Annotated in this window: 53 protein-coding genes (2 of these 53 cut by a window edge); 28 read left to right on the forward strand and 25 right to left on the reverse strand. The window is 64.5% G+C overall.

What is annotated here, in order from left to right; all coding sequences use genetic code 11:
- The 4 genes from BLV04_RS04965 to BLV04_RS04980 form a co-directional block, all read left to right on the forward strand.
- Nucleotides 1–508, forward strand: partial view of a hypothetical protein gene (locus BLV04_RS04965; protein WP_093028723.1) — the 3' portion only. The gene continues 122 nt to the left of window position 1, outside the view; 508 of the gene's 630 nt are visible here — the last part of the coding sequence; its start codon lies beyond the left edge, outside the window; it ends in the stop codon at nt 506–508.
- Complete coding sequence (locus BLV04_RS04970; protein ID WP_093028725.1) at nt 505–2,268, forward strand: V-type ATP synthase subunit A; 1,764 nt, start codon at nt 505–507, stop codon at nt 2,266–2,268. Before BLV04_RS04965 ends, BLV04_RS04970 begins: the two co-directional genes overlap by 4 nt.
- Before the next feature lie 255 nt (nt 2,269–2,523).
- Nucleotides 2,524–3,939: a V-type ATP synthase subunit B gene (locus tag BLV04_RS04975; RefSeq protein ID WP_093028727.1), complete on the forward strand. Its 1,416-nt coding sequence runs from the start codon at nt 2,524–2,526 to the stop codon at nt 3,937–3,939.
- Entirely contained in the window at nt 3,936–4,544 is a 609-nt protein-coding gene (locus BLV04_RS04980) for a V-type ATP synthase subunit D (protein ID WP_093028729.1), read from the forward strand. Before BLV04_RS04975 ends, BLV04_RS04980 begins: the two co-directional genes overlap by 4 nt.
- Nucleotides 4,545–4,950: 406 nt before the next feature.
- On the opposite strand, the gene BLV04_RS24300 is transcribed toward BLV04_RS04980, so the two are convergent.
- The 3 genes from BLV04_RS24300 to BLV04_RS05000 all read right to left on the reverse strand — a co-directional run bounded on the left by BLV04_RS24300 (nt 4,951) and on the right by BLV04_RS05000 (nt 7,231).
- Complete coding sequence (locus BLV04_RS24300; protein ID WP_443080478.1) at nt 4,951–5,412, reverse strand: pilin; 462 nt, start codon at nt 5,410–5,412, stop codon at nt 4,951–4,953.
- Nucleotides 5,413–5,898: 486 nt separating this feature from the next.
- Nucleotides 5,899–6,162 (reverse strand): hypothetical protein, encoded by a 264-nt coding sequence (locus tag BLV04_RS04995; RefSeq protein WP_139191861.1) that lies wholly within the window; start codon nt 6,160–6,162, stop codon nt 5,899–5,901.
- A gap of 28 nt (nt 6,163–6,190) precedes the next feature.
- Nucleotides 6,191–7,231: an RpnC/YadD family protein gene (locus BLV04_RS05000; RefSeq protein ID WP_093028733.1), complete on the reverse strand. Its 1,041-nt coding sequence runs from the start codon at nt 7,229–7,231 to the stop codon at nt 6,191–6,193.
- 378 nt (nt 7,232–7,609) lie between these two features.
- Between BLV04_RS05000 and BLV04_RS05005 the strand changes: the two genes are divergently transcribed.
- Nucleotides 7,610–8,626 carry an IS110 family RNA-guided transposase gene (locus tag BLV04_RS05005; RefSeq protein ID WP_093028736.1) on the forward strand — a complete coding sequence of 339 codons (1,017 nt, stop codon included), beginning with the start codon at nt 7,610–7,612 and terminating at the stop codon, nt 8,624–8,626.
- 579 nt (nt 8,627–9,205) lie between these two features.
- Here BLV04_RS05005 and BLV04_RS05010 read toward each other — a convergent pair.
- Nucleotides 9,206–9,487 (reverse strand): antitoxin, encoded by a 282-nt coding sequence (locus BLV04_RS05010; protein ID WP_093028738.1) that lies wholly within the window; start codon nt 9,485–9,487, stop codon nt 9,206–9,208.
- A gap of 377 nt (nt 9,488–9,864) precedes the next feature.
- Complete coding sequence (locus BLV04_RS05020; RefSeq protein ID WP_093028742.1) at nt 9,865–10,731, reverse strand: REP-associated tyrosine transposase; 867 nt, start codon at nt 10,729–10,731, stop codon at nt 9,865–9,867.
- A 98-nt stretch (nt 10,732–10,829) separates the two neighbouring features.
- On the opposite strand from BLV04_RS05020, the gene BLV04_RS05025 reads away from it, so the two are divergent.
- Nucleotides 10,830–10,976, forward strand: a complete 147-nt coding sequence (locus tag BLV04_RS05025) for a hypothetical protein (protein ID WP_175534502.1) — start codon at nt 10,830–10,832, stop codon at nt 10,974–10,976.
- Nucleotides 10,976–11,308 carry a helix-turn-helix domain-containing protein gene (locus tag BLV04_RS05030; RefSeq protein WP_093028744.1) on the forward strand — a complete coding sequence of 111 codons (333 nt, stop codon included), beginning with the start codon at nt 10,976–10,978 and terminating at the stop codon, nt 11,306–11,308. Before BLV04_RS05025 ends, BLV04_RS05030 begins: the two co-directional genes overlap by 1 nt.
- Nucleotides 11,309–11,981: 673 nt before the next feature.
- Here the strand turns inward: BLV04_RS05030 and BLV04_RS05040 are convergent.
- From BLV04_RS05040 to BLV04_RS05050, 3 genes are all read right to left on the reverse strand, one after another.
- A complete protein-coding gene (locus BLV04_RS05040) occupies nt 11,982–12,467 on the reverse strand; it encodes a pilin (protein ID WP_093028748.1) in 486 nt (161 codons plus the stop codon).
- A 721-nt stretch (nt 12,468–13,188) separates the two neighbouring features.
- Nucleotides 13,189–13,995 carry an Rpn family recombination-promoting nuclease/putative transposase gene (locus BLV04_RS05045; RefSeq protein WP_093028750.1) on the reverse strand — a complete coding sequence of 269 codons (807 nt, stop codon included), beginning with the start codon at nt 13,993–13,995 and terminating at the stop codon, nt 13,189–13,191.
- A gap of 212 nt (nt 13,996–14,207) precedes the next feature.
- Nucleotides 14,208–14,600: a helix-turn-helix domain-containing protein gene (locus BLV04_RS05050; RefSeq protein ID WP_245731724.1), complete on the reverse strand. Its 393-nt coding sequence runs from the start codon at nt 14,598–14,600 to the stop codon at nt 14,208–14,210.
- A 39-nt stretch (nt 14,601–14,639) separates the two neighbouring features.
- On the opposite strand from BLV04_RS05050, the gene BLV04_RS26050 reads away from it, so the two are divergent.
- From BLV04_RS26050 to BLV04_RS05065, 3 genes are all read left to right on the forward strand, one after another.
- Nucleotides 14,640–14,783, forward strand: coding sequence for a hypothetical protein (locus BLV04_RS26050; RefSeq protein WP_371828630.1), 144 nt, complete (start codon nt 14,640–14,642; stop codon nt 14,781–14,783).
- Nucleotides 14,770–15,021, forward strand: a complete 252-nt coding sequence (locus BLV04_RS05060) for a type II toxin-antitoxin system RelE family toxin (protein WP_093028752.1) — start codon at nt 14,770–14,772, stop codon at nt 15,019–15,021. Before BLV04_RS26050 ends, BLV04_RS05060 begins: the two co-directional genes overlap by 14 nt.
- Nucleotides 15,022–15,238: 217 nt before the next feature.
- Nucleotides 15,239–15,829, forward strand: coding sequence for a DUF3782 domain-containing protein (locus tag BLV04_RS05065; RefSeq protein WP_245731726.1), 591 nt, complete (start codon nt 15,239–15,241; stop codon nt 15,827–15,829).
- A 220-nt stretch (nt 15,830–16,049) separates the two neighbouring features.
- Here the strand turns inward: BLV04_RS05065 and BLV04_RS05070 are convergent, their stop codons facing one another.
- Nucleotides 16,050–16,403, reverse strand: a complete 354-nt coding sequence (locus tag BLV04_RS05070) for a hypothetical protein (protein WP_093028754.1) — start codon at nt 16,401–16,403, stop codon at nt 16,050–16,052.
- A 298-nt stretch (nt 16,404–16,701) separates the two neighbouring features.
- Here BLV04_RS05070 and BLV04_RS05075 point away from each other — a divergent pair, with 298 nt between their 5' ends.
- A complete protein-coding gene (locus tag BLV04_RS05075) occupies nt 16,702–17,781 on the forward strand; it encodes a 3-deoxy-7-phosphoheptulonate synthase (RefSeq protein WP_093028756.1) in 1,080 nt (359 codons plus the stop codon).
- Between the two features lie 373 nt (nt 17,782–18,154).
- On the opposite strand, the gene folE is transcribed toward BLV04_RS05075, so the two are convergent.
- Nucleotides 18,155–18,793 carry a GTP cyclohydrolase I FolE gene (folE, locus tag BLV04_RS05080; protein ID WP_093028758.1) on the reverse strand — a complete coding sequence of 213 codons (639 nt, stop codon included), beginning with the start codon at nt 18,791–18,793 and terminating at the stop codon, nt 18,155–18,157.
- Between the two features lie 497 nt (nt 18,794–19,290).
- Between folE and BLV04_RS05085 the strand changes: the two genes are divergently transcribed.
- Genes BLV04_RS05085 through BLV04_RS05105 form a run of 5 tightly spaced genes read left to right on the forward strand, consistent with a single transcriptional unit; the run spans nt 19,291 to nt 25,032 of the window.
- Nucleotides 19,291–21,066, forward strand: coding sequence for an N-acetylglutaminylglutamine amidotransferase (locus tag BLV04_RS05085; RefSeq protein ID WP_093028760.1), 1,776 nt, complete (start codon nt 19,291–19,293; stop codon nt 21,064–21,066).
- 20 nt (nt 21,067–21,086) lie between these two features.
- A complete protein-coding gene (gene ngg / locus BLV04_RS05090) occupies nt 21,087–22,817 on the forward strand; it encodes an N-acetylglutaminylglutamine synthetase (RefSeq protein WP_093029013.1) in 1,731 nt (576 codons plus the stop codon).
- Entirely contained in the window at nt 22,814–23,923 is a 1,110-nt protein-coding gene (locus BLV04_RS05095) for an osmoprotectant NAGGN system M42 family peptidase (RefSeq protein ID WP_093028762.1), read from the forward strand. The genes ngg and BLV04_RS05095 overlap by 4 nt, the downstream gene beginning before the upstream one ends.
- A gap of 4 nt (nt 23,924–23,927) precedes the next feature.
- The gene (locus BLV04_RS05100; protein WP_093029017.1) at nt 23,928–24,305 is read left to right on the forward strand and encodes a CidA/LrgA family protein; all 378 of its coding nucleotides are present in this window, start codon (nt 23,928–23,930) and stop codon (nt 24,303–24,305) included.
- Entirely contained in the window at nt 24,289–25,032 is a 744-nt protein-coding gene (locus tag BLV04_RS05105) for an LrgB family protein (RefSeq protein WP_093029015.1), read from the forward strand. Before BLV04_RS05100 ends, BLV04_RS05105 begins: the two co-directional genes overlap by 17 nt.
- A gap of 116 nt (nt 25,033–25,148) precedes the next feature.
- Here BLV04_RS05105 and BLV04_RS05110 read toward each other — a convergent pair whose 3' ends face one another.
- From BLV04_RS05110 to BLV04_RS05130, 5 genes are all read right to left on the reverse strand, one after another.
- Nucleotides 25,149–25,340: a YgaP family membrane protein gene (locus tag BLV04_RS05110; protein ID WP_093028764.1), complete on the reverse strand. Its 192-nt coding sequence runs from the start codon at nt 25,338–25,340 to the stop codon at nt 25,149–25,151.
- 222 nt (nt 25,341–25,562) lie between these two features.
- On the reverse strand, nt 25,563–26,846 hold the full coding sequence (locus BLV04_RS05115; protein WP_093028766.1) for a TRAP transporter large permease: 1,284 nt from the start codon (nt 26,844–26,846) through the stop codon (nt 25,563–25,565).
- Nucleotides 26,843–27,559, reverse strand: coding sequence for a TRAP transporter small permease (locus BLV04_RS05120; RefSeq protein ID WP_093028768.1), 717 nt, complete (start codon nt 27,557–27,559; stop codon nt 26,843–26,845). Before BLV04_RS05120 ends, BLV04_RS05115 begins: the two co-directional genes overlap by 4 nt.
- A gap of 112 nt (nt 27,560–27,671) precedes the next feature.
- Entirely contained in the window at nt 27,672–28,679 is a 1,008-nt protein-coding gene (locus tag BLV04_RS05125; RefSeq protein WP_245731728.1) for a TRAP transporter substrate-binding protein, read from the reverse strand.
- Nucleotides 28,680–28,937: 258 nt separating this feature from the next.
- Nucleotides 28,938–29,915, reverse strand: coding sequence for a TauD/TfdA family dioxygenase (locus tag BLV04_RS05130; RefSeq protein ID WP_245731730.1), 978 nt, complete (start codon nt 29,913–29,915; stop codon nt 28,938–28,940).
- A 252-nt stretch (nt 29,916–30,167) separates the two neighbouring features.
- On the opposite strand from BLV04_RS05130, the gene BLV04_RS05135 reads away from it, so the two are divergent.
- Complete coding sequence (locus BLV04_RS05135; RefSeq protein WP_093028770.1) at nt 30,168–30,632, forward strand: NUDIX domain-containing protein; 465 nt, start codon at nt 30,168–30,170, stop codon at nt 30,630–30,632.
- 139 nt (nt 30,633–30,771) lie between these two features.
- A complete protein-coding gene (locus BLV04_RS05140; protein ID WP_093028772.1) occupies nt 30,772–31,422 on the forward strand; it encodes a hypothetical protein in 651 nt (216 codons plus the stop codon).
- A 51-nt stretch (nt 31,423–31,473) separates the two neighbouring features.
- Here BLV04_RS05140 and BLV04_RS05145 read toward each other — a convergent pair whose 3' ends face one another.
- The 4 genes from BLV04_RS05145 to BLV04_RS05160 all read right to left on the reverse strand — a co-directional run bounded on the left by BLV04_RS05145 (nt 31,474) and on the right by BLV04_RS05160 (nt 35,579).
- Nucleotides 31,474–32,088, reverse strand: a complete 615-nt coding sequence (locus BLV04_RS05145) for a histidine phosphatase family protein (RefSeq protein WP_093028774.1) — start codon at nt 32,086–32,088, stop codon at nt 31,474–31,476.
- A gap of 165 nt (nt 32,089–32,253) precedes the next feature.
- Nucleotides 32,254–33,201: a DUF808 domain-containing protein gene (locus tag BLV04_RS05150; protein ID WP_093028776.1), complete on the reverse strand. Its 948-nt coding sequence runs from the start codon at nt 33,199–33,201 to the stop codon at nt 32,254–32,256.
- Between the two features lie 33 nt (nt 33,202–33,234).
- Nucleotides 33,235–34,251, reverse strand: coding sequence for an NAD(P)/FAD-dependent oxidoreductase (locus tag BLV04_RS05155; RefSeq protein ID WP_093028778.1), 1,017 nt, complete (start codon nt 34,249–34,251; stop codon nt 33,235–33,237).
- A gap of 59 nt (nt 34,252–34,310) precedes the next feature.
- A complete protein-coding gene (locus tag BLV04_RS05160; protein ID WP_093028780.1) occupies nt 34,311–35,579 on the reverse strand; it encodes an SAM-dependent methyltransferase in 1,269 nt (422 codons plus the stop codon).
- Nucleotides 35,580–35,802: 223 nt separating this feature from the next.
- On the opposite strand from BLV04_RS05160, the gene radA reads away from it, so the two are divergent.
- Complete coding sequence (gene radA / locus BLV04_RS05165; protein WP_093028782.1) at nt 35,803–37,164, forward strand: DNA repair protein RadA; 1,362 nt, start codon at nt 35,803–35,805, stop codon at nt 37,162–37,164.
- 49 nt (nt 37,165–37,213) lie between these two features.
- Here the strand turns inward: radA and BLV04_RS05170 are convergent, their stop codons facing one another.
- A complete protein-coding gene (locus tag BLV04_RS05170; RefSeq protein WP_093029023.1) occupies nt 37,214–38,494 on the reverse strand; it encodes an HlyC/CorC family transporter in 1,281 nt (426 codons plus the stop codon).
- 258 nt (nt 38,495–38,752) lie between these two features.
- On the opposite strand from BLV04_RS05170, the gene BLV04_RS05175 reads away from it, so the two are divergent.
- Entirely contained in the window at nt 38,753–39,751 is a 999-nt protein-coding gene (locus tag BLV04_RS05175; protein ID WP_093029025.1) for a recombination-associated protein RdgC, read from the forward strand.
- 71 nt (nt 39,752–39,822) lie between these two features.
- Here the strand turns inward: BLV04_RS05175 and BLV04_RS05180 are convergent, their stop codons facing one another.
- The 5 genes from BLV04_RS05180 to BLV04_RS05200 all read right to left on the reverse strand — a co-directional run bounded on the left by BLV04_RS05180 (nt 39,823) and on the right by BLV04_RS05200 (nt 45,424).
- On the reverse strand, nt 39,823–40,992 hold the full coding sequence (locus BLV04_RS05180; protein ID WP_093028784.1) for an extracellular catalytic domain type 1 short-chain-length polyhydroxyalkanoate depolymerase: 1,170 nt from the start codon (nt 40,990–40,992) through the stop codon (nt 39,823–39,825).
- Nucleotides 40,993–41,065: 73 nt separating this feature from the next.
- Complete coding sequence (locus BLV04_RS05185; protein ID WP_175534505.1) at nt 41,066–41,485, reverse strand: ribbon-helix-helix domain-containing protein; 420 nt, start codon at nt 41,483–41,485, stop codon at nt 41,066–41,068.
- 326 nt (nt 41,486–41,811) lie between these two features.
- Nucleotides 41,812–42,819 (reverse strand): NAD-dependent epimerase, encoded by a 1,008-nt coding sequence (locus tag BLV04_RS05190; protein ID WP_093028788.1) that lies wholly within the window; start codon nt 42,817–42,819, stop codon nt 41,812–41,814.
- 25 nt (nt 42,820–42,844) lie between these two features.
- On the reverse strand, nt 42,845–44,512 hold the full coding sequence (gene recN / locus BLV04_RS05195; protein ID WP_093028790.1) for a DNA repair protein RecN: 1,668 nt from the start codon (nt 44,510–44,512) through the stop codon (nt 42,845–42,847).
- An 18-nt stretch (nt 44,513–44,530) separates the two neighbouring features.
- Nucleotides 44,531–45,424: an NAD(+) kinase gene (locus BLV04_RS05200; RefSeq protein ID WP_093028792.1), complete on the reverse strand. Its 894-nt coding sequence runs from the start codon at nt 45,422–45,424 to the stop codon at nt 44,531–44,533.
- A 242-nt stretch (nt 45,425–45,666) separates the two neighbouring features.
- On the opposite strand from BLV04_RS05200, the gene hrcA reads away from it, so the two are divergent.
- From hrcA to BLV04_RS05245, 8 genes are all read left to right on the forward strand, one after another.
- On the forward strand, nt 45,667–46,719 hold the full coding sequence (hrcA, locus tag BLV04_RS05205) for a heat-inducible transcriptional repressor HrcA (RefSeq protein WP_093028794.1): 1,053 nt from the start codon (nt 45,667–45,669) through the stop codon (nt 46,717–46,719).
- An 85-nt stretch (nt 46,720–46,804) separates the two neighbouring features.
- Nucleotides 46,805–47,407: a nucleotide exchange factor GrpE gene (gene grpE, locus BLV04_RS05210; RefSeq protein WP_093028796.1), complete on the forward strand. Its 603-nt coding sequence runs from the start codon at nt 46,805–46,807 to the stop codon at nt 47,405–47,407.
- 92 nt (nt 47,408–47,499) lie between these two features.
- Nucleotides 47,500–49,434, forward strand: a complete 1,935-nt coding sequence (gene dnaK, locus BLV04_RS05215) for a molecular chaperone DnaK (protein ID WP_093028798.1) — start codon at nt 47,500–47,502, stop codon at nt 49,432–49,434.
- Between the two features lie 327 nt (nt 49,435–49,761).
- Nucleotides 49,762–50,892 carry a molecular chaperone DnaJ gene (dnaJ, locus tag BLV04_RS05220; RefSeq protein WP_093028800.1) on the forward strand — a complete coding sequence of 377 codons (1,131 nt, stop codon included), beginning with the start codon at nt 49,762–49,764 and terminating at the stop codon, nt 50,890–50,892.
- 478 nt (nt 50,893–51,370) lie between these two features.
- Entirely contained in the window at nt 51,371–52,186 is an 816-nt protein-coding gene (gene dapB, locus BLV04_RS05230) for a 4-hydroxy-tetrahydrodipicolinate reductase (protein ID WP_093028804.1), read from the forward strand.
- Nucleotides 52,187–52,213: 27 nt separating this feature from the next.
- The gene (locus BLV04_RS05235) at nt 52,214–54,637 is read left to right on the forward strand and encodes a fatty acid cis/trans isomerase (protein WP_093028806.1); all 2,424 of its coding nucleotides are present in this window, start codon (nt 52,214–52,216) and stop codon (nt 54,635–54,637) included.
- 182 nt (nt 54,638–54,819) lie between these two features.
- Nucleotides 54,820–55,620, forward strand: coding sequence for a M48 family metallopeptidase (locus BLV04_RS05240; RefSeq protein ID WP_245731732.1), 801 nt, complete (start codon nt 54,820–54,822; stop codon nt 55,618–55,620).
- 7 nt (nt 55,621–55,627) lie between these two features.
- A protein-coding gene (locus BLV04_RS05245) for a lipocalin-like domain-containing protein (RefSeq protein WP_175534506.1) crosses the window boundary here: on the forward strand, nt 55,628–56,444 show its 5' portion. 350 nt of this gene lie beyond the right edge of the window; the window shows 817 of its 1,167 coding nt (coding positions 1–817); the start codon lies at nt 55,628–55,630; its stop codon lies off the right edge, out of view.

A 56,444-nucleotide genomic window follows, 5' to 3' on the forward strand; every position in this document is an offset into this window, starting at 1 on the left:
TCGTCGCGCACGCACGCAACTGCACGCGCGCGTGATCTCGGAGCGGGCGAACGCGCGGTCCCGGCTCCACGCCGCCCGCGCCGAGCACGACACCCGTCTGCGCGCCAGCGGAGATCGGGCCAACGCGCAACTTCTGGAGCTGGCGTGGCCGCGTTTGCGCGAGGCGCTGAGCCGGCGCTGGGCGCATGCAGACACACGCGCCGTCTGGGCGAGGCATGCCATCGCCCAAGGGCGGCAACGGCTCCCGCCCGGGCTTTGGACGGTGCGCCATCCGCCGGCGTGGTCCGCGGCGGAATGGGGGCCGCTCGAGGCCGAGCTGACCCGGGCGCTGGGTCAGGCGCCGCATTTTCGGGCCGACGGCGCCGTGACGGCCGGCCTCGTCATCGAAGCGCAGGGTGCGGTGCTGGATGCGAGCCTCGAGGGTTTGCTGCGTGACCGCCGACGGTTGGAGGCGCGCCTGTTGGCGGTATTGGCACGGCATCCGACGGATGCGGGGGTCCAGACATGAGCACGGCGGAAACCACTTGGATCAGCGGCCCCGTCCTGCGGGCACGCCCCGACGGCGCCTTCCGTCTGCGCGAGTCGGTCACCGTCGGGGATCAGGCGCTGCTCGGCGAGGTGATCCGTATCGCCCGCGACGAGATCACCGTCCAGCTCTACGAGGACACCAGCGGCCTGCGCCCCGGGATCGAGGTCACCGGCTCCGGTCGGCTCCTGTCGATCCGTCTCGGACCGGCGATCCTTGCCGGGATCTTCGACGGACTGCTCCGCCCCATCGCGGATATCGCCGATCCCTACGTCAAGCCGGGGATGCAGGTGCAGCCCGCCCGCCGGTTCCACTTCACGCCGAGCGTCTGCGTCGGCGATACCCTGATGCCCGGTGCTGCGATCGGCGAGGTCGCGAACGGGACCGGCATCGCCCAGCGCTGCCTGGTGCCTGCGGATCTGTCGGGCGGGCGCGTCACCGCCATCGCCGACCCCGGCGAGTACCCGGACGACCAGCCGATCTGCTGGATCGACGCCGCCGACGGCCGAAACCTCGCGATCGCCATGACCCATGAGTGGCCGGTGCGGGTACCGCGACCCGTGCAGGCGCGTCTGCCTTCGGACGAGCCCATGCTGACCGGGCAGCGCGTCATCGACTGTTTGTTCCCGGTTGCGCGCGGCGGTACCGGGGCGATTCCGGGCGGTTTCGGCACGGGCAAGACCGTCTTGCTCGAGACCGTCGGCAAGTGGTGCAACGCCGATGTCATCGTCTATGTCGGCTGCGGCGAGCGCGGCAACGAGATGGCCGGCTTGCTCGCCGAGTTCAGCGAGCTGGAAGACCCGCGCAGCGGACGTCCCCTGCTCGAGCGCACCGTCGTGATCGCCAACACCTCGAACATGCCCGTTTCGGCACGCGAGGCCAGCATCTACACCGGCATCACGGTGGCGGAGTATTTTCGCGACCAGGGCATGAACGTCACCCTGATGGCGGACTCCACCAGCCGCTGGGCCGAGGCCCTGCGCGAGGTCTCCGGCCGGCTCGGCGAGCTGCCCGGCGAGGCCGGCTATCCGGCCTACCTGAGCAGTCGCTTGGCCGACTTCTACGAGCGTGCCGCACGGGTGCGCACCCTGGGCGGTGAGATCGGATCGGTCACGCTGCTCGGCGCGGTCAGCCCACCCTCGGGCGACTTCTCGGAGCCCGTGACCACGCACACCCGACGCTACGTGGGCTCGCTCTGGGGCCTCGATGCCAAACGGGCCCAGGCGCGCTTCTACCCGGCGATCCACCCCCTGCAGTCCTACAGCCTGGTCGCCGGAAACCTCGCGCGCTGGTGGCACACCGCCGGATGTACGCGCTGGCAGGAGCTGCGTCGGCGGTTCCTGACGCTCTTGGAGGACGAGGCCCGCCTGGAGCGCATGGCCCGCATCATCGGACGCGACGCCATGCCCGCGCGCCAGCGGCTCGTGCTCATCTGCGCCCAGCTGGTCAACGAGTGCTTCCTGCGCCAGTCCGCCTATTCGATGAACGACCGCTACGCCAGCCCGTCGCGCCAAGCGGTCATGATGCGCCTGATCGGCAGCTTCATCGAAGGCTCCGAGCGCCTGCTCGACGCCGGCGTCGCCCCCGAGGCGATCCGCGACCAACCCGTCTTCCGTCGTCTCATGCGCATGGGCGAGGAGATCGAAGAGGGCGACTGGGAGGCCTTCTCCGCGCTCGATCAGGAGCTGACCGCGACGATCCGGCGGTTGATCAACGAGGCGCGCGAAGGGGGAGGGGGATAGCTTCGGGTCGCCAGCCGTCAACCACCAGCCGGGTACTCGCTGCCACGCTCCGCGTGGGAGTGTCGCCGGGACGCTCCGCGTCCTGCCGCCAGGTCGACGTGCACCGCCGGTGGTCCGTCACTGCGCCGATCCACGACCGTACCGCCCTGCCCCGCGATGCAGAGCGTCGGGTCTACACTCCCACGCGGAGCGCGGGAGCGAGTTGGGCAGGAAGCAGGAAGCTCCGGCACTCATCCCACGCAAGCAGGTACGCCAATGACATACGCCAGACTCGTCGGAGAAGAGATCGCCAATCGTGCCGAGGGTCCGCTGCTGTTCTTGAGCCGCAGCCTCGACGTCGGTCTAAACGAGGCGGTGGAAGTGGAGGGCGCGGACGGCTCGGTGCGTCTCGGGCGTATCGCCGCCTTGGACGAGGACTCCATCACGGTCGAGATGCTCGACGACACCGCCGGGCTCGCCCTGCAGGGCACGCGCGTGCGCTTCTTCGGCGAGCCGCTGCGCTTCCATGTCGGTCCGGGGCTGCTCGGGCGGGTCTTCAACGGCATCGGCAAGCCGCTCGATGGCGGGCCGCCGCTTGCGGCCGAGCATGCCTACCGGGTCGATGGTCTGCCGATCAAACCCACCGCCCGCGAGGCGCCGAGCGAGTTCCTCGAGACCGGCTTCACGGCGATCGATCTCATGAACAGCCTGGTGCGCGGCCAGAAGCTGCCGCTCTTCTCGGGCGGCGGGCTCCCCCATGACCGAATCGCGGTCGACATCGCCTGCAACGCGCGCCTGCCGGGCGATACGCAAGAGGCGGAAGGGTTCGCTATCGTCTTCGCCGGCATCGGCATCCCGCACGACAGCGCCGAGTTCTTTCGCGAGGAGATGGAGAAGAGCGGGGCGCTCGCGCGCACCGTGCTCTTTCTCAACCTGGCCAGCGATTCGAGCGCCCAACGTTTGCTCGCCCCTCGCTTCGCCTTGACCGCCGCCGAATACCTCGCCTTCGTCGAAGGCATGCATGTCCTGGTGATCCTGACCGATCTCACCAATTACTGCGAGGCCCTGCGCGAAGTCTCGGCGAGCCGCGGCGAGGTCCCCAGCCGCAAGGGCTATCCGGGCTACATGTACTCGGACCTGGCGACCCTCTACGAGCGCGCCGGCCGCATCCGCGGAAAACCCGGCTCGGTCACGCAGGTCCCCATCCTGACCATGCCGAACGACGACATCACCCACCCCATCCCGGATCTCACGGGCTACATCACCGAGGGCCAGATCGTGCTCGATCGGGATCTGCATCGGCGGGATATCTATCCGCCGATCCGCCTGCTGCCGAGTCTTTCGCGTCTGATGAAGGACGGCATCGGCAAAGGGCGCACCCATGCCGATCATCCGGCGCTCGCCGCCCAGCTCTACGCCAGTTACAGCCAAGCCCAGCAGACACGGGTGCTGGCCGGCGTGGTCGGGGAGGACGGTCTCTCCGAAGACGACCGCAAGCTTCTGATCTTCGGCGACAACTTCGAGCAGAAGGTGATCCATCAAGGCGTCGATGCCCGGACCCTGGAGGAGAGCTTGGCCGCCGGCTGGTCCGCCCTGCGTGGCTTACCGGCCGGCGAGCTGCACCGGCTCGACGACCGCCAGATCCGCGAGCATCTGCTCGATCGAGCCCCGCGGCGAGAACCCGTCTCATGACCGAGCGCGCCATCGTCCCGACCCACAGTGCCTTCCTCGAGCTCAAGGAAGAGCGCTCGGGCATGCGGGAAGGTTATCGATTCCTCGACGAGAAACGGCTCATCCTCGCCGCCGAGATCCTCGCCGAGCTCGGCCGCTACGAGCGTGAGCTGACCGCCTTTCGAGCCGACTACAGCGAGGCCGTCGATGCACTCCAAAGCGCCGTCGCCCGACACGGCCTGGAAGGACTCGCCGTCCACCCGACGGCACCGCCGCTCGATACGGATTGTCGGCTCGCGCCGCGGCGCGTACTCGGGGTGACCCTGCACGATCTGATCGAAAACGACAGGCAGCCGCAATCGCCTCCGCCTAGCGTCGCCGACAGCCCGGAGGCCGACAGCGCTCGCCGTGCCTTCCAGGCCCTGATCCCGCGCATCGCCCGTCTCGCCGCCATGGTCGGCAATCTCCAACGCCTGCGCGCCGATTACGCCCGCACCGCCCGCCGCGCGCGCGCACTCGAGGACGTCCTCCTCCCCGAGATCGACGAAACCCTGCGAGCAGTTGAGTCCGCACTCGAAGAGCTCGAGCGCGAAGAGGTCGTTCGCGCGCGACAGGTTCGCACCTGACAATTCCGTCGCGAAACGCCCTCGATCATCGCCCTGTTGTGCCGGCCCTCACGGACCACGCCACCCGAGATTGTCGAACTGCATCGCGACCCGTTGGCCGCAGCGTCAGCGCAAAACGCCGGCACGGCTTAGGTTGGCGTGTCGCCGACGTCGGGCAGGAATGCCCGGACTGATGAAAAAGGCCCCGCTCGACGCATAGACGCCGCTGATTGTTGATTCTGAGCTGACCATCCCGATCGCCACTCGAGGCTTCGAGTCGACTCCCCGGCGGCACGCGCCGATCGTCGAGCGATTCGGTGCGTTTCAACATCGCCGGCTTGCGCTGCGCCCGCCGCATCAAATCCGGCCCCCGGCGATTCACCCGCTTGGCGTTCAAGCGATCGGCAGTCTGCTTATGAACCGCTCCTCAAGACGGCGGTTGCCGACAAGTCGCAGGCAGCCATTCCAATCTGAGCGGTTGGACATCCCGCGGTCCGCACAGCCAGGTCACGACACCTCCGTTCGGTCCTCCATGCCCTTCGAGGCGCAACTGGCTGTTGGCATCGCCGCCGATGCCGTTGTACACGGATCGGCGCAGCATCACCTCCATACGGGCCTTCGCGCAGCCCGCGTCGGCATTGCAGGCCCCGACTCCCTTGAGCTCCAGACGGCGAATGCTGGGATGGTTGTCAGCCGGGAAGATATCGAACTGCTCGCGCTCGGTAGAGTTGATCGGGAAGCGCCCATGGTCGGCGTAGAAAAGGCTCAAATCGGTCTTCACCCTGCCGACCTCGAGAAGAACCTCGGTCACCTTCGCACGAATCGCATAATCCTGGTATGCAGGTACCGCGACAGCGGCGAGGATTCCGATGATCGCCACGACGATCATGAGTTCGGTCAGGTTGAATCCCTGCTGATGTGGTTTCACGGTCGATGTCCCTGTCTGGTCTGGGTTCTGTCGGGGAGCTAGCAGCTTTCGGGCCGATCCGGAATGAGTGTGTCATGACCGTGGGCAGATCGTGATGTCCGCTCCAACGACGCCTGATCTCATCCGAATCAGGATCCGAGCATGATGCCGAGCAACGCCCGCTCCCTGGAAGATCTGCACACCTCCCCGGCCAATCGCCTGGAGTCCCTGGGTGGGGATCGCGCCGGGCGGTTCAGCATCCGCATCAATCGGCAGTAGCGCGAGCGGGCGGGGTCAGATCCCGACCTGTGATATCGGCGCCGTTCGCCCGTCGACCGGTCGCGATTGCGCCGATCATTCAAAGCCTCGTTGGTTCGATCGGCCGCAAGTGACGCCAGCGATCGTTGCGAAGCGACGACACCCACGGGATAGACGACTTGCAGTCGTCCTCTTCCACTGTCCCGACGGTCAACGACAATGACCAACAAGCGCCCTAGCCGATGCAACAGCTTTCTTGGCAACGACCGCGGCGGCCCACGGAAAGATCGAGTAGGACAAGGAAGTTTTGGTTTCCGTCACCTCGGCTGCATTGAATGTCTCGACCAAATAACGCAGCTCGGCGTTGAACAGCGCATTGACCGATGTCTCTGAAGTCCGCCGAGCATCGATGAGGAAGACTCCAGTACCGCAGGAGATTGACCCCGAGCCTTCGGAGCCTTCGAGCATTTCCATCGGGGTGCCGTCCAGGGCGACCGCGCCCTCATCCTGCCGGCGAAGCGCCTTCAGCGGCGTCCATGCGATCGTCCGCACGCTCCACCTGTGCCTGTACCGCCGTCAACCAGATCTCGCCGTCGTCATCATCGAGCAGGGCTTCACCGAGCTGCTCGAGGGTCTCCGGCGCCCGAATCCGCGCCAACAGCACAGCTGCGCGCTCGGCGACTGCGTCTCCGAAGCGCCGCCGAGCCTGGCGCTGCAGCAATGCACGTTCGGATTCCAGACCCTTTTCCATCCCGCGCTCCATCCCGCGTTCCATCCCCTTCCGTATGCCGATTCGCTCGGCCGTGGTGACGTATCGCATTTGCTTCGCCTCTTCGATGGCTTGAATGGCCCGATGGTAGTCGTCCTCCAGCGGCTCGGGCAACGTCATCACCCAATCGATGAAGGCATACAGGCTCAGCACCTCGTCGCGGTTCAGGCCGCAACGGTACAGACGCCGCGTCAGCCCGATCTTGCGATCCAGCCGCGCCGCCGGGTCGCGTTTGGTCGCGACGGCGGCCAACTGCGCAAGGACGACCAGCGCGAAGGGGTTGGCACTCGCCTCCAGCTCGACCGTGCGGGACTTGAAATCCAGCAGCTTCACGACCGGAAACACCAGTACCGCCTCGCAGCCCCAGAGTGCGTGGTAATAACGCTCCGGTCGCCAGTCGCGCTGCTCATCGGCCAGGATTACCAAGGTCGCGACCGGGCGATCGTAGCGGTCCATCAGGCGCGAGTGGTAGGTATAGAGCCGCCGCGCAAACCCCGGATCCGGCTCGCCCTGCACCTCGGTGTGGATCAGGACCCAGGTCTCCTCGCCGCCCAAACGCCAGACCTTGACCAGCTTGTCGACATAACGGCGACCGACCACGGCGCGGCGCGTGACCTTCTGCAGCTCCTCGTCGAGAAACTCCAAGCCACGCGACCAGTCGATGTCGGCCGCGATCCTCGGGAAGAAGAATTCCAGAAAAGGCCGCTGCCAATGCTCGAGGAGATCCTTCCAGGGGGGATCATAGTCGTCGTGATCGGCGGCGGGCTTGCGCATGGGCCTCTCCGTAGCCTGTTCGTGTCGTCGAGAATCTTACTCGATCGTACACGAAAAAGTTTCAGCGTCATCGGTCCACCGCCAAGCGGCATGATCGTCAAGCGAGATCGTCCCCGGAGCGCGGAGCGAGAAGACGTCGACGCCAGCGCTGAATCCCAACCGGCTCCCCAAAAACGATCCCGCCATCGGTGTACCATGCCCCCGACTCGCACGGAGCGTACGCCCATGTCCACGACCTCGGATCGACCGGATTTCCGCCGGACTTTCTGGAATGTCACAACGAAAGACCTGATAAGCATCTAGCCGACCCCGCCCGCGGGCCTACAGTTAAGGTAGAAGAGAACACCTGAGCTGGAGACCCGGCGGGAGGAGTCGACAATGAAACTCTACGGCGGAATCGATCTGCATTCCAACAATAGCGTCGTGGCCCTTTTGGACGAAGAAGACCGCGTGGTGTGTCGCAAGCGGTTGGCGAACGACGCGGCGCTCATCCTGGAATCCTTGGCGCCGTATGGCGAAGCGATCACGGGATTGGTGGTGGAATCGACCTACAACTGGTACTGGCTGGTGGATACGTTGATGGACGCCGGCTATCGGGTGCATTTGGCGAACACCGCGGCGATCGTGCAGTACAGCGGGCTGAAGTACAGCGACGACGATTCCGACGCCGCCTGGCTGGCCAAGCTGCTGCGCCTCGGGCTGTTGCCGGAGGGCTATATCTACCCCAAGGAACAGCGCGCCGTGCGCGATCTGCTGCGCCGGCGCAGTCGCCTGGTCCAACAGCATACGGCCAACGTCCTGGCGGTGCAGAACCTGTTCTCCCGCAACCGCGGGCGCTCGCTGAGTGCCAATGCGATCCGACGCCTGACGCCCGAGACCGTGGGCGAGCTGCTGCCGGATGTACACTTGGCCCTGGCGGTACAGAGCACCCTGCTGGCCATGCGTGGCCAAGAGGCGGCGATCGATCTGTTGGAGCGCGAGGCCTGCGCGCAGGTCAAAGGCCGGCCCGAGTATCGGCATCTACTCAGCGCCAGCGGCATCGGTCAGGTGCTGGGGTTGACGATCCTATTGGAGACCGGCCCCATCGAGCGCTTTGCCCGCGTCGGCAACTACGCGTCATACAGTCGCCTCGTCGGCAGCGAGCGGCTCTCCAACGGCAAACGCAAGGGCCGGGGCAATACCAAGAGCGGCAACAAATATCTGGCTTGGGCCTATCTGGAGGCAGCCAACTTCGCGGTGCGTTACAACCCCGCGATCAAGCGCTACTACCAGCGCAAGCGCGCGCGGACCAATGGCGTAGTCGCCATCAAGACAGTGGCGCACAAGCTGGCTCGGGCCTGTTACTACATGCTGCGCGAGGGGACCGATTTCGATGTCGATCGGGCCTTCGCCTGAAGGGCTATGGGCGATGCGCCGGTGAGCCAGGTCAAGGGGTTGGCGGACAGCCTCCAGATCTGATTGGCCTCCGGCACATCTCCCGCCGACATCCGTCAGGGAGCAACGCTTGTGACCGAGACGCCTCCGTCATCGAGCCAGCACGGGGTTGGACGGTGTCGACAGGGCACCGAGCCAGCGATCTGTGAATCCGCGGCCCGGCAGGGGCGGGTCGGCGGCGCCTGGATTTTGAGAGATCCGCGCCCCCGCCCCGCACCCACCTCCGTGGTCCACTTGGACCTTGGTGGGGCACCGACGATTTTCTGGGGCTCAGCGAACCAGGGGCCGGGTGTCTACTCCCGACGGAGCAGCCCCACCGCCTTGATCCAGAAGGGTGACTGGCGCGGATCGGAGTGAATCCGCGACCTTTCAACGAGAACCGCGGGCGCGTTGGCGGTACCAAAGTGGCACTTCCCGACCGACACAAGCGTGCTTCGGCGCGAGAAAATAGGTCGTACCATTGATCGGGGTCAGCTAAATGGTGACCCCAGCAGTGCAGCGACCCCAGGACCCCAGTGCTCCCCGGCTTGCCGGGGCTGGTTACTTGTGAGCCGCCTTGTCGACGAGCTGCCCATCAACAAACTTATGGAGCACGCTCGACACTAGCGTCCGATATGGGATCCCCTCTTTCAGGGCACGCGCTTGAAGCGCCCGCAGATCTCGTGATGAAAGACGGATATTGATACGAGCGTCTTTTTTGAATGTTTCTTCCGCGACTCGGCGGTGCTCAGCAATCTCCTTATCGGCATTCTTAACTCGCTTCAGACGGCTCGACTCGAACGCCTCCAAGATCTCATTTTCTTCAGATTTCAGCTTACTCATTGCAACCACCAACGTACTGTTTTGTGGCCTTTCGGCTCGGAATGATGGTTTTCAGAAAAATCTCCCCTTCGTTCTCTACGAACGGCACGAGATAAGCATACTCTTCTACTAGGACGACCGAGATTTTTTGGCCGGGATATCGCTCTTGATTTGGGTGTTCGAAGATGTCGACTTCATTTCCCAACTGGATATTCAAAACGATTTCTTCAAAAGAGATAACTCGCTCCGACTTGAGCAGATCGTTTTTCTCCGAGCTCCATGCAAACGTTTTCATGACCGGAGGGAGAATAGCGCAACGTGTGCCGTTTGTCTTCCGGCGCCCAGTGCAAATGTAACTGTAGGGCCGCGGGCAGGTCGGCTGGATGCCTGGATGCCTATCAAGTCTTGACTTGGGCCTCGCCGGCAGGTCCAGGTGCGTCGCGAATGATTTTGCTGATGCGCGAGCCGTGCAGCCCGAAATAGTCGCCGATCTCCTGCATCGTGTATCCGCCGCTCGCGTAGGCGGCTTTGATCGCCTGATTGCGATCCGCATGCGCCCGTTCGTAATCCGGCAACGCACGCGGAACCTGCCGACGTTGGGCCCGAGGAACCTCGCGCAGATCCCGGTCGTGCGGAATCTTGCGCTGCATGGCCTCGACGAAGGCATCCGAGCCGAGAAAGACCTGCTGCTTGACGGACCCCCAAGGCGAGGGCTGCCCCTTGCCGGCGGCCACGAAGGACCGGTAACCCGCGACGGCTTGCGCTTCCGTCCGACCGAACGCCGAGAGGATCGTGCGCGTCTCGAGCCATTCCGGGGCCGCGTCCTCGCCGATCATCGCCCGATAGCTGCTCCAGGGATAGTCTTCCGGCGAGCGAACCATGCGCGCGCGGACCGGGTTCAGCACCACGTATCGTGCGACTTCGAGAAGATACGCCTCCTTCTGAATCAGGATGGCCTTGTAGCGTCCCTGAAAGACATGCCCGACCCGTTGGTGAAACCGGTTGAAACGCTGCGTGTAGACGCCGTTGAGCTCGCGCATCCCCTTGGAGAGATTGCCGTCCGGTGTCTCGACGAGCAGATGATAATGGTTGGTCATCAGGCAGTCGGCATGGATGACCCAGTTGAATCGCTCCCACACGCCTGCGAGCACATCGAAAAACATCTGCCGGTCACCGACGTCTCGAACAATGTCCTCCCGTCCGTCACCGCGCGAAGTGACGTGATAGAGTGCACCGGCAAACTCGAGTCGCAGGGGTCTGGCCATGACTCCAAAGATACCTCGGAAAGGGCCACAAGTCACAAGTCAAGACCTGACCCCGATGCCGTTCTGCCGTTCGGAAGGGCAAGCGGGGTGGTCTGAGGGTGATCTACTACTCCCTCACGGCCGATCACCAGATCTGGTTCTTCACCCTTTATGGGAAGGACGAAGCGGCGGATCTGACGGCCGAAGAAAAGAACTTACTGAAGAAAGCGATCCAGGCCGAGCTAACGGCCAGGAGGAAAAGCTGATGACGCGCAAACGTAATCTATTCGATGAGTTGATGGATGGAGTCGAATCCATGCAGCAGCAGCGCACGGGCAAGGTGACGCTGCGTTCGCACGAGGTGGAGGACCTACCGCCATTGGTGGTCGATGCCGAACTGATCCGGCAGACGCGAGAACAGATGCATGTCTCTAGGGCTGTGTTTGCCCGCCGTTTGCGCGTTTCTACCCGCACCCTGGAGAACTGGGAGCAGGGCCGCGCTAGGCCGAATGCTCAGGCGGCCGCGCTGATCCTGATGGTGCGAAAGTTCCCGGATACCTTGGACAAACTTCGCGAGCTGGGACAGATTGCGGCGTGATGGTCGGTGTCTCCGTTGTGACCAGCCGCGCCGTCACCGCCGATACGGCCTTGCCGCCTGGCGCGCTACTTCGGGACATCGGAGGCGTTCTGGATGGGTCTCAGGCGGACGACGACCTTGAGGAGGCTCGCAAGCGCCCGGGCGAGCGTCTCGATCGGGACGTCAGGCCGCGGGCGGCTTGCACGGCCCTTTGAGTGTCGCCCGCGTGGCGGGTGACGGCGCTCGTGACACCGCTTCGGCTGTGTTCCGAAAGGAAAGACCCAATGGGTCGGGCGAGTAAGGGCGAGGTGGCGGGAAAAGAAATCTGTCTCCTTATTGGACTTTGCGACCGACTTGCACGGAGCGCATGCCCATGTTCACATCCTCCGATCGACCGGATTTCCGCCGGACTCTCTGGACTGTCACGGGGAAAGAATTGACCCCGGGATCGGATTCTGGGCATGGCTTGAAAGGTAGCTCTGAAAAGGCAAAAGTCAAGACCTGACCCCTGTGACCCGGACCCCTGTGACCCGCAGATGGCGCAAATCCGTCCCCTTTTTGCTGTTGATCACCAAAAAAGAAAAGACCGCCGAAGCGGTCTTTTCTCATCATGGGTTCAGACTAAGGCTTGGTCCTTTGCCGTTAACTTACGACCTCCTGGAAAATAAATCTGTCCCCTTTTCCCTTTTTCGTGTTAATCCCTGCAGCTGGCTGGCAGATATTTTGCCTTTGCCACATCTGCTGCTAATGGTCCGCATTTCCATGCTTTGACTGCCTTATTGGTTCCTCGCGTGAAGTCAGCTGCAACCATTGCAGTAGTGCCAGCCGCGTCGGAGAAAGGCCGCAGTTCTACAGTCATACCATTGGCATCGGCATTGATGTTCTGTGCAACCACTTGAACTGTACCGGTCGCAGTCGTTGAGATCGATGCCACATACTGGCTCGCCGCGGCGGCTGATTCACATCCAAAACCATTTGCGGCAGGTGCTGCAGCCAAGCCAGTCTGAGAAACCTCGGTAATTGCCGTTCGGCAGGAGCTTCCGGCGAGGACGACCTCGCTCATCTTCGCCCTAGCCGTATAATCCTGATAAGCCGGCAAAGCAATCGCCGCCAAAATACCAATGATCGCCACGACGATCATCAGCTCGATAAGTGTAAAACCGGATTGCTGCTTTTTCATGTTTGTACTCTCGTTGCTGTGTGATGATCCGGGCGATCCCGGCGGTCGGGTACTGCCAGTGTTCTAGCGTCGCATCCCTGGGTGTCCCGACCCAGATACAGCATCATTCGGGCCAGCCTCCGGCCTCGGGTGACCGTGCGGATGTCGTGCCGAGACGCCGCGCACGGGACTAAAGGAAATCCACATCGCACACCGTGACCGGCATCACGCTTTCCCGAATCGCCGCCGCGCCCCAAGACGTTGAAATCCTTAAAACCGCAGGGTGATTCAGCGTTTCCCGCCCCGAACGCGATCGATCGACCGGAGACTCTCAGCCGGATGCGTGTCGCGCGTGATCGGCACGGCGCGATCCGGAGGATCCACCCGACAAGACGGTGCGCCCTTCGGTTTCGACCGAGCGCGTCAGAAGGTGACGAAACGGGGCAGGGTGGGGGTGCCCATTCTTGTCGCTCGGGCGGGTCGGGCGAGCGGATCGCGAGCGCCGGGTTGCGGATGGCATCTGCGATGGGGATTCGGCGTCTCGTCGGTTGTGCCGGGCCGTGCGAGGCTCAATGCACCGCCGGCGGGTGTTGCGCTTCCTATCGTCAGCGCAACCTACGGGTGCGCCACGGGCCGCGGGATGATAGGGGGCAGCGCGTCTCGCCCACGCTGTGCCCGCTGGGCGGCTTGCGCACCCGCACGGCCGGTTGGTGGACGCAACGCCCTTTTCTCGGACAGCCGCTCAGCCGTCCTTTTGCTGCTGCAGGAGTGCCTTGAGGCGTGCGACCTCGGCGAGCGCGGCTTCCTTGGCTTGTCGCTCGGCTTCTTTGGCAGCACGCTCTTTCTCCAGCTCCTGTTGGATGGAGCGCTGCTGGCGCAGGAACTCTTGACGCGCTTGGTAGGCGTGATAGGCGCGGTCTTTCTCGGAGAAGGCGGTCAAGGTGCTCATGGCTTGCCTCATCACAGGGGTTTGCATCCAATCGGGGAGCTTCTTGTCATCGAGGCGTTCGGCCTCGTTGAAGAATTTCAGCCAGCGTTGTTGTTCGGTTTCGACCTGCTGGACGGCGAATTTGTTCAGCTCGAAGATCCAAATGCCGCCGTGGTCGAGCAAATCCTGTCCCCGATCATCGCGCATCCGATAGCGGTGCGCATAGTCCGAAGTGTCGTCGCGCAGGGTTTGATCGAGCAGCCAGATCGCATAGGTCGGTTTGAGGATGCTGTAGTCTTGGCCGCGACGCAGTTGTCGGCGGTAGAGGTCCGCCCAGCCGTAGAGCATGCGCGCGGTCAGATCCGCATAGACCGACAACTGGATCTCGACCTGAAAGACCCGGCCGGCGGCATCGCGGGCTTTCACGTCGACGATGGTGAGCTTGTCTTTGAGGGTTTCCTGCGGGTTGTAGGGATCGAGGATTTGCACCTCGACCACCGGACTGGGAAGCGTCTCGGTCAGCATCGCATTGAGAAAATCGATGAGCAGCGCGCGGTTCTCCTCCGCGCCCAGCAGGGCCTTGAAGACGCAGTCGACTTTTGGGTTGATCCGGTGTTGCATGCGGAGAGTGTACGGTTGGCGGGTGGCATGGGCAATACCGAGAGCCCAACCGACGGGTGCGGAGTCTTAGTGTAGGTCGAAGGTCGCATCGAGGGCGACGTCGGCCTTGTTCGTCGCTCAAGCCGGGCCGGCACGTAGCGCGGATCGCCAGGAGCATGCGCGACACCGCGGAGCGGGTGTAACGAGAACGTCGCTCTGAGCCGGTTGCCGGCTCAGGCTGCGTCGTGTAGGACCTTCGCGACAGCTTCGGGCATGCGAGCAATCACACGTAAGTAGCTCTTGGCGGCCGTATCCGGTGCCTTGCGCCCCTGTTCCCAATCACGAAGAGATTCGGCGGGGATGCCGAATTGCTCTGCAAAGTTCTGCTGAGAGAGGCCGGTTGCAGCCCGGGCGCGGCGCGCCAACATCGCCCCGAAACCGCGCTCGAACTCGTCGTCGGAGAGCGGAGTATCGGGTTCAGGTTCAACGGCGTGTGCAGTGGTATCGTCGTGTTTCGCGATCATTTGCTTGTCGGGATCGAACTCGATATCCATGTCGAGACTATGTGGTATCAGTGCTCGGGGAGCAAGGGGATCGGGAATCCGGATCTTGAACCTGCGTTGCATCAGGCGCTCTGACTCAAGGTCGCGAGCACCCGTCGCAGCATGTCGGAGATCGTCAACGACGCCATTCGTGAGGCCCTGCGCGAGGACCAGGAAGACCTGGCCGCTTTTGTCGAGCGCGTCGGCGAGCCGAGCCTCAGTTACGAAGAGTTCCTCGCCCAGCTCAAAGTCGATGGCACGCTATGAGCTGAGCTTCCGATCCGGAGTCGCAAAGAATCTGCGCGGGATCCCTCGAGCCGACGTTGCGCGCATCATGGCCCGGATCGAAGGCTTGCGCGAGGAGCCGCGCCCACCAGGCTGTGAGAGGCTCTCCGCCCAAGAGCGTTATCGCGTGCGACAGGGACGCTATCGTATCCTCTACACGATTGATGATCCGGAGCGGGTTGCGGAGGTCGTGAAGGTGGGTCACCGTCGCGAGGTCTAACGCGAATCCGATTGAGTGGCCAGCCTGTTCGCAGGCATCGCTCGTGACTCGGGTCAAGCCGGCAGGTGGCGCGGAGCGCCGGGGGATGCGCGACACCGCCGCGGAGCGGTGTCACGAGTACTTAGGGTTTTCTAACGCGTACTTGGGGTCTTGAGTGGCCCGTCGCACGACCGAGCGCGGCCATGGCGGGCCTTGTCGAGACGACCGGCCGAAAGCGATGCCGGCGATTTTCCCGAAGCGGCAATACCCCGGGATCGACGACTTGCAGTCGTCTTCTTCTGCAGGCATCGATAGTCCGTACCCTCGATCTCGACTTGACGATCCCGGACGGCATAAGCATCGTTCAGTGTATTCTGTTCCGAGTTTCAATCGCCGCATCGACGCGAGGGCACTGATCATGACTACCACGGCAGAGGAGGTTTGGGGATTGTTGCGGGAGTTGGCTCAATCGCAGCAGGAAACCGATCGCCGCATGAAAGACACCGATCGCCAAATCCGAGAGCTCGGCAAGCAGATTGGCGGCCTAGGCGAGAAATTCGGCAGCTTCACCGAAGGTCTGGCGTTGCCCTCGATGGAAAACATCCTGCGCACACGCTTCGGCATGGAAGTGGTCAGCCCCAGCGTGCGCGTCACCAAAGACGGTCGGCACCTGGAGATCTATGTGCTCTCCTATGCCAACGGTCCGATCAATGCGGCTTACGTGGTGGAGGCGAAGAGCCACGCGCGCGAGGAGTCGATTACCCAAATGAAGGCGTTGCTGGCGCGTTTTCGGCAATTTTTTCCCGAGCATAGCGGTAAGCGGCTTTAAGGCATCCTCGCCGCCGTGGATCTCTCCGCCGATCTGCGCGAGCAGGCGCTGCGAGAAGGCTTCCATGTGGCCCGCATCCATGACCAGGTCTTCGAGCTTGATGTCCCCGCGGATTTTCAGCCGATCGCGTATTGACTGATACCGGATTGTGTCACCAGGTCCGGCGGGTTCGGATCGCGCGCTTCGAGTTGTTCTAATGAGCGAGGCCCGGAAAGAGTCTTTATAGCCATTTGCCGGCGGCGATGATGAGCGCGGCGATGGTTGTGATGAAGCCGATCAGCCACATGAACTGATGGTCGTGGCGCTTGATGAGATCCTCGAAGCGTTTGTCGCTTTGGTCGAAGCGTCGTTCCATTTGCTCAAAGCGTCGTTCCATCTGCTCGAAGCGCTTCTCCATCTGCTCGAATCCCTGCCGCATCAGCTCGCCCTGATGTTTGAGCGCCTCCTCGACCCGCACCATGCGCTCGCGCAGCTCGATCTCATAGACGAATGAGGGTTTGCCGAGGCTCTGCTCGGCGAGCCACTCGCCCATGTGGGCTTTGATGAACTGAATATCGTCCTGGGAAAGGGCCATGGTGACCTCCGTTACAGTACCGCCGGGCTTAACCTTAGACAGCATCATCAACCGGCGACGTGGATTGTGCAATAACCGGTAGCGTGAGGGGCAATAGCGGTTTTCTCGACATCGTCCGGTAGGGTGGGCGAGCGAAACCGCACTCCATCGCGGCCTGCGCGGAGGCTGGGGTGGACTGCGCGGCGCTTGTCCACCCAACGGTTTTCTCATGGACAGGGATCCGCGGTACCGCGGAGAATCCTCATGCCCGGCCGTCGTGGCGACGAGACCCCGGCCCTTCGTTTGAATTCTAAGGTGAATGCCCGTGCAGAAAACGGAAAACCTCAACGTCAGCGGCTTCGATCCGATGCCTTCGCCGCTGGAGATCCATCGTGCCGTGCCGATCTCGGATCAGGCATCGGCGACCGTGCTCGAAGGTCGCGAGACCCTGCAGGCGATCCTGGATCGGCGTGATCCTCGGATCTTTGTCGTCGTCGGGCCTTGCTCGATCCACGACCCGGTCGCCGGCCTGGATTACGCCCGGCGGCTCAAGGTTCTGGCCGATGCGGTCTCGGACCGCCTGGTGTTGGCGATGCGGGTCTATTTCCAGAAGCCGCGGACGACCACCGGATGGAAGGGCTACATCAACGATCCGAACCTGAACGACACCTTCAGCATCGCCGAGGGCATGGCGAAGGCGCGGCAATTCCTGCTCGAGGTCACCGAGCTGGGTTTGCCCACCGCGACCGAGGCGCTCGATTCCATCGCTCCGCAATACCTGTGGGACCTGATCTGTTGGACGGCCATCGGCGCGCGGACCTCGGAGTCGCAAACCCATCGCGAGATGTCCTCCGGGCTGTCGACCCCGGTCGGCTTCAAGAACGGCACGGACGGCTCGGTCGACACCGCGATCAATGCGATCCTCTCGGCGGCCCAGCCGCACAGCTTTTTGGGGATCAATGCCCAAGGCTTGACCAGTGTCGTCAGGACCCGCGGCAACCGCTACGGTCATCTGGTGCTGCGCGGCGGCGGCAATCGACCCAACTACGACACCGTCAGCGTCGCCATGGCCGAGGAGGCGCTGAGCAAGGCCGGCCTGCCCGCAAACATCGTGATCGACTGCTCTCATGCCAACAGCTTCAAGCGACCGGAGCTTCAGCCGCTGGTGATGCACGATTGCGTGAACCAGATCGCCGGGGGAAATCGCTCGATCGTTGGCCTGATGGTGGAGAGCTTCATCGAGGCCGGACAACAAGCGATCCCGGCCGACCTCGGGCAGCTGCGATACGGCTGCTCGGTGACCGACGCCTGTGTCGACTGGCCGACCACCGAGCGCATGATCCGCGATGCACACGCCGCGCTGCCCGACGCCGTGCTGTCGCGGCGCATGCTCGGCTAGCTTGGAGATCCATCGAATTGATGAGCAAGGAGATGCAGAGACGCGCCGAATCCGCGATTCGGGGAGCGCAAGTATCGAACAACCCAACCCATTGATGGCGAGCGCGGCGTGCCGCGTTCCGGCAGTTCCGGCAGTTCGTAACGAGCGCCAAAGGCGCGACCGATGTCAGCCCGGGGCAACGCCCCGGGGTTTCCGGGGAAGGGCTGTGGGTTGCGCCGAGCCGTGCGAGCCACAACCGACCGTCGGCGGAGGTTGTGCTTCCTACCGTCAGCACAACCTACGGGTCCGGAATTTTCCAGAAATTACCTGATCGGTTCTCACACAACGAACGCACGGGGTGGCGCGCCTGTTGTCGCCTTGGCCCGCGTTCGCGTCATCCCTTGATAAACGACATGAACTCGGAGCGCGTGCGCGGATCGGTCTCGAAGGTGCCGCGCATGGCACTGGAGACGGTCGAGCTGCGTTGTTTCTGTACGCCCCGCATCATCATGCAGGTGTGACTGGCCTCCATCACGACGGCGACACCGTGTGCGCCGAGATGCTCCATGAGGGCATCGGCGACCTGGCTGGTCAGGCGTTCCTGGACCTGCAGACGGCGCGCGAAGACGTCGACTACGCGGGCGATCTTGCTCAGGCCGACGACCTTGCCGTCGGGCAGATAGCCGACATGGGCATGGCCGAAGAAGGGCAGCATGTGGTGCTCGCACATCGAATAGAACTCGATGTCGCGCACGACCACCATCTCCTTGACGTCTTCCGCGAAGAGCGCCTTCTTGATGATCTCCTCGGCGGACATGGAATAGCCGCTGGTGAGGAAGTCCATGGCCTTGGCGACGCGCAAGGGAGTGCGGCGTAGACCCTCGCGATCCGGGTCTTCGCCGATCTCGCCGAGCATGCTTTTGACCAAAGCCTCTTTGCGCGCGTCGTAGACCTCGTCGTCGGATTCCGCTTCGAAGCTGGTGGCGTAATGGCTATTGGTGAAAACCTGAGTGAGCTTGGGTTTCTCTGCCATGGTGTTGCCTAAATGGTCCTGGTGATGTGATCCGGGAGGCGTCTATCGGAGCGCTGCCGGATACCGACTTGAACAGATGCTGGACAAGAGGGTGGGGCCGCGCCGGACAAATGGAACTAGGCGACCCGCGGCGTCCGTTCGGCAGGCCTCCCGGCGCTCCGGTGGTGGTCGCGCGGTGGCCAGAAGCCACCGCATTCGTTATCATCTATGCGTGTTCATCGTGAATTTCCAGATCCGCGGGCGAACGGCCATGCCGATTCCGCAGATCTTCCCAGCCCGCTTCCGCATCGCCTTCGCACGGCGCCGCATCTGTGTTTCGGACCCCTGCGTCGGGTTCGATCCCTAATCGCGCTGCATCAAAAGCCCGCCCCGCCCGAATCGATTTCGTGCCATCCGAGTGCAGCGGCCGAGCCAGGGCGACGCCGGCGCACGACCCCCGTGCCCTTGCGTTCGCCAGCCGATGGCCTCCTGTACTCCGGACCTCAAGGAGACCCCCCATGTGTGGACTTTGCGGTGAAATCCGCTTCGACGACAACCCGATCGACCTCGGCGCCTTGAGCGCCATGAGTGCGGCCATCATTCCCCGCGGCCCGGACGGCGACGGCCTCTGGCAGCAGGGACGGGTCGCGCTCGCGCATCGCCGACTCTCGATCATCGACCTAAGCAACCATGCGGCGCAACCCATGGTGGACAGCGAGCTGGGTCTCTCGATCGCCTTCAACGGGTGCATCTACAACTACAAGGAGCTGCACGCCGAGCTGGAAGGCAAGGGCTATCGGTTCTTCTCGCAAGGCGACACCGAGGTGGTCCTGAAGGCGTTTCATGCCTGGGGCGATGCCTGCGTGGATCGCTTCCACGGCATGTTCGCCTTCGCCGTCGCCGACCGGGACTCCGGTCGCCTGACCCTGGTGCGCGACCGTCTCGGGATCAAGCCGCTCTATTACGCCGAGGTGCCGGGCGGACTGCGCTTCGCCTCGACCTTGCCGGCGGTGCTCGCGGGCGGCGGTGTCTCCACCGAGATCGACCCGGTCGCCCTGCACCATTACATGCACTTTCATGCCGTGGTCCCGGCGCCGCACACCATATTGAGCGGCGTGCGCAAGCTCGCCCCCGCGACGATACGGACCATCGAGCCGGACGGACGCCAGCGCGATCGCTGCTACTGGGATATCAGCTTCGCGCCCCGCCCCGAAGAACGCGGCCTGTCCTTCGAGGATTGGCAAGAGCTCACCCTGTCGGCGCTGCGCACCGCGGTCGCGCGCCGTCTGGTGGCGGATGTCGATGTCGGCGTCCTGCTGTCCGGCGGGTTGGATTCGAGTCTCATCGTGGCCCTCTTGGCCGAGCAAGGCCAACGCGGCATCAACACCTTCTCGGTCGGCTTCGAGACCGTCGGTTCCGAGGTGGGCGACGAGTTTCAGTACTCGGACATCATCGCCGACACCTTCGCCACGCGGCATCACAAGATCCGGGTCGACTCGGCTTCGCGTCTCCTACCCGAGCTGCCCAACTGCGTGCGCGCCATGGCCGAGCCCATGGTCAGCCACGACGTCATCGGCTTCTATTTGCTCTCTCAAGAGGTCGCCAAGCATGTGAAGGTGGTCCAGAGCGGGCAGGGCGCGGACGAGGTCTTCGCCGGCTATCACTGGTACCCGCCGATGCTCGGCAGCACCGATCCGGTCGGCGACTATGCCCAAGCCTTCTGCGACCGCACGCACGAGGACTATCGGCGTGCGGTCGATCCGCGGTTCCACGGCGAGGACGCGAGCCGTGCCTTCATCGCCGCGCATTTCGCCCGCGCCGGTGCCGATGCGCCGGTCGACAAGGCGTTGCGGATCGACCAGCAGATCATGTTGGTCGACGACCCGGTCAAGCGCGTCGACAACATGACCATGGCGTGGGGCCTGGAGGCGCGCGTGCCCTTCCTGGACCATGAGCTGGTCGAGCTGGCCGCGCGCATGCCCGATCGGCACAAGCTCTGCGACGAGGGTAAAGGCGTGCTCAAGGCGATCGGACGACGGCTGATCCCGACGTCGGTCATCGACCGGCCCAAAGGCTATTTCCCGGTGCCCGCGCTCAAATATCTGCGCGGCGATGTCTTGGCGACCGTGCGCGATCTGCTGCATTCACCGCGCGCCCGCGAGCGCGGTCTCTTCCAACCGGCCTATCTCGACACCCTGCTGGCCGCGCCGGACGATCACCTCACCCCGCTGCGTGGCTCCAAGCTGTGGCAGGTCGCGCTGTTGGAGATGTGGCTGCAAGAGCAAGGGGTCTGAGGCCAATGAGCAGAGATCGCATGCGACATCGCTTCGAGCGCAGCCGTGCCCCGTCGCTCAAGAACTGGGATCGCCAACCGCGCGCGGATCAGGCGCTCGCTCAGCCCGCGATCGTCGACTGCGGCTGGGGGCGGCTGCTCTTCGGTCAGACTTTCTCGGACCCCAAGGCACTCGCCGTGGCGCTCCAGGAGGAGCACCGCGGCAAGCGCGACGTGGCGCTCTATCTGAGCGATCCCCACGTGGTGCTTTCCTATGCGCCGCGGGATCTGTTCCTGGATCCCTCCCACACCTTTCGCCTCTGGCTCGAGCGCTATCAGTGCTCGCCGCGCCGGCCCAAGGGCTTTCATGTGCGCTTGCTCAACAGTCGCGACGACGCCGAGGCGGTCCACCGACTCTATGTCAGCCGTCGGATGGTGCCGCCGAGCGCGGACTTCATCCGGGAGCAGCGCACCTCCAAGGTCCTGACCTACTGGGTCGCGGAGGAGGAGCAGGACGGCCATATCCTGGGTGCGGTAAACGGCGTGGATCATGTCGCGGCCTTCGCCGATCCCGAGAACGGCGCCAGTCTCTGGGCGCTCGCGGTCGATGCCCAGGCGCCTTATCCGGGCGTGGGGGATAGCTTGGTGCGACAGGTGATCGAGTATTATCAGGCGCGCGGTCGCGGTTTTCTGGACCTTTCGGTCATCCACGACAACACCCAGGCCATCCGGCTCTATCGCAAGCTCGGCTTCGAGCGGATCCCGGCCTTCGCGCTCAAGAACAAGAACGCCTTCAACGAGCCGCTCTTCATGGGTCAACAGCCCGAGGCCAAGCTCAATCCCTACGCGACAATTATCGTCGACGAGGCGCGTCGGCGCGGGATCGCGATCGAGGTGCTCGATGCGGAGGGCGGCTACTTTGCCTTGGTGCTCGGCGGGCGTCGGATCGTCTGTCGCGAGAGTCTGAGCGAGCTCACCAGCGCCGTGGCCATGAGCCGCTGCGACGATAAGGCGGTCACCCATCGCCTGTTGCGCAGCGCCGGTCTGCGGGTCCCGGAGCAGACGCGTTTCGAGGCGTTGGATCAGGCCGAGGCGTTTCTCGCCAAGCTCGGCCGCCTGGTCGTCAAACCCGTGCGCGGCGAGCAGGGTGCCGGGATCAGTGTCGACGTGCGCGATCCCGAGACACTCGAGCGTGCGATCGCCGCGGCGCGGCGGGTCTGTGACCAGGTCATCCTGGAAGAGTATGTCGCGGGCGAGGATCTGCGCATCATCGTGATCGCGGACCAGGTGGTGGCCGCCGCGATCCGTCGTCCGGCGCAGGTAACCGGGACCGGTCAGCACAGCGTGCGTGACCTCATCCAGGCCCAAAGCCGACGCCGCCGCGCGGCAACCGGCGGGGAGAGCAGCATCCCGCTGGACGACGAGACCAAGCGGTGCGTCGTCTCCGCCGGTTATGACCTGGAGGCGATCCTGCCGGAGGGCGAGGTGCTCGCGGTACGCAAGACCGCGAATCTCCACACCGGCGGGACCATCCACGACGTCACCGCTCAGCTCAATCCCGTGCTCGCCGAGGCCGCTGTTGCCGCGGCGCGGGCGCTGGAGATTCCGGTGACGGGTCTGGATTTCCTTGTCCCTTCGGTGAGCGGGACCGATTATGTGATCATCGAGGCCAACGAGCGGCCCGGCTTGGCCAATCACGAGCCCCAGCCGACCGCCGAGCGTTTCGTCGACCTGCTGTTTCCTCAGACCGCCGCCCGGGAGTCGCTATTTTGAAGTTGCCTGCCATCGATACGCGTTACCTGGTCGAGGTCCTGCTCAAGCTGCTGCATACGCCCAGCCCGTCCGGCTATACGGATCGCGTGGTCCATCTGGTGTGCGAGGAGCTCGAGCGCTTGGAGGTCCCCTTCGAGTTGACCCGTCGGGGCGCCATCCGCGCGACGCTCAAGGGCGAGGTCTCGCAGCCCGATCGCGCCGTCGTGGCACACATCGATACGCTCGGCGCCATGGTGAAGTCGCTCAAGGAGAACGGCCGTCTGCAGCTGGTCCCGGTCGGGCACTGGAATGCGCGTTTTGCCGAGGGCGCGCGCGCGACGCTCTTCACCGACAACTGCCAATGGCGCGGCACCATCCTGCCGCTCAAGGCATCGGGCCACACCTTCGCGCCCGAAATCGACAATCAGCCCGGCGGCTGGGATTTCGTGGAGTTTCGCATCGATGCGCGCGTGCGCGACATCGCCGACCTCCTACGTTTGGGCGTGCATGTCGGTGACTTTCTCGCGATCGATACCAACCCCGAGATCACCGATACCGGGTTCATCAACGCACGCCATCTCGACGACAAGGCCGGCACGGCGGTCCTGCTTGCGGCGATCGAGGCGGTGCGACGCGAGGGGCTGGAGCTGCCGGTCGACTGCCATCCGCTCTTCACCATCTCCGAGGAGGTGGGGTCCGGGGCGTCCGCAGCGCTCCAGCAGGATGTCGCCGAGATGCTGACCATCGACAACGGCACGACCGCTCCCGGGCAGAATTCGAGCGAATTCGGCGTCACCATCGCCATGGCGGATGAGGTCGGCCCCTTCGATTATCACCTGACCCATCGCATCATCCAGCTCTGCCAGGAGTTCGCGATCCCGCATCAGCGCGACGTCTTCAAGTACTATCGCTCCGACAGCGCCGCGGCCCTGACGGCCGGCAACGACGTGCGCACAGCGCTCGTGACCTTCGGTGTGGATGCCTCGCACGGCTATGAGCGCATCCATTTCGATGCCTTGGAGTCGCTCGCCCGGCTCGTGAGCGTCTACATGCAGGGGCCGCCCTTGTTCAGCCGCGATCGCTTCGAGATGGGTCCGCGCACGGGCTTCCCGATCCAGCCCGGATGAGACGATGCTGCACGCCCTGACCTTGATCCTGCTGTGCCAGCTCGCCGGCGAGACCGTCGTCTTGCTGACCGGGTTGCCCGTCCCGGGACCTGTTCTCGGGATGTTGCTGCTGCTGGGGTGGCTGTTCCTGCGCGGCGGGATCTCGGAGGAGGTCGGGCGCACGGCCGATACGCTGCTTGCGCATTTCTCGCTCTTGTTCGTCCCGGCCGGGGTCGGCGTCATGCTGCACTGGGAGCGTATTCAGGGCCAGTGGCCGGCCATCGCCGCGGCATTGCTGCTCGGGACACTCGTCACGCTGGCGGTCACCGCATTGACGATGGCCGGTGCGCAACGGCTACTCGCGACCGTCGGCCGGCGTCGGCGGGGTGCTGCCGGTGACTGAAACACCCTTCACCGAGATCTGGGTCTATCTCTCGGCCTCGCCGCTGCTCTGGCTCACGGCGACCTTGGTCTGTTATCTGGCGGCTGATCGGCTCTACCGCTTCGGGCGCGGCAGCCCGCTCCTGAATCCGGTCGCGGTGGCGGTCGCACTTTTGATCGGTATCCTGACGGTGACCGGGACGCCCTACGCCGTCTACTTCGACGGAGCCCAATTCGTTCACTTCCTGCTCGGTCCGGCGACGGTCTCGCTGGCCATTCCGCTGTATCGGCAGCGCGAGCGGCTCGGGGCGCTCGCCGTACCCATCGGTGCGGCCCTGCTGGTCGGTGTGCTGACGGCGAGTTTGAGTGCGATCGCGCTTGCGGCCTGGCTCGGAGCGGATATCGCCACTCAGATCTCTCTGGCCCCCAAGTCCGTCACGGCACCGGTGGCGATGGGCATCTCGGAGAAGCTCGGCGGTATCCCGTCGCTCACGGCGGTTCTGGTGGTGAGTACCGGCATCGTGGGCGCGGTCTTCGGTACGGGCGTGTTGAGGCTTCTGCGGATTCGCGACGATGCGGTCAAAGGGGTTGCCATGGGCGTCACCTCGCACGGCATCGGGACCGCGCGCGCCTTCCAGGTCAGCCCGACGATGGGTGCCTTCTCGGGTCTGGCGATGGCCCTGTCGGCCTTTCTGACCGCCGCACTGCTGCCTTCGATCTTGGATTGGCTCGGGTTGGTCGGCGGATAAGCGACGATTCAGCTGCGAGGATGGGTTTCGCTGCGCTCTACCCATCCTACATGTTTCGGTTGTTTTTGACTCGTTCCTCGGCGCCGCGGGAACGCGGCGCGCGAGACGAGCGCGAGCTATTGCTTCTCGACCGTGCTCATCGTCATGATGCTGTAGGCCGGGCACGACCGCACGAATGCGGTGCCGATCAGGGCGACGCCGACGAGGGCGAGCCAGCTGCCGGCGAACACACCCCAGAGGATGATCAGGGCGCCGGCGGCAAGGCGAACCTTGCTGTCTTTCTCACCGATGTTTTTGGTCAATTCCATGCGAGGCACCTCTTTCAGTGATGGTCTGTGAGGAATCGATGTCGATCCGACCTCCCATCGCGTGACCGCTTGCGGGCCGAATCGACTCGATTGCGCCGTGACGTCGTCAAGGCGGCGTAACCATACACTTGGCAAGGTTTTAAGGAAACCCCAATCGCAACCATGGAGGACGGCTCCCCGGCGAGGGCGGCGTTTGTCGCCCTCGCCGTATGCACTCGCTCGTCACATCATACCCAGGGTCTTCGGCAGCCACAGCGAGAGGGGCGGCCAGTAGGTGATGATCATCAGGAACACCAACATGGTGAGCAGCCACGGGAAGCAGGCGATGGTGGTCTCGGTCATGCCCAGTCGCGAGATCCCGCTCGCCACATAGAGATTCAGCCCCACTGGCGGGGTGATCATGCCGATCTCCATGTTGACCACGATCATGACGCCGAAGTGGATGGGGTCGATCCCGAGCGCCATCGCCACCGGGAACAGCACCGGGGCCGTGATCAGAATGACGGAGGTCGGCTCCATGATATTGCCGGCCATGAGCAGCAGAACGTTGACGGCCAGGAGGAAGCCGATGGGCCCGAGTCCGGTGTCGACCATCCATTGCGCGAGCTCTTGGGGGATGTTCTCGTAGGTCAGCAGGAAGGAGAAGAGTACCGCATTGGTGATGATGTAGAGCAACATCGCCGACATGTTGGCCGAGTCCAGCAACACCTTGGGTACTCGGCTCAGGGGCATATCCTTATACACGAAGACCGCGATCACGAAGGCATAGACTGCGCTCATGGCGGCGGCCTCGGTGGGCGTGAAGATCCCCGAGTAGATCCCGCCCATCACCAGGATGATCAGCAGCAGACCCCAGACCGATTTACGCCAGTACCGGAAGCGGGTCGCCCAGCTCGCGCGCGGCAGGCGGGGATAATTGTTGCGACGCGCGATCCACCAGGTCGTGACACCCAGCATGAAGGCAAGCACGATGCCCGGGACGACGCCGGCCATGAAGAGTGCACCGACCGAGCTGTTGGTGGAGACGGCGTACATCACCATCACGATGGAGGGCGGGATCAAAATGCCGAGGCCGCCGGACGAGGCGATGACGCCGGTGCCGAACCGCACCGGAAACCCTTGCTTGACCATGGCCGGGAGCAGGATGGCGCCGACCGCCACCACGGTTGCGGGCGAAGACCCCGAGACCGCCGCGAACAGGGCGCAGGCGAACACCGCGGAGAGCCCGAGTCCCCCGTGATAATGGCCGACCATACTGGTGGCGAAGTCGATCATGCGGCGCGCCACGCCACCGTGGGTGAGGAAGTTGCCGGCGAGGATAAAGAAGGGGATCGCCATGATCTCGAACTTCTCGATCCCGGTGAAAAGCTTCAAGGCCACCGACTCGATCGGCACCGAGGTCATGGTGAAGAGATACGTCAGCACCGTGAGGCCCAGGGCGATGGACACCGGCATGCCGGTGAGCATCAGGCCCAGCAAGAGACCGAAGATGATGAGTGCAGTCATGGGCGTTTCTCCCCGCGGTCGTCGGATTCGGGTCCTTGTCCGGGCGTCTGGTCCGGCTTCTCCCGCTCCCCTCCGTGGATATGCTCGCGCTCCTCCGCGAGTCTGACCGCCTCGCCCAGGAAGACCGGCTCCGGCTGGCCGGTGGCCTGCGCGCGCTCCACCTCCTCGTCCAAGCCTTCCACGTGCGCATGCTCGTGGCGCGGCAGCTCACCGGTCCGAATGAACGACCAAGCGACCTGCAGGAATCGGAAACACATCAGGAAGGAGCCGAGCGGGATCGCCAGGTAAACGATCCACACGGGCATCTCCAGATCCGGGGTGATCTGATCCGTGTGCGCGAGGTGCCAGACGAAGTTGGCCCCGAAGCTGCCCACGAGCCCGGTGAAGAGTGCGCCGGCCAGGAGCCCGAAGATGACGAACTTGGAGCGCGCCCACTCCGGTAGATTGATGATCAAGACGTCCACGCCGACATGGATGCCGGTGCGTACGCCGTAAGCCGCCCCGAATTTTGCCATCCACACGAACATGTAGATGCACAACTCCTGGGTCCAGCTCAGATTGATCTCGAAGAGCCAGTCGTAGATGACGTCCCAGCCCCACTCGGCCGACAGGTCCAGACTGTAGCGATGCACCACCGCTACGAAAATCAACAGGGTAGCGGCGCCGATCAGGAAGGTGATCAGCCACTCCTCCAGGCGGTCCAGGACTTTCATCGAGGCGACCTCTGCGGTGGGGCCGGGGTCGTGCCCCGGATGTCGATGGAGAAGGCCGGGCCAAGGGCATGCTGCCCCGGTCCCGGCCTTGACCCGATCGGAAAGGTTCCGATCAGAGCTTGCCCATGTCGTTCCCGGTCGCCTGATAGATGGATTGGATCAGCTCCTTGCCGACCCGGTCTTCCATCTCGCGGTGCACCTTCGCGAGGCGTTTCATCCACTCGGCCTTCTGCTCCGGAGTCAGCTCGATGATCTCGCTCTTGCCGCTCTCCTTGACGGCGGCGAGGGCATCCTCGTTGTCTTGTTTCGCGATCTCGTTGGCGTAGACCGTCGCCTCCGCCATCGCCTCTTCCAAGGCGGTGCGGATATCCGGCGGCAATCCATCCCAGAAGGCCTTGTTCACGATGACCGCATAGCCCAGGTAGCCGTGATCGGATTTGGTCACGTACTTCTGAACCTCGTGCATCTTCTGGGTGTAGAGGTTCGAGGGCGGATTCTCGGTGCCGTCCACCACGCCGGTCTGGAGGGCTTGGTACACCTCGGAGAAGGCCATGACCTGGGGGCTGGCGCCGAGTGCGCGCATCTGCTCGTCGAGCACCTTGGAGGATTGGATGCGCATCTTCATGCCGCGGAAGTCTTTGGGCTCCTGCAGCGGCTTGTTGGCGCTCATGACCTTGAAGCCGTTGTCCCAGAAGGCCAGGCCCAACACGCCCTTGTCGCTCAGCTTGCCGAGCAGCTCGTCGCCGATCGGCCCCTCGGTGACCGTGTGAAGCTGGTCGTAGCCGTCGAAGATGAAGGGAAGATCGAAGACCTCGAACTCCTTGACGCCGAGCGGGCCGAATTTGGCGAGGGACGGGGCGAGCATCTGGACCGCGCCGAGCTGAAGCGCTTCGACCTCCTCTTTGTCCTTGTAGAGGGTGCTGTTGGGATAGACGGTGACCTCGACGCGGCCGTCGGTCTTCTCCTTGGCCAGCTCGGCGAAACGCTCGGCGGCTTTGCCCTTGGGCGTGTCCGCGGCCACAACGTGGCTGAATTTGATGACGATGGGCTCGTCGGCCTGGACGACTGCGACCGACAGCACACACAGGAGTCCGATCAATAGGGAACCTGATCTCATCATGGTTCGAATCCTCGATTCAGTGATTGGAGCTTGTTTTAGGTATGGCTATCCCGCCGGGGATCGACGTGGGCGACGCCGGACAGGCCTCGTCGGGAATGCCATCGACAGTCGTGAATGAACGCCGGTGCACCGACATCGACCACCGTGGGCTATGGCGGGTCGAGTTTGCACCAGACGCCCCCCTTTGACTACCCCGAATCGCGTCCTCGATCGCGATCGCAAAGGGCCCGGAGACGGAGCAGTTGCAAGCGTCGACCGTCAGATCCCGCCGATTCGGTCGTAATAGCGCGCGCGATACAACAAACGTGGCTTCGGATCGTCGGTAAATCCGGTGCGGGTGTGGAGCACGTTGTTCGAGATCAGACCCCAACCGGATTCGAGTCGACCTGCGAGGTGCCACGGCGACGGTGTCCGCAGGATCTCTTTAAGACAGCTCACGGCGGCTGTCGTTGACGGATCGTCGCGCCAGGCGATGTTGCGGCTGCGGTCCGTATAGCGCATGTGCAGGCGTTCGTCCGGACGGATCGAGAAAACCGGACCGGTCGCTTCGCCACGCAGCTCGACGCCGTCGACGACGTTGGCCGGGATCGTCATGCAGGCCGGGTGCATGAGGGCGCGGATATGCTCCGGATCGCGATCGCGCACGAGGATGTAGGCGATCTCGTGGTCGAGCAGGGCGTTTTCGCCACCCGTCTTTGCGGGCTGGACGCAGTGCAGCAGCAGGCCGTGGATCTGCTGCTCCGGGGTGTTGTAGTAGCCGTCGGTATGCCAGGCGATGGGGCGATCGGAGTAGGGGATGTAGTTGCGGTGCGCGGCGTCGGTCTGCACGGTGAGCGAGGTGACGGCATCCTCGTCGGCCCCGCGGTTGTGGTCGAGCCGATGCAGGCCGAAGCGTGCGCCGAGCGCGACCGGGATCCTCTTGTTCGGGTCGTCGCCTGTCGTTCCGATATAGATGGCCATGTTGGCGCGGCGGCAGCGCTCGAGGATGGCCGCGTGCTCGGCATCGCTCAGCGAGCGCGGATCGCCGATCTCCACGACGAGGTCCGTCAGTGCGGTCGGGGACGCCGCGAGCTTGCGCTCTTTCCAGCTTTGATAGGCGTTGTCGTCGTCGAGGTCGAAGGGGTTGCTCACCGGGATCTCCGTGAAGTGTCGGGGATCGGACCCTAGCTGCTGCGAGGGCTTGCGGCATTGATCCGCGTCAGTCGGGTCGACGAGCAGGGTGATCGGACCCTTCATCGATTGTCCCCGGGGCCTGTGTCTGCTCGTGTGGATAAGCTGTGCGGGCATCGGCTAAGCCGCGGGCGGGTGGAGCCGAACTCGGCGCTGGTCGAATTTTGACCGGTGTGGATGCGGCGGGGACGCGGCCGACCGACGCCCGGTGTCTGCTTTGTTGTCGTAATCGACAACGACAACGACAACGACAACGACAACGATTAGATTCGGTGCTCAACTTATTTCTGACACGTTACTGACTTAGGAGGAAGGGTGATGCCCGTTCCGGTGACTCCGTTGCTTGCCGCCGATGCCATCATCGAGCTGGTCGACCGACCAGATCGCCCCGTCGTGCTGATCGAGCGTCTCAATCCGCCCTACGGATGGGCCATCCCCGGCGGTTTCGTGGACGTCGGCGAGCGCATGGAGGCGGCGGCGATCCGCGAAGCCGCGGAGGAGACCGGGCTCGCGGTGACCCTGCGTGCCCTGCTCGGGATCTATTCGGACCCGGCGCGCGATCCGCGCGGCCATACGGTCACAGCGGTCTATGTCGCCGAGGCGCGCGGCGAGCCGCGGGCGATGGACGATGCACGCGCCCTGCAGGTCTTCTCGCCGGATTCGCTTCCCCCGGTGCTGGCGTTCGACCATGCGCTGGTGCTGGCGGATTACCGACGTTGGCGGGCGCATGGTCTGCCTGCACCGCTGCGGCACGATGGCGACCGGGCCGACGACGGCGTTTGATTCAGCAGATGCGCCGTGCGCGAATCGGCTATCCTGATTCGAGGAAAACCCAGTCCGAACAGGACGGCTGTCCGCGCGTCGATGCACCCGGACAGACTGCGCCGAGCGGGCGAATCGGAACCGAGACCGGAGATTCCAGATGCAAGCCGTGATCGACCGAGGCTTCTGCCTCAAGAACCCTGCCAAGATCATTCAACTGTTCGGGCTCGATGTCTTCGTCGGGATGCTGTTGAGCAAGGAGAAGACCCTGCTGCAGCGCATCGCCGAGAAGTACCAGGCGCGGCGCGTGCCGATGCCCGGCGCCGTCGGCAACGCCTACAAGCTTTCGGCGCTCTTCGAGTTCCGCGTGGCGCATATCTACGCGGCCATGGCCGAGCGCTTCAAGTCCAATCCGGACGTGCACCGTTTCTTCCTGGATCTGCGTGACGAGGAGATGGAGCACGGGCGGCTCATGCTCGCCTGTCTCTATCAGGTCGCCGTCAACCGCGAGGTGGAGTTCGTGCCCAGTGTGCGCGACCGAGAGATGCGTGAATCGCTCAACGCGCTGCGCGACATCGAGCGCCGTGTCCCCGCAATGAGCTTGGACGAGGCATTCAAGGTCACGAACGAGCTGGAGGCCGGCGAGGTCAATGTGATCTTCGGTCGTCTGCTCACCCAGGTCGGCCGGGCCGAGACCGAGCTCTTCGCCGAGCAGCTCAAGGGTGCTCAGAGTCACCCCGAGTCGGTGCCGAGGCGGATCAAGGAGCTGAAGGCGCGATTGGGTCCGGACGGGCTGGCTGCTGCGGCCTGACGTGAGGGGCCCTGCTCGACGCAGCCACGCCGTTGATCGGAGGCGTTGCGTTCAGTGACCGAAATCCAGCCGTCCGAGCGGCTTGAGCGAGGCCCTGTCCTGATCCGAACGTCGCATCAACACCGCTTCACCCGAGGCGGGATAGATGCCGCTGAGCGCCGTGACCGTCACCTGATGCGTCACCAGTACGATGGGGTCGCCGGTCTGCGGTTGGTCTTTGAGAAACGCCGCGAGTGCGGCGAGGTTCGGCCCGCGATCCGCTCGGCGCTCGAAAAAGGAGTTCAGGGCCGGCAGCGGGGTGACCGGCCCCAGTCCCAGCAGCTCGGCCGTCTCCAGGCAGCGGCACCATTCGCTCGAATAGACCCGCGCCCGCCCGATCCCGCGCGCCCGCAGCCAAGCCCCGATGGATCTCGCCTGCTCGCGCCCGGCATCGTCGAGGTTGCGTTGGGTCGCGCAGTCGTCTAAACGAAATCCCTCCGGATCACCGGTTCCCGGTGCGTAGGCGTGGCGCAGCAGGAGAACGGCACCACCGTTCTGCATGCGTGCGGCGAGATCCGCATCCTCGACATCCTGCGCCGCGATCGCTTCCGTGCCGAGGACCCCGCAAAGGAGACAGAGAGTGCAGCATCCGACGAACCATGACCGTATCGGGGGTGTCGAAGGCATCGAGCGTTTTTCTCCGTGTTCGTCGGGCCTTCGTCGTTCGGTCGACGGTCGACCGAGCCGGACTTCGGTGAATTTTTATATCCTAAACCGCGCCAGCTCCAACGCTCGTTACGTCTGCCGGAGCCGATCCCATCCAAAAACATCGCATACTGCGCTGGGCGCGGTTTAGGTTCGGAAGACAGCGGCGACGCGTGAGCCTGCGGTGACGACACCGAGGATGACGGCACCCGCGAGCACGCCGACCAGTGCGTTGAACAGCGGCGTGGTCAGGGCCTCGAGGACGGGTCCGATCGTCGGAACCACGGCGGCGCCATGGGTCAGGAGATGCAGGATGTCGTGCGTACCCGGAACCCCGTGGACCAGGATCCCGCCGCCGACCAGGAACATGGCGGCGGTTCCGACCACCGCAAGGATGCGCATCAAGCGCGGTGCCGCGGCGAGCAGCAGGGCGCCGAGCTGTCGCGCGAATCGGGTGCCGAGATCCTCGCCAGTGCGTTGCTGCAGGTAGAAACCGGCGTCGTCCATCTTGACGATGCCTGCGACCAGGCCGTAAACACCGACCGTCATCAAGAGACCCACGCCCGTCAAAACCGCCACCTGTACGCCGAAGGATGCGCCGGCGACGATACCGAGTGTGATGACGATGATCTCCGCCGAGAGGACGAAGTCGGTGCGGATCGCACCCCGGATGCGCTCCTTCTCGAACGCGACCATGTCGACATTCGGGTCGAGGAGTGTACGGGTCAGCTCCGCATGATGCTCATCTTCGTCCTCGGCATGAAGAAACTTGTGGGCCAGCTTCTCGAAGCCCTCGTAGCAGAGAAAGGCCCCGCCGAGCATCAGGAGCGGCGTAATCGCCCAAGGCGCGACAGCGCTGATGAGGAGCGCCGTCGGAATCAGGATCAGCTTGTTCTTGAGCGACCCGAGGGCGACCGCCCAAACCACCGGCAGCTCGCGCTCGGCGCGTATCCCGAGGACCTGCTGGGCGTTCAGCGCCAGATCGTCCCCGAGCACGCCCGCGGTCTTACGCGCGGCGACCTTGGTCATCACCGAGATGTCGTCGAGGACGGTTGCGATATCGTCGAGCAGTGTAAGCAGGCTGGCCCCGGCCATGGGATGTTGTCGCTTGGTTGAAATGCGCGGATTCTAATCCGGATTCGGCAGGGAAACAGCCGGACTCGCGACCTTCTGCCTCGCCAGCCCATACGCCAACGCACGGCGCGGCAAGCCCGCGCCCAGGCTGTAGCGCGAAACGGATTCCAGGGTGTATTCCCCGCCGTCGGCGATGGAATCGGCGGCCAAAATCCCGCTGCGGATCGCCGGACCGATGCCCTCGGCCAGGTCGCGAGTGGCGAGCCCGGCGGCATCGCCGACCAGGAAGGCGTTCGCGTTTTGGATGGTCTGTACACCGTCCCGGAGGTAATAAGAATAGCCTTGCGGCTTGAGCGCCAGGCCCTCGTCGATCAGCCGACGACGGTGCAGGGTGGCGACGAAGTGCTCCCAATGTCGATGAATGCTGGCACCTTTTTCCTGCAGCCGCTGCGCCATGCCCCCCACGCCGAGATTCAGATAGCCGTTCTGCTTGGGCACGTACCAACTGTAGCCCGGCAGGCCCTTCTCGAAGAACCACAGGTGACAGTCCGGATCCTCCCAGGAATAAGGCAGCTCCTGCTCCAGCGCGGCGACTTGGAGCCATCGCGCTCGCGGATTGATCTCGCGAAACAGCGTCCGATACACCGGGCATGCCGTGCCGCCGGCCCCGACCAGGGCCGCGCATTCGAAGCGGTCGTCGATACGGTAGCCGTTCGGCGTGCGCTCGATGTGCTTGACCTGGTGAGTGATGACCTCGGCCCCCGAGCGCTTGAGCAGCCAGTCGTCGAATTCGACGCGCCGAATCGAATGCTGCGGCGAGCGCATCGTCAGCCCGATGCCGAACAGATGCGCCCGGGTAACCTCGAAGGTCAGGAAGCGATGCGGATAGGCCGCGATGTCCATTTCCAGATCCGCGACGAGCTCGGGCGTGATCCAGCCGCCGCACAGCTTGGGCCGCGGGAAAACCGCCTTGTCGAGGATCAGGCAGTCGAGACCGCGACGGCGCAGCTGCCATGCGCAGGACGAGCCCGCAGGCCCGCCGCCGACGATGATGACGTTCGTCTTGGTCATGGGCGGTCACCTCGCGGATCGTGATCGTCGCTGCGCAGGGACACCGGCCGACCCGCCGCTCAATCCCGATAGAGGTGAGCGCGTGTCCAGGCCATATCGTTCTTGCCCGGGCGTGCGAACACGACCTGATAAAGCTCCAAGGCGCCGGCACGGAAACTTGCGATGGATGCCGCGAGATAGAGCCGCCAGGCGCGCACGAAGAAGTCGTCGAACATATCGCGGACCCCCGCTTCATGCGCCTCGTAGCGCGCCAACCAATGCTCGATCGTCTTGGCGTAGTGGAGGCGGATGTTTTCCACGTCGAGGACCGAGAGACCGGGCCCCTCGAAGATGTCCATCATCCGGCGCAGCGTCGGGGGATTGGCCCCGGGAAATATCCGCTGTTCGTTCCAAGCGCTGGGGGGCTCGGGGCGGATCTGGCCGATCGAGTGGATGAGGCCGCGTCCGTTGTCTTTGAGGACACGATCCACGACCTGTCCTAGGGTTGCATAGTGTTCGGCGCCGACATGCTCGAGCATGCCGACCGAGACGAAGGCGTCATAGGTCCCTTGGATGGTGCGGTAGTCGTCCTCGATGTACTCGATCCGATCGTCCAGGCGCTCGGCCTTCGCCCGTTCACGCGCATAGGCGATCTGCGACGGCGATATGTTGTAGGCCCGGACCTTGACCCCGTACCAACGCGCGAAGTGTCGTGCCAGTCCGCCCCAGCCGCAGCCGGCCTCGACCACCTCCTCGCCGGGTCGCAGCTGGAGCTTGCGCGCGATATGGTCGAGCTTCGCGGCCTGGGCCTTCTCGAGCGTGACGCTCGGATCGGTAAAATAGGCGCAGGTATAGGCCATCTCCTCGTCGAGCCAGAGCCGATAGAAGTCGTTCCCCAGGTCGTAGTGATGTTGGATGTTGTCTCGCGAGCCCGCGAGGCTGTTGCGTCGCGGTCGGGCCAGCCCGCGCTTGACGAACTGCTGGAGGATACCGGGCCGAGTCCGTCTGATCTTCGCCTCGTAAAGCGCTTCGATGAAGGTAACCAGGTCTCCCTCGATGCGGATGCGTCCGGCGCTGTAGCCGTCGCCGAATTCCAGGTTCGGATTTGCGAAGAGTCGCCAAAAGGTGGATCGATCGGCGAAGCGCATGCGTGCGACCGGAATGGTATGGGGACACCGGTAATGCTCCCGGTCGTCCCAGAAGACGACGCTGATGGCCGGCTCCCCGATGAGCTGCATGAATCGGTTGAACAGCCAAGTCTCGATCGGCCATACGGTATCGGTGTCTGTCCATGCGCCCCGATCGACCGACGCGGCTGCGTTCGACAGTGGGTTCTTGTCAGACTTCATGTCGCATATCCTCGCGGTTCGTCGGGTGTTGCCGCCGACATCTAAAGGACAGTGAATTCAAAGTCTTTACGTGTAAAAAGTAGTGTTCGGTAGCGATTGAGTCAAGGGTGAGACCCCGGGCGCGGCCCCCGGCGCGCCCGATCTTCTCCGGATTGGCCTCGGATCGGCCCGGCCGAGTCGGCTTAGAATGGCGCCTATCGATTGAACGGAGTGGACCTATCCGATGAGCAACCGAAAGACCCGCAGCGGCTATGTCTGCAACGCCTGTGGTGCGCGTCAGCCTAAGTGGGCGGGTCAGTGCCCGGACTGCGGGGCCTGGAACAGCATGGTGGAGACCGCGGAGATCGCGCGCCCCGCCGTGCGCGGCGGTTACGCAGGTGCGGCCGAGTCCCCGCGCGTGGAGAGTTTGGCCGAGGTCAGCCCCGAGGATCGGGTGCGTATCCAAAGCGGGATCGGCGAGCTGGATCGCGTGCTGGGCGGCGGTCTGGTGACGGGCTCGGTGGTGTTGATCGGCGGGGATCCGGGGATCGGCAAGTCGACGCTCTTGTTGCAGGCGAGCGCCTCGCTGGCGCGCCACATGCCGGTGCTCTACGTCAGCGGCGAGGAGTCGCCCCAGCAGATCGGGTTGCGCGCCCATCGGCTCGGGCTGGCGGGCGAGGGCATCCGTCTGCTTGCCGAGACCAATGTCGAGGCGATCCTCGCGGCCGCGTCCCGGGAGCGACCGCGGGTGATGGTCGTCGACTCCATCCAGACCCTCTACACCGACGCGCTGCAATCGGCCCCCGGCTCGGTCTCCCAGGTGCGCGAGGCGGCGGCTCAATTGGTCCGCTTCGCCAAGCAGCAGGACACGGTCGTCTTCCTCGTCGGTCATGTAACCAAGGACGGGACGCTGGCCGGTCCGCGGGTGTTGGAGCACATGGTCGACACCGTGCTCTATTTCGAGGGTGAGCCGGGCGGGGCATTCCGTTTGGTGCGCTCGGTCAAGAATCGCTTCGGTGCGGTGCACGAGCTCGGTGTCTTCGCGATGGGCGACCGCGGGCTGCGCGAGGTGAAGAACCCTTCGGCGATCTTTCTCTCGCGCCACGACGAGGCGGTTCCGGGCAGTCTGGTCATGGTGACCCGCGAGGGGACGCGACCCCTGTTGGTCGAGGTGCAGGCCCTGGTGGACGAGAGCCCGCTCGCCAATCCGCGCCGGGTGGCCTTGGGGCTCGACGGCAACCGCCTGTCCATGCTGCTGGCGGTGCTGCATCGTCACGGCGGTGTGGCCATGTTCAACCAGGATGTTTTCGTCAACGTGGTCGGCGGGGTGCGGATCACCGAGACCGCCGTCGACCTGCCGCTGGTCATGGCGGTGCTGTCGAGCTACCGCGATCGACCGCTTCCGTTGGATCTTGCGGTCTTCGGCGAGGTCGGCCTGTCGGGCGAGGTTCGCCCGGTCCCCAATGGTCCGGATCGGTTGCGCGAGGCGGCCAAGCACGGTATCCGTCGGGCCATCGTGCCGGTCGGGAATGTCCCCAAGGAGGGTGTCGAGGGGTTGGAGATCACGGCGGTGAAGACCCTCGCGGAGGCCCTCGACGGGGTCTGAGCGCCCGGCGAAGTGCCGGACCGGACGCGCCCGTCGCCCGCTCGACAGCCTACAGGAATGTACGCGTCTTGCGAGCCGGGCGGGTCACGACCTTGACAGTCTTCACGCCATTGTCGGCCGTTTGAAGGATCTCGATCGGGTGATCGTGCAGTTTGAGACTAGTGCCGGGCTCGGGGATGGTTTCGAGGTATTCGAGGATCAGTCCGTTCAGTGTCCGGGGTCCATCGGTGGGAAGGGTCCAGCGCAGCGCCCGGTTGAGATCCCGCACGCCGATGCTGCCGTCGACCAAGAGGCTGCCGTCCTCGCCGCGATGGATCTCCGGGATGCTGTCGGCCGGATCGGTCGTGAACTCGCCGACGATCTCTTCGAGCAGGTCGGTCAGGGTGATGAGCCCGAGAAAGTCGCCGTACTCGTCGACCACCAGCCCGACGCGTCGCTTTCCGCGTTGGAAATTGAGCAGTTGTTGATAGAGTGGCGTGCCTTCCGGGACATAGTAGGGCTCGCGGGCGATTGCGCGCAGATGCTCCTTGTCCAGACCCTGCTCCAGGATCGCATGCAGGGCGTGCTTGGCGTGGAAGACGCCGATGACGTTGTCGAAACCGCCTTCGAACAGCGGCATCCGGGTGTAGCTGGAGTTGCGGATCGCCTGCAGGATCTCGTCATCGCTGTCCTGGATGTCGATCCCTTCCACCTCGTTGCGCGGGATCATGATGTCTTCGACCGTAGCGTGCTCCAGATCCAGGATGCCGAGCAGCATGGAGCGGCTGCGCTCGGGGATCATGGCGCCGGCCTCGCTGACCACGGTGCGCAGCTCCTCGCGAGTCAGCGACGTGCCCTGAACGGCTTCAGTCGTGATCCCCATCAGCCGAAGGAGCCCGTTGGTGAAGAGATTGACGAACCAGACGATCGGATACAGCAGTTTGAGCAACGGCTTGTAGATGTATGCCGCCGAGAAGGCCAAGCGTTCGGGGTGCAGCGTGGCGTAGGTCTTAGGCGCGACTTCCGAGAAAATGAGGATTACCAGGGTCAGGATGCCGGCCGCGATGCCGATCGCGGCCTCGCCGCCGAGTCGCAAGGCGATGATCGTCGCCAGGGACGAGGCCATGATATTCACGAAGTTGTTGCCGAGCAGGATGAGTCCGATCAAGCGGTCGGGTCGTTCGAGCAGCGCACGGGCCATGCGGGCGCCTCGGTGGCCGCCGTCCGCCAGGTGTTTGAGCTTATAGCGGTTGATGGTGAGCAGGGCCGTCTCCGATCCGGAGAAGAAGGCCGAGAGCATGAGCAACAGGACTAGCGCGAGAAAGAGACCGGGTAGCGAGAGTTCATCCACCTTGGATTCCGAGCTTGGCGATGGGTCGATCTTCCGCACAGTATACCGGCTTCGACACCGCATGCCGGGCGCGTCGCGACTCCGTGTTCTTGCGTCGCTATCCCCCGGATTCCGACCTCCACTCGCTTCCTGGTCTCTTGCGCGGATAGATCCGATCCGATCCGCAGATCGGCGTCCCGCCGCGTCGACATTTCGACCCTGCGCTTGCAGTTCGGCTAGGCTGGGTCATAATCCCGGCCTTTTTGACCGGGGCCGATGATGTTCAAGAATGTACGACTGTATCGATTGGGACGCCCGTTTGGTCTGGACGCCGACGCGCTCGAGGCCCGTCTCGACGAGCGCCGCTTTCGGCCCTGCGGTCCTCTGGAAACCGCGACAATGGGCTGGTCGGCGCCGCTCGGCGATGGCTCGACCGCGCTCGTTCATGCAGTCTCGGGATGCTTCCTGATCTGCTCGCGCAAGCAGGAGCGGCTGCTCCCCTCGGCGGCGGTCGCCGAGGCATTGGAGGAACGCGTCAACGATCTGGAGACGGCGGAGTCCCGCGACGTAGGTCGCGCCGAGCGGCGCCGACTGCGCGAGCAGATCATGGCCGAGATGCTCCCGCGGGCCTTTACCCGTTCACGTCGCACGCTTCTTTATGTCGACACCGAGGCGGGTTGGTTGGTGGTGGATTCCGGGAGCGATCGGCAGGCCGAGGACGTGATCTCGCTGCTGCGCGAGACCATCGAGACCTTGCCGGCGCGCCCCCCCGCGCCGCGCATGGAGCCGCCTAGGGTCATGACCGGCTGGCTGTTGAACGGCGATGCGCCGAGCGATTTCCAGATCGGCGATGCCTGCGAGCTGCGCGATGTCAGCGACACCGCAAGCCTGATCCGCTGTCGCGGACAGGATCTCGGCAGCGAGGAGATCCTCGCCCATCTGCGCGTCGGCAAGCAGGTCTTGAAGCTGGCCCTGAGCTGGGACGAGCGACTCGATTTCGTCCTGGCCGAGGACATGTCGCTGAAACGCTTGCGTGTTGGAGACGCCCTGCTCAACGAGCTGGACGACGGCGACCTTGAGCCCGCAGCCCGCATGGACGCCGAGCTTGCGATCCTCGCACTGCAACTACGAGAGCTGATCGCCCGACTGGACGCGATCTTCGGCCTCGTCGGCGACGAGGATGCGGCCGGCACGCCGGCCCAGGAGCCTCAGGCTGAACCCGCATCCGCGCCCGCGAAGGTCACGCCTTCGTCGGCGGAGCCGCCGCCGTGGGTGTAGGGGCGACTTAAGTCGCCTACCGCGCATTCGGAGATCCGCCCTCTGCGCAATGACCGCGGCGCAAACGGCCCTCAAGGCGCGGCAGTGCGGGGGTGCTCCATGAAGAACCGCAGCATCTCGCGACTGGCGTCGGGTCCGCGCGGCTCGGTATAGGAGCCGTCCGCGCTGCCGCCGGACCAGGCGTGGCCGGTGCCGTGCAGGACCCACTGCTCCAGCTGCGCCCGTCCTGCATCGTCCGCGTAGATGCTGCGGGTGTAGCGGATTCCCCCGGCCGATTCGCCCTGACCGAGCGTTTTGCGTAAACGCGCCACCCCGGGCGATCCGGCGATGACCTGATCGGCGTTGACCGGGTTGACGGTGGTGTCGCGATCACCGTGAAAGACGATGGTCGGGACCAATGGTGCCTTGCCGTCCGGCCCTTGGTGCCGATGGGTCGAGGCGACCTGAGACGCTCCGCCCTGACGCATCGCAGCAAGTGCCGACGGCATGTCGTCGGCGGCCCCGTAAGCCAGCCCGGAATGCACGCCGATCGCGGCATAGAGGTCCGGGTAGGTGGCCCCCATGATCGCCGCAGCGGCACCGCCGGCGGAGAGTCCGGCGATATAGACGCGATCGGGATCGACCGCATAGTCGCGAATGATCTCGCGGGTAATGCCCGCAATCAGCGCGGGTTCGCCACGACCGCGTTGCTGGTCTTCGGGGCTGAACCAGCTCCAGCATTTGGTGGCGCTGGTCGACAGGGACTGCGCCGGATAGGCGACCAGGAACAGCTGCTCTTCGGCCAAGGCGTTCATGCGGGTGCCGGCCGCAAAGTCGTCTGGCGACTGGGTGCAACCGTGCAGCATCACCACCAGGGGAAGCGGCTGGCCGCGGTAGCCGCTCGGGATATAGAGTTTGTAGGCGAGGGTGCCCGCGGCTGCGGTATGGATATGTTCCTCGAACCGCGCCCCGTCCGGGAGCGCGACCGGCGCACGGTCGATCGGGAATCCGGTACTTCGACCGGGCAGGCGTCCCGCGAGCCGTTGCTTCATCCGACCGAGTACGTCGCGCAGGACTTCGGGGATCTTCGGCACGGCAACGCCGCTCCGATGCCCCGACGCATGCTCTGCGGAGGCCGGATCGCCATCCGATCCAGGCGTATCGACCTGAGCGCCGCGCAGCAGGGCCATGGCGTCCTGGAGCCGACCTTCGCGGGTCAGGCGGGTCACTTCGGCCATGTCGATCTTGGGCAAAGAGGTCATGAGTGTGGGGTCCTGGAGTCGAGAAGTTCGGCGCGGGCGCGCCCTGCTGCTGTGCCGCGTGGCTGGTTTGCCCTCATCGGATGCGGTCGCGCAACGCGGCCTTCACCGCGGGAGCCGCTTGGAGGGCGCCGAGCACATGGACCGAGGCGATGGTGTCGCGTGCGAGATCGGCAGGCACGTCATCGGCGATGACGACGAGACCGAGCACCTGGATGTGGAGGGTCTCGCCCGCCGCCTGTATCCGCTCCAGCTCGTGCCGGTTGTACCGGCGCAGGCCCAGGTCGAGGCGGTGTCTGGCGACCGATTGACGCACCGCCTCGCCGTGACGATCGAGCTGGCTGCGGATCGCGGTGCGGATGAAGTCGGTGCGGTTGGAATAGAAGCCCTCCTGCACCAGCAGATCGACATGGCCCAAGTCCACGTAACCGAGGTTGATTGTGATCTTCTCGCTGTCGACCGGTTTTCGACGGATCTCTTGAAGCTCGCCTGACATCTTTACCATCCCTTTACCATCTGTAAGGATGGTATTGGGGTGCGAATTGGGATTGCAAGGAAAAGCTCAAGGCGATCAGGCGCCGAGCGCCGCCTTCCGAGTGCGGTGCGTGAATACACGAGAAATCACTTAGGGGAACACCGGGACTCAGTATCCCGACTGCGGATACTTGCAAGGCATGAAGTGGTCTTGGGGCGACTGAAGTCGCCCCTACACGTCGGAAGACCCTTTCCTGGAAATCACCTAAACCGCGTCGACTCCCGAGCTCGCGAGTCGTCGTAAGCCCGAGCACCCGCTCGAACAACGCATGTCACTCAAGACGCGGTTTAGACGCGGTAGAACCCCCGATACCACTCCACGAACCGCGCCACCCCTTCGCCGACCGGGGTATCCGGGCAGTAGCCGGTGTCGCGCACCAGATCGGTGACATCGGCATAGGTGTCCGGGACATCGCCCGGCTGCAGGGGCAACAGGTTCATCTGCGCCTTTCGCCCCAGGGCCTCCTCAAGGAAGCCGATATATTCCATCAGCTCGACCGGCTTGTTGTTGCCGATGTTGTAGATGCGATAGGGCCCCTGACTGGTTGCGGGATCGGGCTGTGCGCCGGACCAGGTCGGGTCACCGGTCGGCACGCGATCCAGGACACGGATGACGCCTTCCACGATGTCGTCGACGAAGGTGAAGTCGCGACGGTGTTTCCCGTAGTTGAAGACGTCGATCGGCTCCCCGGCGAGGATGGCACGGGTGAATTTGAAGAGCGCCATGTCGGGCCGTCCCCAGGGGCCGTAAACGGTGAAGAATCGTAGACCGGTGGTCGGGATCCGATACAGATGGCTGTAGGTGTGCGCCATCAGCTCGTTGGCCTTTTTGCTGGCGGCATAGAGGCTCAAGGGGTGATCGACGTTGTGATGGATCGAGAAGGGCATGGCGGTGTTGGCGCCGTAGACCGAGCTGCTCGAGGCATAGACCAGGTGCTCAACCCCGACATCCCGGCAGCCTTCCAGGATGTGCGCGAAGCCGACCAGGTTGGTGTTGACGTAGGCCATCGGGTTCTCGATGGAATAGCGCACGCCGGCCTGAGCGGCGAGGTGCACAACCCGATCCGGGCGGTGCAGGGCGAAGAGCTCGCGCATGCGCGCACCGTCCTCGATGTCGACCCGCTCGTCGCGGAAGCCTTCCAACGGCAGGGTGCGGGCGAGTCGTGCTTCCTTGAGGGCAACATCGTAGTAGTCGTTCAGGTTGTCGATCCCGATCACCTCGTCGCCGCGTGCGAGGAGCCGTAACGACAGGGCCGAGCCGATAAAACCGGCGCTGCCGGTCACCATGACTTTCATGCATCTACTCCGTGGTAATTGAGGGTCATCCGGCCCAGCCGAGCATCTCGCAGGCGTGGTCGCGGGTGCGTGCCGTGATCTTGGTGCCGCCGAGCATGCGGGCGATCTCGTCGACCCGCGCATCCGGATCGAGTGTCTCGATGCGGGTGTAGGTTTGACCGTCGAGCGTCTCCTTGCGGACCCGAAGCTGCTGGTGGGCCTGGGCGGCGACCTGGGGAAGATGGGTCACGCAGAGCACCTGGCGCGAGTCGCCGAGTCGGCGCAGCAGACGCCCGACGATCTCGGCGATCCCGCCGCCGATGCCGACATCGACCTCATCGAACACCAGTGTCGGGACGCTTCCGCACTCGGCGGTAGCGACCTGAATGCCGAGGCTGATCCGCGAGAGCTCGCCGCCCGAGGCGACCTTCGCGAGCGGCTGTAACGGCTGGCCCGGGTTGGCGCTTACCAGGAAGGCGATGCGCTCCAGGCCGCCCGCACCCGCGCGCTCCGGGGGAAGTGCCTCGATCTCCACGGCGAAGCGCCCGCCCGCCATGCCGAGCTGCTGCATCGCTTCCGTGACGGTCCTATTCAGGCGCTCGGCAGCCTCGGCGCGGGCATCGCCGAGCGCGCGTGCTTGATCCAGAAAGGTATGCAGCGCGGTGTCGCGTGACTCGCGCAGATCTCCGAGGCGCAGATCGGCCTGCTCGAGCGTCTCCAGCTCGGCCTGACGCGCGGTCAGGGCGTCCGGCAGCTCGACCGGCAGGACGCGGAATTTCCGTGCCAGGTCGTGAATCTGTGCGATGCGGGTCTCGACCGCTTCCAGCGCGGCGGGATCGACCTCCAGGCCATCGAGATAATGGCGCAGACTTGCAGCTGCCTCGCCGGTATGGATGGCTGCCGTTTCCAGCAGGTCACGAGGTTCGGTCAAGGCCGGATCGATGGCGGCCAGATCGTCCAGATCGGAGCCGGCAGAGCGCAGCTGATCGCAGATCGCCGGCTCGGCCTCGGACAGCATATCGAGGACGCGCGCGGCGGTGTCCTGCAGGCGCCCCAGATGGCTCAGGCGTCGCTGTTCCAGGTCGAGATTTTCGATCTCCGCGGCGCTCAGCCCCAGTGCCGACAGCTCTTCGACCTGAAAGCGCAGCAGATCGAGTCGCTCGGCCCGCTCCTGTCGCGCCGACTCCAGCGCCGCGAGCTGTTGGTCGAGTCCTCGGTACTCGCGAAAGGCCGCGGCGACCGACGCGGCGAGGACCGCATGGCCCCCGTAGGCGTCCAAAAGATCGCGTTGGGCGTTGGCGCGTAGCAGCGATTGGTGGGCGTGCTGTCCGTGGATGTCGACCAAGAGGTCGCCGAGGTCACGCAGTTGGGCGCCGGTGGCGGGTCGGCCGTTGACATAGGCGCGCGAGCGTCCGTCGCGCACGATCAGGCGGCGCACCAGACAGTCTCCGTCCTCGTCGAGATCCTGCTCGGCGAGCCAGGCGCGTGCACCGGGGACCGCCGCCACATCGAACCCGGCGACGATCTCGGCGCGCTCGCACCCGGCGCGGATCATGGCGGCGTCCGCCTTATCGCCCAGGGCAAGGCCCAGAGCATCGATCATGATCGATTTGCCCGCACCGGTTTCGCCGGTGAGCGCCGTCATGCCCGACGTGCACTCGAGCTCGAGCGAGCTGACGATGGCCAGGTCTTTGACAAGGATGTGTGTCAGCATCGGGGAAGGTCCGACGGCTCAAGTCGCGACGGGGGGCATGTGCCCGCCCCAGCCGAGCTTCGCCCGCAGGATCTGATAATGATCGTGGCCGCGCGGGTGAAGCAGATGTGCGGAATGCGGATGTCGGACCACTTCGACGGACGCGCGCGGGGGCAGCTGCAGGTCGGCCTGTCCGTCGCAGGTCACCTGCACGTGACCTTGGTCGAGTCCGCGCACCCTGACCTCGATCCGCCGATCGCCTGGGACGACCAGCGGCCGGTTGCTCAGATCGTGCGGGCAGATGGGTACCAACAAGAGCGCATCCAGGGCCGGGTCGACCAGCGGGCCGCCGCCCGAGAGCGCATAGGCCGTCGATCCGGTCGGGGTGGCGATGATCAAGCCATCCGAGCGTTGGGCGGAGACGAAGACACCGTCGATGTCCATCTCGAGCTCGATCATGCGGGCCGTATTCCATTTGTGGATGACGACGTCGTTCAGGGCGGAGTAGCTGCGCTCGAGTCCGTCCTCGGCGATCACGCGCACCGACAACATGGCGCGGCGATCCGATTGGTATTCGCCGGCGAGGATCGGGTCGAGCGCGGACTCGATGTCTTGCGGCGAGACATCAACCAGGAACCCGAGCCGCCCGAGGTTGATCCCCACCAGAGGGACGCCGTAGGCGGCCATCATCCGCGCGGCGTGCAGGAGTGTCCCGTCCCCGCCGACCACGATGACCAGATCGCAGCCTGCTCCGAGCTGCGCGATCGGGACCGCTGCCCCGACCTCCGCACCGAGTAGGTGGGCGCTCTCGGCATCGAGTCGCACCTGGATGCATCGGGAACGCAGGTAGGCGCCGAGGTGACGCAATGTCCCGACCACCTTTTCCGGGTCGCCTTGCTTCGCGATGATGCCGACGGTGTTGAATTGCGGCATGAGGTCTGTTGGAGGCTGGGATCCGGAAGGGCTTGCGGCCGTTAAAACTAGCATGGGCGAGGGATGACGCCAATAGGCGCGCCGAGCAGCCTTGACAGGCATGGCCCGAATCCCTAAATTGCGGTGTTAGCACTCTGCCGGGGTGAGTGCTAAATTGCGTCCGGTCGGCTCGAACGCGCTCCAACGACGTCGCTCGCCGCGGTCGGAATCCATATCATCGCCGGTTCAATGGCAGACGCACCTTGTCAATCGAGACACGTACTACCGAGGGTCAGGTCAGCGATCGTGCGCTCCATTTCCTGAAGGCGCTCGTGGAGCGTTACATCCGGGAGGGTCAGCCGGTCGGCTCGCGGACCTTGGCGAAAGACACCGGGTTGGATCTGAGTCCGGCCACGGTCCGCAACGTTATGGCGGATCTCGAGGACCTGGGTCTCGTGGTCTCGCCGCACACCTCTGCGGGACGGGTTCCGACGGTTGCGGGGTATCGGCTGTTCGTCGATACGCTGCTGACCGTGCGTCCGCCGTCCGAGGACGACATCGCCAGTCTGCGGACTCGTTTCGATTCGCGCTCCGACGCCAAATCGCTCGTGGAGACGGCGTCGACACTCTTGTCGGGCATCACGCACCTGGCCGGTGTCGTCATGCTGCCGCGTCACGAGCGCAATGTGTTTCGCCAAATCGAGCTGTTACCCTTGTCGGGAACACGGGTGCTGGCGATCCTCGTGACTAGCGAGGGCGAGGTCCATAACCGCATCATCGCGACCGAGCGTCGCTTCACCGCCTCGCAGTTAGAGCAGACGTCGAACTATCTCAACGAGATCTTCACCGGCCAGGACATCAAGGACGTGCGCAAGCGTCTCGTCGAAGACCTCAAGAGCACGCATCGGAATATGGATCAGCTCATGATGCGCGCGGTGATGCTGGCCCACGAGGTGATCGAGTCGGCCGAGCGCAAGGACGACTGCTTTATCGCAGGTCAGACCAATCTCATGGAGTTCGGCGAGCTGGCCAGCATGGAGCGGCTCAGACAGCTGTTCGAAGCCTTCAACGAAAAGCGCGAGATTCTGCACATCCTCGACCGCTGCATCGCCGCCGACGGGGTTCAGATCTTTATCGGCGAGGAGTCGGGTTATTCGCTGCTCGACGACTGCAGCGTCGTGACCCAGACCTACCGGGTGGACGACGAGGTCGTCGGGGTGCTGGGCGTGATCGGCCCGACGCGCATGGACTACCAGCGCGTCATCCCGATCGTGGACGTCACCGCGCGACTGCTGGCGGCGGCGCTCAGACAATAGTGTTTGGTTTTTGGGGTCGGTTGTAGGGCCGAGACGCCGGAATCGAGGCGCGGCGCGACGGCGGACCGGGATACGGGAGATCGTAATGAGTACGGAATCAGCAAAACAGACTGAATCGAACGCGTCGGTGCCGGACGAGGAGGCCCTTCTCGAGGATGCCTCTGCGTCCCGTTCGGGCGATGCCGAAGGCGATCGCGCGAGCGCTGCGCAGACGCCCGAGGAGCTCCAGTTGGAGCTGGCCGCCGCGCGCGCCGAGGCGGAATCGCTGCGCGACCAGGCGCTGCGGGTTCGCGCCGAGATGGAGAATCTCCGGCGGCGCCATGACGTCGAGTTGGAGAAGGCCCACAAGTACGCATTGGACAGCTTCGTACGCGAGCTCCTGCAGGTGCGCGACAGCCTCGAGCTCGGACACGATGCCGCACTCGCTGAGGGCGCCGATATCGCCAAACTTCGTGAAGGCACGGAGCTGACGCTGAAGCTGCTCGGCGATGTGATGGATCGCTTCGGCGTGGCCTCGGTAGACCCGATCGAGCAACCCTTCGACCCGGAGTTTCATCAAGCCATGACGATGCAGCCGCGCTCGGATCTGCCGCCGAACACCGTGGTGGCGGTCATGCAGAAAGGCTACACGCTCAACGGGCGTTTGGTGCGCCCGGCGCTGGTCATGGTCTCTCAACAGGCATCCTGATATCGGCTTGAACGACCGGGGATTTTCCCCAACCTCCGAGGCAACTCGGAGGCCGTTCGGCCACACAAGACACATTTTTGGAGAATATGCTCATGGGTAAAATTATCGGTATCGACCTCGGGACGACCAACTCCTGCGTCGCCGTGATGGAAGGCGACAATGTAAAGGTCATTGAGAACACCGAAGGCGACCGCACCACGCCGTCCATCGTCGCCTACACGGGTGACGGGGAGGTCCTGGTCGGACAGTCCGCCAAACGCCAGTCGGTCACTAACCCGGCCAATACCCTGTTCGCGATCAAGCGTCTGATCGGACGTCGCTACGAGGACAGTGTCGTCAGCAAAGACAAGGACATGGTCGCCTATAAGATCGTCAAGGCCGACAACGGCGACGCCTGGGTCGAGGTCAACGGCAAGAAGATGGCGCCGCCGGAAATCTCGGCCAAGGTCCTTCAGAAGATGAAGAAGACCGCCGAGGACTATCTTGGGCACGCGGTCACGGAGGCCGTCATCACGGTTCCGGCCTACTTCAACGACTCGCAGCGCCAGGCGACCAAGGACGCGGGGCGGATTGCCGGTCTCGAGGTCAAGCGCATCATCAACGAGCCGACCGCGGCGGCACTCGCCTACGGGATGGACAAGAAGCGCGGGGATCAGAAGATCGCGGTCTATGATCTGGGCGGCGGCACCTTCGACGTCTCCATCATCGAGATCGCCGAGATCGAGGGCGAGCATCAGTTCGAGGTGCTCTCGACCAACGGGGACACCTTCCTCGGCGGCGAAGACTTCGACATGCGCATCATCGACTTCCTGGTGGCCGAGTTCAAAAAGAGCCAGGCCGTGGATCTGCGCAACGACCCGCTGGCCCTGCAGCGCCTGAAGGAGGCCGCCGAGAAGGCCAAGATCGAACTCTCCACGAGCCAGCAGACCGACATCAATCTACCCTACATCACGGCGGATCAGACCGGGCCGAAGCATCTCAACGTCAAGCTCACGCGCGCCAAGCTCGAGTCGCTGGTCGAGGAGCTGGTCGATCGCACCATCGAGCCCTGCCGGATCGCGTTGAAGGACGCGGGTCTCACGGCGGGCGAGGTCGACGAGGTGATCCTGGTCGGCGGTCAGACCCGGATGCCCAAGGTCCAGGCCAAGGTCGAGGAGTTCTTCGGCAAGACCCCGCGCCGCGACGTGAACCCGGACGAGGCCGTCGCCATCGGTGCGGCCATCCAGGGCGGCGTGCTCGGCGGCCAAGTCAAGGACGTGCTGCTGCTCGACGTCACCCCGCTCTCGCTCGGCATCGAGACCCTCGGCGGCGTCATGACCAAGCTGATCGAGAAGAACACCACCATTCCGACCTCGGCCCAGCAGGTCTTTTCGACCGCCGACGACAATCAGAACGCGGTGACCGTGCATGTCCTGCAAGGCGAGCGCGAGCGGGCGATCCACAACAAGTCGCTGGGTCGGTTCGATCTCAGCGACATCCCCTCTGCACCGCGCGGCGTGCCGCAGATCGAGGTCAAGTTCGACATCGACGCCAACGGTATCCTCAACGTTTCGGCCAAGGACAAGGCGACCGGCAAGGAGCAGTCGATCATCATCAAGGCGTCGTCCGGTCTGTCGGACGCCGAGATCGCGCAGATGGTTAAGGATGCCGAGGCCCATGCCGAGGAAGACCGCCAGTTCCACGCGCTGGTGGCCGCGCGCAACCATGCCGATACGATGATTCATTCGGCGCGCAAGTCCATGGAGCAGCTCGGCGAGAAGATGGAGTCCGGCGAGAAGGACTCGATCGAGTCCGCGATCAAGGAGCTCGAGGAGGTCATGAAGGGCGAGGACAAGGACCGTATCGAGGCGCTGACCAAGACGCTCGGCGACGCCTCCGCGAAGATGGCGGAGCGGCTCTATGCGCAGAGCAGTGCCGGTCCCGGCGCCGGCCCGACCGGTGCCGGCGAGCCCGAAGGTTCGGCCGGTCCGGCACGCGACGACGTGGTCGACGCCGAGTTCGAAGAGGTCAAAGACGACAAGAAGTAAATCGGGCGGCCGGACAGCTCGAAACGACCCTTCATGCGGGCCTTGATAGGGGCCCTCCATGCAAGCCGCGTGGTTTCGAACGGAAGGTCTGCTCTGTCACCGGTCACGCTGCAGCGCCCTCGACGCGGTATCGACGCGTCGAGGGCGCAGGCGCTGTTGCCGAGTCGGCTCGGCTTTGCATGAATCGGCCGAACTCCATCGCTGGCGTGGTCTGAAATCGTTATGTTTTTTCGATCGAAACCGCGTCACGTACAACGACCTCTCGGTCCTCGAGAGGCCGTCCCCGGGACACCATCGGTTACGACTCTGGACGCGGTTTAGGATTCAATGGCAAAACGCGATTATTACGAGGTCTTGGGCGTCGCGCGCAACGCGAGCGAGGCCGATCTCAAAAAGGCATTCCGTCGCCTGGCGATGAAGTATCACCCGGATCGCAACACGGGGGATGCGGATACCGAGGCGAAGTTCAAAGAGGCCAAGCTGGCCTACGATGTCCTGAGCGATCCGAAAAAACGCTCGGCCTACGATCAGTTCGGCCATGCCGGGGTGGATGCCGGCGCGGGCGGATTCGGTGGTCCGGGCGGAGACGGCGGGGCCTTCTCCGATATCTTCGGGGACGTCTTCGGGGACATCTTCGGCGGGCGCTCGGGCGCTCGACGCACCCAGCGCGGTGTGGATCTGCGCTACGACCTGTCGCTCAGTCTCGAGGACGCGGTCAGCGGCAAGGAGGTCAAGTTCCGCATCCCGGTTCAGGTCGACTGTCAGTTTTGCGGCGGCACCGGGGCCAAACCGGGCACCAAGCCCAAGACCTGCACGACCTGCGGGGGCAACGGTCAGGTGCGGATGCAGCAGGGCTTCTTCTCCATCCAGCAGACCTGTCCGACCTGTCGCGGGACGGGCAGTGTGATCGAGGAGGCCTGTGGCCATTGTCGGGGTCGCGGACGCATCCAAGAGGAGAAAACCCTCTCGGTACGGGTTCCGGCCGGCGTGGACACCGGCGACCGGATCCGTCTTGCCGGTGAAGGCGAGCGCGGCGAGCACGGGGGACCGCCCGGCGATCTCTATGTGCAGATCCAGGTCAAGGCGCACCCGATCTTCACCCGCGAGGACAGTCATCTGCACTGCGAGGTGCCGATCGGTTTCGTGACCGCAGCGCTCGGCGGCGAGCTCGAGGTCCCGACGCTCGACGGCAAGGTGATGCTCAAGATCCCGGCCGGTACCCAGACGGGCAAGATGTTTCGCGTGCGCGGCAAAGGGGTGAAACCGGTGCGCGGCGGTGTGATCGGCGATCTCATCTGTCGCGTGACGGTCGAGACGCCGGTGAATCTCACCGAGCGTCAGAAGGATCTGCTGCGGGAGTTCGAGGCCAGTATGGAGGAGGGTGGATCGCGGCACAGTCCGCAGTCGCATTCTTGGCTCGACAGCGTGAAGAGCTTCATCGACAAGATCGGGCTCTAAAGCTGAACCGCGTCCGGCGCTTCCTTGATCAAGTCGAGTCTGGTGTCGGTCGTGTCGGCATCGGTCGGCGTTGGAGTCGACGCGGTTCAGGAATTTTTTTCGGGGGCCATGTGGCGAGACTTGCCGGGTTCGAGGTGCCGAGTCGGCACGAGTGGCGCCGCGGGCTCTCGGTGACGATTCAGAACCAAAGTGAACACCTTGATAAACAGGTAGGATGGGTAGAGCGCAGCGAAACCCATCCTCCAAACCGCCGCAGTGCCGGGTTTCGGTCTGATGCCCTTGGCGCGGGTTGGATGGGTTTCGCTGCGCTCTGTCGGTGCCGGGATCGGGGCGTTGGAGTGTCTAGGATGGGTTTCGCTGCGCTCTACCCATCCTACATTTTCTGTTGTTTTTGAATCGTTTCTTATCGCGGCGGGCGGGTACGCATATTGGTTGATCGCTGTTTCCGCGATCGGTGACGGCTATATCAGGAGCTACGATGGAACTCATCAGGATCGCCGTGGCAGGGGCGGGTGGGCGTATGGGCCGCACGCTGGTGCAGGCGGTGAACGAGACCGAAGGACTTGTTTTGGGCGCGGCGACCGAGCGGGCGGGGAGCTCGTTGCTCGGGGCCGATGCCGGCGAGCTTGCGGGGGTCGGGCGTCTGGACGTGGCGGTAACGCCTGATCTGGCGGGGTGCTTGAACGACTTCGACGTCCTGATCGACTTTTCCTCGCCCGCGGCGACGCTCGCGCATCTCGAGATCTGCCGTGCTGCCGGCAAATGCATGGTGATCGGAACGACGGGGCTCGATTCAGCGCAACGCGATACGATCGCCGCGGCTGCTCGGGAGATCGGCATCGTCTTTGCGCCCAACATGAGCGTCGGCGTGAATCTCTGCTTCAAGCTGCTGGACATCGCCGCGCGGGTGCTCGGCGACGAGGTCGACATCGAGATCATCGAGGCGCACCACCGTCACAAGGTCGACGCGCCATCAGGGACCGCATTGCACATGGGCGAGGTGATCGCCTCGGCCTTGGGCCGGGATCTCGACGAGGTCGCCGTCTATGGGCGCGAAGGTCAGACCGGGCCGCGCGAGCGCTGCACCATCGGCTTCGAGACCATCCGGGCCGGGGACATCGTCGGCGAGCACAGCGTCTGGTTCGTCGCCGACGGCGAGCGGGTCGAGATCGCCCATAAGGCATCGAGCCGGATGAACTTCGCGCGTGGGGCCGTTCGGGCCGCGGGCTGGATTCCCGAGCGTGGAGCCGGGCTGTTCGACATGCAGGACGTCCTCGGGCTGCGGGGGTTCTGAGTCCTCTCCGCTTCGGAGGTTTGTCCGATGCATCTCGATGCACGAGGCCGCACGACGATTCGGCGATGGCCAGCCGCCATTGCCATCCTTCTCGCCGCGTTCATCCTGGCGGGTCCGCTCCGCGCAGCGGCCCCGCAGGACACTGCACGCGCTTCGATCGCCGACGGTTCCGCTGAATTCGTCGCCGCCGAGACACCGAACTACGGCAGTCAGGTCCAACCCATCTTCGACCGCCGCTGTATTGCCTGTCACGGCTGTTTGGGCTCGCCCTGCAACGTCAAGCTGGACTCCTACCGCGGTGTCGATCGCGGCGGCTTCGGCGAGAATCCCTACTCGACGCGTCTGACTGCCGATCCGCGCACGGATATGGACGCCGCGCAGACCACGGCCGAATGGCGCGAGCGCGGCTTCTATCCCATCCTGGCGCGCACCGAGTCGGCGCAGACCAATCTCGACGACTCCATCCTCTTTCGGATGATCGAGGCCGGCATGCGCAACAACGGCCCCGGCTTCTCACGTGCGTCCGTGGACCCGTTTCGGCTGCAACGTTTCGCGGCGACGTGCCCCTCGACCGCCGAGGCGCTTGCCGCACGGCTGCAGGAGCACCCCGGTCTGGGGATGCCCTTCGGCCTGCCGGCGCTCGCCGAGGAGGACTTCGCAATCTTGCGCGACTGGATCGCGCTGGGCTCGCCCGGTCCGACCGAGGCGGAGGAGGCCCGAGCGCAAGAGGTCGGCAACCCGACGGCCGTCGCCGCTTGGGAAGCCTTCTTCAACGGCTCGGATCCCCGCCAGGCGCTGGTCAGTCGCTTCATCTTCGAGCATGTCTTCCTCGCCACCATCGTCCTGGAAGACAGTCCGGGAGACCGCTTCCGCTTGGTGCGCTCCCGAACCCCGCCGCCGCAAGTGGTGGAGGACGGTCAAGGCGGTCGCCGGGTCGAGTCGACGCCCATCGATCTCATCTCCACCGCACTGCCGTACGGCGATCCCGGCACGGAGCGGTTCTGGTACAGGCTGGAGAAACTGACCGCGGCGCCGGTGCAGAAGAGTTTCTTTGTCTGGCGTCTTGCCCCGGACGACATCGCGCGCCTGAGCGATCTTTTCCTGTCGCCGGACTGGGCCGCCGATGCGGATCTGGATCCGCCCTGGGATATCGGCAATCCCTTCCGTGTCTTCGCAGCGATCCCGGCCGAGGCGCGCTACCGCTTCCTGCTCGAGAACGCCGAGGTCATCATCGGCGGGATCACCTATGGGCCCGTCTGCAACGGCCAGATCGCGACCTATGCGGTCAAGGATCAGTTCTGGGTCTTCTTCCTGGACCCCGAGCACGATGTCTCGGTGCGGGATCCGAGCCTGGGTCTCGACGGCTGGGACCTCTTCATGGATCGCTCGCTCGTCGGCAACGCCGAGTATCTGGAGGCCTACGCCAAGACCCGGGCGCGGCTCGACCCGGATGGCTGGTCGCTCGACGCGATCTGGGACGGCGACGGCGAGAATCGCAACGCCTGGCTGACAATACTGCGCCACGAGACCAACGTCTCGGTGCTCCGGGGTGCGCAGGGAGGCATGCCGCAGACCTTCTGGCTGATGGGCTACAGCGGGCTGGAGCGTCTCTATTACGACACCGTCGCCAGCTTCGAATACTGGGCCGGCGACGGGCGGAAGCTCGAGACGCTGCTCTTCTTCAATATGCTGCGTCAGGAGTTCGAGGACGGTTTCCTCGGGCTGCTGCCGCGCCAGGAACGCGAGCGGATCCGCCACCAATGGACGCGCGGCATCGGCTCCGTGGCTCTGAGTCTGATCCCGTTCGAGACCGCGGACCAGCCCACACGGGTCGATATCCGCGGGCCGGATCCGCTCCTCGACCTGGTCGAGCAGATCGCGCAACGCCTCGGGCCGCGCATCAGCGGTCTGCCGGATCGGCTCAATCCTCGGGTCAAGCCCGAGCGCGCCGTCGATGCCCCGGTCAAGGACTTCGACGACTGGGAGGTGGCCGTCTCGATGCTGACTGCGGTTCAGGGCCAGCGCTTCGTGCCCGAGATGCCGAGCGTCCTGGTGCTGAGACTGAATCGTGCGGAGGGTCCGCCGCAGGATCGGCATCGGGTCTATTCGCTGGTGGCGAATCGGGTCTACAAGTCCCAGTACACCCTGATGTTCCAGAACGGTCAGGCGCTTCCGGACGAGGACACGCTGAGCCTCTACCCGACCTTGGTCAACGGCTTCCCGAATCTCTTCATTGATCTGGACCTGGCCGATGCGAGCCGTTTCCTCACGGATCTGCGCGCCATCCAGGGCAAAGACGACTGGAATCGGTTCGCCTCGCGCTACGGGATCCTGCGCGACAGCACGCGTTTTTGGCCCTTCTACGATTGGATCAACCGCTGGAATGTCGAGAACCGCGGCGATGCCGCCGGCTGGCTCGACCTGAGCTACTACGATGCGCCCGAGACCTGACTGGGCGCCCAAGAGCACCTGGATCGGTCGGGCCTCTGGTGTGCCGAGAGGCGTGCCCCCACGTTGCACTCATGCAAAGACAAAGCCCTAACCAAGCCTCTCGCCAAGCCCGCTCGACCCTCGGCTGGCTTGTTCCTCTGACATACCGCCGGGGCCAACCTCGCCCGAGCCCCCGCGCATCCGTGCTCGCGGTTGCCTCGCCACGATGGCATCGCCTGCTGGTCGTGTCCTTTGCGCTGTTGACGGTTGCCGGTTGCGCCACGGCACCCGAGACCGGTCGACGCCAGGTCCTGCTGATCGATAGCGCCCAAGAGGCCCAACTGGGCCTTCAATCGTTTCAGAAGATCAAGCGGGACACGCCCGTCTCGCGTGACCGCCAAGCCAATGCCCAGCTCCAGTCCGTCGGCAGGCGCATCGCGAGCGTCGTGAACATCCCGCATGCGGACTGGGAGTTCGTCCTGTTCGAGTCGGACGAGCCCAACGCCTTCGCGCTGCCCGGCGGCAAGATCGGCGTCAACACCGGCATCCTGCCGATCACGCAGACCGAGGCCGGATTGGCCACCGTCATCGCACACGAGATCGCGCATGTGAGCGCCCGCCACGGGGCGGAGCGCATGTCTCAGGACCTGCTCGTGCAGGTGGGCGGAACCGCGCTGACCGCAGCACTCGGCAGCCAATCGTCGGTCACCCGTGATCTGGCCATGCAGGCGTACGGTGTCGGCACGGAGGTCGGTGTGATGCTCCCCTATTCGCGCACTCAGGAGCTCGAGGCCGACCGAGTCGGGTTGCTCTATATGGCGCGAGCCGGTTTCGACCCGAACGAGGCGGTCGGATTCTGGGAGCGCTTTCAGGCCGAGAATCGGGGTAGCGGAACCGGGGCCCCGGCGTTTCTGAGCACGCATCCGCTCGACGATGCGCGAATCGCACAGATCCAGCGTTTCCTCGCGCAGGCGATCGCCGAATACCAAGCTGCACGCCGTTGATGCGGTCATGAAGCCGCTTTTGATCCTCGTCAGCCTGTTGGTTCTGCTCGCGGGTGTTGTATCCCTGTGGACCCTCGGCTCCCGCGGGCCTGACGCGATGCCGGGGCCTTCGGTGGACGCCCTGCTCGATTTCGATTTCGGCGCCGAGGGCTTTACCGAGGTTGTCGCGGACAGGCCAGTGCGCTTCCCGGCGGATCATGGCGCCCATCCGGACTACCGCGGGGAGCTTTGGAATCTGTTCGGGCAGCTCAACGATACGCAGGGCGGACGTTACGACTTCCAATTCAGCCTGACACGCGTGGCGCTGGCTGCGAATCCGCCCGTCCGCGCATCCGAGTGGGCGGCCAACGCGATCTACCGCGGCCGTCTCACACTCACCCGGGCCGGCGAACCCGGGGTGCGATCGGCCGAGCGATTAACGCGCGCTGCGCTGGGCCTCGCCGGAGCCGGCTCGCAGCCCATATCGGTCTGGATCGAGGATTGGTCTCTGTCCCACCCCGACGGCCAACCGGAGCTGCCGCGAATGCGCCTGGTCGCAGACGGCGAGGGGCCGGCGCTCACCTTGGATCTGATTGCGGGCAAGCCACCCATCCCGTTTGCCGATTTGGGGCTCTTGGGTGGGGATGTCGGCGGGCTGGGGTTGCAGGCGTACCTGCTCCCGCGCATGGCGGCCACCGGCACCGTGACACTGGACGGCGAGCCCCGGTCGGTGGAGGGTCAGGTCTGGCTCGATCATGCTTGGGGGACGCTTCCTAGCGGTGGGGGGCAGGTCGGTTTGAACCGATTCGCGATCCAGCTCGACCGGGACCGCGAGCTGGTGTGTG

The organism is Thiocapsa roseopersicina, from assembly GCF_900106925.1.
Classification (GTDB): domain Bacteria; phylum Pseudomonadota; class Gammaproteobacteria; order Chromatiales; family Chromatiaceae; genus Thiocapsa; species Thiocapsa roseopersicina.

Bases quoted from the DNA above. Each gene is read 5' to 3' on its own strand.
- BLV04_RS04970 (WP_093028725.1), top strand. From the start codon at position 505: ATGAGCACGGCGGAAACCACTTGGATCAGCGGCCCCGTCCTGCGGGCA.
- BLV04_RS04975 (WP_093028727.1), top strand. From the start codon at position 2,524: ATGACATACGCCAGACTCGTCGGAGAAGAGATCGCCAATCGTGCCGAG.
- BLV04_RS04980 (WP_093028729.1), top strand. From the start codon at position 3,936: ATGACCGAGCGCGCCATCGTCCCGACCCACAGTGCCTTCCTCGAGCTC.
- BLV04_RS24300 (WP_443080478.1), bottom strand. From the start codon at position 5,412: ATGATCGTCGTGGCGATCATCGGAATCCTCGCCGCTGTCGCGGTACCT.
- BLV04_RS04995 (WP_139191861.1), bottom strand. From the start codon at position 6,162: ATGGAAATGCTCGAAGGCTCCGAAGGCTCGGGGTCAATCTCCTGCGGT.
- BLV04_RS05000 (WP_093028733.1), bottom strand. From the start codon at position 7,231: ATGCGCAAGCCCGCCGCCGATCACGACGACTATGATCCCCCCTGGAAG.
- BLV04_RS05005 (WP_093028736.1), top strand. From the start codon at position 7,610: ATGAAACTCTACGGCGGAATCGATCTGCATTCCAACAATAGCGTCGTG.
- BLV04_RS05010 (WP_093028738.1), bottom strand. From the start codon at position 9,487: ATGAGTAAGCTGAAATCTGAAGAAAATGAGATCTTGGAGGCGTTCGAG.
- BLV04_RS05020 (WP_093028742.1), bottom strand. From the start codon at position 10,731: ATGGCCAGACCCCTGCGACTCGAGTTTGCCGGTGCACTCTATCACGTC.
- BLV04_RS05030 (WP_093028744.1), top strand. From the start codon at position 10,976: ATGACGCGCAAACGTAATCTATTCGATGAGTTGATGGATGGAGTCGAA.
- BLV04_RS05040 (WP_093028748.1), bottom strand. From the start codon at position 12,467: ATGAAAAAGCAGCAATCCGGTTTTACACTTATCGAGCTGATGATCGTC.
- BLV04_RS05045 (WP_093028750.1), bottom strand. From the start codon at position 13,995: ATGCAACACCGGATCAACCCAAAAGTCGACTGCGTCTTCAAGGCCCTG.
- BLV04_RS05050 (WP_245731724.1), bottom strand. From the start codon at position 14,600: ATGCAACGCAGGTTCAAGATCCGGATTCCCGATCCCCTTGCTCCCCGA.
- BLV04_RS26050 (WP_371828630.1), top strand. From the start codon at position 14,640: ATGTCGGAGATCGTCAACGACGCCATTCGTGAGGCCCTGCGCGAGGAC.
- BLV04_RS05060 (WP_093028752.1), top strand. From the start codon at position 14,770: ATGGCACGCTATGAGCTGAGCTTCCGATCCGGAGTCGCAAAGAATCTG.
- BLV04_RS05065 (WP_245731726.1), top strand. From the start codon at position 15,239: ATGCCGGCGATTTTCCCGAAGCGGCAATACCCCGGGATCGACGACTTG.
- BLV04_RS05070 (WP_093028754.1), bottom strand. From the start codon at position 16,403: ATGGCCCTTTCCCAGGACGATATTCAGTTCATCAAAGCCCACATGGGC.
- BLV04_RS05075 (WP_093028756.1), top strand. From the start codon at position 16,702: ATGCCCGTGCAGAAAACGGAAAACCTCAACGTCAGCGGCTTCGATCCG.
- folE (WP_093028758.1), bottom strand. From the start codon at position 18,793: ATGGCAGAGAAACCCAAGCTCACTCAGGTTTTCACCAATAGCCATTAC.
- BLV04_RS05085 (WP_093028760.1), top strand. From the start codon at position 19,291: ATGTGTGGACTTTGCGGTGAAATCCGCTTCGACGACAACCCGATCGAC.
- ngg (WP_093029013.1), top strand. From the start codon at position 21,087: ATGCGACATCGCTTCGAGCGCAGCCGTGCCCCGTCGCTCAAGAACTGG.
- BLV04_RS05100 (WP_093029017.1), top strand. From the start codon at position 23,928: ATGCTGCACGCCCTGACCTTGATCCTGCTGTGCCAGCTCGCCGGCGAG.
- BLV04_RS05110 (WP_093028764.1), bottom strand. From the start codon at position 25,340: ATGGAATTGACCAAAAACATCGGTGAGAAAGACAGCAAGGTTCGCCTT.
- BLV04_RS05115 (WP_093028766.1), bottom strand. From the start codon at position 26,846: ATGACTGCACTCATCATCTTCGGTCTCTTGCTGGGCCTGATGCTCACC.
- BLV04_RS05120 (WP_093028768.1), bottom strand. From the start codon at position 27,559: ATGAAAGTCCTGGACCGCCTGGAGGAGTGGCTGATCACCTTCCTGATC.
- BLV04_RS05125 (WP_245731728.1), bottom strand. From the start codon at position 28,679: ATGATGAGATCAGGTTCCCTATTGATCGGACTCCTGTGTGTGCTGTCG.
- BLV04_RS05130 (WP_245731730.1), bottom strand. From the start codon at position 29,915: ATGAAGGGTCCGATCACCCTGCTCGTCGACCCGACTGACGCGGATCAA.
- BLV04_RS05135 (WP_093028770.1), top strand. From the start codon at position 30,168: ATGCCCGTTCCGGTGACTCCGTTGCTTGCCGCCGATGCCATCATCGAG.
- BLV04_RS05140 (WP_093028772.1), top strand. From the start codon at position 30,772: ATGCAAGCCGTGATCGACCGAGGCTTCTGCCTCAAGAACCCTGCCAAG.
- BLV04_RS05145 (WP_093028774.1), bottom strand. From the start codon at position 32,088: ATGCCTTCGACACCCCCGATACGGTCATGGTTCGTCGGATGCTGCACT.
- BLV04_RS05150 (WP_093028776.1), bottom strand. From the start codon at position 33,201: ATGGCCGGGGCCAGCCTGCTTACACTGCTCGACGATATCGCAACCGTC.
- BLV04_RS05155 (WP_093028778.1), bottom strand. From the start codon at position 34,251: ATGACCAAGACGAACGTCATCATCGTCGGCGGCGGGCCTGCGGGCTCG.
- BLV04_RS05160 (WP_093028780.1), bottom strand. From the start codon at position 35,579: ATGAAGTCTGACAAGAACCCACTGTCGAACGCAGCCGCGTCGGTCGAT.
- radA (WP_093028782.1), top strand. From the start codon at position 35,803: ATGAGCAACCGAAAGACCCGCAGCGGCTATGTCTGCAACGCCTGTGGT.
- BLV04_RS05175 (WP_093029025.1), top strand. From the start codon at position 38,753: ATGTTCAAGAATGTACGACTGTATCGATTGGGACGCCCGTTTGGTCTG.
- BLV04_RS05180 (WP_093028784.1), bottom strand. From the start codon at position 40,992: ATGACCTCTTTGCCCAAGATCGACATGGCCGAAGTGACCCGCCTGACC.
- BLV04_RS05185 (WP_175534505.1), bottom strand. From the start codon at position 41,485: ATGTCAGGCGAGCTTCAAGAGATCCGTCGAAAACCGGTCGACAGCGAG.
- BLV04_RS05190 (WP_093028788.1), bottom strand. From the start codon at position 42,819: ATGAAAGTCATGGTGACCGGCAGCGCCGGTTTTATCGGCTCGGCCCTG.
- recN (WP_093028790.1), bottom strand. From the start codon at position 44,512: ATGCTGACACACATCCTTGTCAAAGACCTGGCCATCGTCAGCTCGCTC.
- BLV04_RS05200 (WP_093028792.1), bottom strand. From the start codon at position 45,424: ATGCCGCAATTCAACACCGTCGGCATCATCGCGAAGCAAGGCGACCCG.
- grpE (WP_093028796.1), top strand. From the start codon at position 46,805: ATGAGTACGGAATCAGCAAAACAGACTGAATCGAACGCGTCGGTGCCG.
- dnaK (WP_093028798.1), top strand. From the start codon at position 47,500: ATGGGTAAAATTATCGGTATCGACCTCGGGACGACCAACTCCTGCGTC.
- dnaJ (WP_093028800.1), top strand. From the start codon at position 49,762: ATGGCAAAACGCGATTATTACGAGGTCTTGGGCGTCGCGCGCAACGCG.
- dapB (WP_093028804.1), top strand. From the start codon at position 51,371: ATGGAACTCATCAGGATCGCCGTGGCAGGGGCGGGTGGGCGTATGGGC.
- BLV04_RS05235 (WP_093028806.1), top strand. From the start codon at position 52,214: ATGCATCTCGATGCACGAGGCCGCACGACGATTCGGCGATGGCCAGCC.